The 57454-nt window shown below is 59.4% G+C and carries 52 protein-coding genes and 2 pseudogenes (2 of these 54 cut by a window edge); 31 read left to right on the top strand and 23 right to left on the bottom strand.

Annotated elements, in window-relative coordinates:
- From KGB24_RS03030 to KGB24_RS03015, 4 genes and pseudogenes are all read left to right on the top strand, one after another.
- Positions 1-1355 carry the 3' portion of an AAA family ATPase gene (locus KGB24_RS03030; protein WP_223416207.1) on the top strand. The gene continues 202 nt to the left of window position 1, outside the view, so 1355 of the gene's 1557 nt are visible here — the last part of the coding sequence; the start codon falls outside the window, past its left edge; it ends in the stop codon at positions 1353-1355.
- A gap of 91 nt (positions 1356-1446) precedes the next feature.
- Positions 1447-1791, top strand: a complete 345-nt coding sequence (locus KGB24_RS03025) for a pentapeptide repeat-containing protein (RefSeq protein WP_008033166.1) — start codon at positions 1447-1449, stop codon at positions 1789-1791.
- A gap of 257 nt (positions 1792-2048) precedes the next feature.
- Positions 2049-2321 (top strand): TfoX/Sxy family protein, encoded by a 273-nt coding sequence (locus tag KGB24_RS03020; RefSeq protein WP_007971093.1) that lies wholly within the window; start codon positions 2049-2051, stop codon positions 2319-2321.
- A 13-nt stretch (positions 2322-2334) separates the two neighbouring features.
- A pseudogene (locus KGB24_RS03015) lies at positions 2335-2454 on the top strand (cAMP-binding protein); the annotation flags it as partial.
- Positions 2455-2817: 363 nt separating this feature from the next.
- Here KGB24_RS03015 and KGB24_RS03010 read toward each other — a convergent pair.
- From KGB24_RS03010 to KGB24_RS02995, 4 genes are read right to left on the bottom strand one after another with little or no spacing between them, the layout of a single operon-like run.
- Positions 2818-3675, bottom strand: coding sequence for a ChaN family lipoprotein (locus tag KGB24_RS03010; RefSeq protein WP_223416206.1), 858 nt, complete (start codon positions 3673-3675; stop codon positions 2818-2820).
- Positions 3676-3697: 22 nt separating this feature from the next.
- A complete protein-coding gene (locus tag KGB24_RS03005) occupies positions 3698-4465 on the bottom strand; it encodes a heme ABC transporter ATP-binding protein (protein WP_223416205.1) in 768 nt (255 codons plus the stop codon).
- Positions 4465-5448, bottom strand: a complete 984-nt coding sequence (locus KGB24_RS03000; RefSeq protein WP_223416214.1) for a FecCD family ABC transporter permease — start codon at positions 5446-5448, stop codon at positions 4465-4467. The genes KGB24_RS03005 and KGB24_RS03000 overlap by 1 nt, the downstream gene beginning before the upstream one ends.
- Before the next feature lie 50 nt (positions 5449-5498).
- The gene (locus KGB24_RS02995; RefSeq protein ID WP_223416204.1) at positions 5499-6371 is read right to left on the bottom strand and encodes a hemin ABC transporter substrate-binding protein; all 873 of its coding nucleotides are present in this window, start codon (positions 6369-6371) and stop codon (positions 5499-5501) included.
- 166 nt (positions 6372-6537) lie between these two features.
- On the opposite strand from KGB24_RS02995, the gene KGB24_RS02990 reads away from it, so the two are divergent.
- On the top strand, positions 6538-6855 hold the full coding sequence (locus KGB24_RS02990; protein ID WP_223416203.1) for a Rieske (2Fe-2S) protein: 318 nt from the start codon (positions 6538-6540) through the stop codon (positions 6853-6855).
- On the opposite strand, the gene sfsA is transcribed toward KGB24_RS02990, so the two are convergent.
- Together sfsA and KGB24_RS02980 are read right to left on the bottom strand one after the other, a co-directional pair.
- The gene (sfsA, locus tag KGB24_RS02985; RefSeq protein ID WP_223416202.1) at positions 6852-7565 is read right to left on the bottom strand and encodes a DNA/RNA nuclease SfsA; all 714 of its coding nucleotides are present in this window, start codon (positions 7563-7565) and stop codon (positions 6852-6854) included. The two genes, KGB24_RS02990 and sfsA, sit on opposite strands and share 4 nt — an antisense overlap.
- Positions 7565-8737 carry a pyridoxal phosphate-dependent aminotransferase gene (locus tag KGB24_RS02980; protein WP_192227982.1) on the bottom strand — a complete coding sequence of 391 codons (1173 nt, stop codon included), beginning with the start codon at positions 8735-8737 and terminating at the stop codon, positions 7565-7567. Before KGB24_RS02980 ends, sfsA begins: the two co-directional genes overlap by 1 nt.
- A gap of 335 nt (positions 8738-9072) precedes the next feature.
- Between KGB24_RS02980 and dksA the strand changes: the two genes are divergently transcribed.
- From dksA to KGB24_RS02900, 16 genes are all read left to right on the top strand, one after another.
- Complete coding sequence (dksA, locus tag KGB24_RS02975) at positions 9073-9513, top strand: RNA polymerase-binding protein DksA (RefSeq protein ID WP_007902025.1); 441 nt, start codon at positions 9073-9075, stop codon at positions 9511-9513.
- Between the two features lie 204 nt (positions 9514-9717).
- On the top strand, positions 9718-10611 hold the full coding sequence (gene gluQRS / locus KGB24_RS02970) for a tRNA glutamyl-Q(34) synthetase GluQRS (protein WP_008036380.1): 894 nt from the start codon (positions 9718-9720) through the stop codon (positions 10609-10611).
- 77 nt (positions 10612-10688) lie between these two features.
- Positions 10689-10865 carry a hypothetical protein gene (locus tag KGB24_RS02965; RefSeq protein WP_003176118.1) on the top strand — a complete coding sequence of 59 codons (177 nt, stop codon included), beginning with the start codon at positions 10689-10691 and terminating at the stop codon, positions 10863-10865.
- The gene (locus KGB24_RS02960; RefSeq protein ID WP_008033180.1) at positions 10849-13803 is read left to right on the top strand and encodes a sensor histidine kinase; all 2955 of its coding nucleotides are present in this window, start codon (positions 10849-10851) and stop codon (positions 13801-13803) included. Before KGB24_RS02965 ends, KGB24_RS02960 begins: the two co-directional genes overlap by 17 nt.
- Before the next feature lie 22 nt (positions 13804-13825).
- Entirely contained in the window at positions 13826-15262 is a 1437-nt protein-coding gene (locus KGB24_RS02955; protein WP_008033182.1) for a sigma-54-dependent transcriptional regulator, read from the top strand.
- A gap of 801 nt (positions 15263-16063) precedes the next feature.
- A complete protein-coding gene (locus KGB24_RS02950; RefSeq protein WP_223416201.1) occupies positions 16064-17464 on the top strand; it encodes a polynucleotide adenylyltransferase PcnB in 1401 nt (466 codons plus the stop codon).
- 3 nt (positions 17465-17467) lie between these two features.
- Entirely contained in the window at positions 17468-17947 is a 480-nt protein-coding gene (gene folK / locus KGB24_RS02945) for a 2-amino-4-hydroxy-6-hydroxymethyldihydropteridine diphosphokinase (protein ID WP_223416200.1), read from the top strand.
- A gap of 369 nt (positions 17948-18316) precedes the next feature.
- The gene (gene panB / locus KGB24_RS02940; protein ID WP_223413943.1) at positions 18317-19117 is read left to right on the top strand and encodes a 3-methyl-2-oxobutanoate hydroxymethyltransferase; all 801 of its coding nucleotides are present in this window, start codon (positions 18317-18319) and stop codon (positions 19115-19117) included.
- Positions 19114-19974: a pantoate--beta-alanine ligase gene (gene panC / locus KGB24_RS02935; RefSeq protein WP_223413944.1), complete on the top strand. Its 861-nt coding sequence runs from the start codon at positions 19114-19116 to the stop codon at positions 19972-19974. Before panB ends, panC begins: the two co-directional genes overlap by 4 nt.
- Before the next feature lie 172 nt (positions 19975-20146).
- Positions 20147-20527, top strand: a complete 381-nt coding sequence (panD, locus tag KGB24_RS02930; protein WP_223413945.1) for an aspartate 1-decarboxylase — start codon at positions 20147-20149, stop codon at positions 20525-20527.
- Between the two features lie 220 nt (positions 20528-20747).
- A complete protein-coding gene (gene pgi, locus KGB24_RS02925) occupies positions 20748-22412 on the top strand; it encodes a glucose-6-phosphate isomerase (protein WP_008033191.1) in 1665 nt (554 codons plus the stop codon).
- Positions 22413-22584: 172 nt separating this feature from the next.
- The gene (acs, locus tag KGB24_RS02920) at positions 22585-24522 is read left to right on the top strand and encodes an acetate--CoA ligase (protein WP_223414101.1); all 1938 of its coding nucleotides are present in this window, start codon (positions 22585-22587) and stop codon (positions 24520-24522) included.
- 149 nt (positions 24523-24671) lie between these two features.
- Positions 24672-25544, top strand: a complete 873-nt coding sequence (locus KGB24_RS02915) for an oxygenase MpaB family protein (RefSeq protein WP_223414100.1) — start codon at positions 24672-24674, stop codon at positions 25542-25544.
- 160 nt (positions 25545-25704) lie between these two features.
- Positions 25705-26721, top strand: a complete 1017-nt coding sequence (locus tag KGB24_RS02910; protein ID WP_008033195.1) for a class I SAM-dependent rRNA methyltransferase — start codon at positions 25705-25707, stop codon at positions 26719-26721.
- 93 nt (positions 26722-26814) lie between these two features.
- Positions 26815-29766, top strand: coding sequence for a DUF748 domain-containing protein (locus tag KGB24_RS02905; protein WP_223414099.1), 2952 nt, complete (start codon positions 26815-26817; stop codon positions 29764-29766).
- On the top strand, positions 29766-30062 hold the full coding sequence (locus tag KGB24_RS02900) for a DUF2845 domain-containing protein (protein ID WP_008033199.1): 297 nt from the start codon (positions 29766-29768) through the stop codon (positions 30060-30062). The genes KGB24_RS02905 and KGB24_RS02900 overlap by 1 nt, the downstream gene beginning before the upstream one ends.
- 275 nt (positions 30063-30337) lie before the next feature.
- On the opposite strand, the gene KGB24_RS02895 is transcribed toward KGB24_RS02900, so the two are convergent.
- Together KGB24_RS02895 and KGB24_RS02890 are read right to left on the bottom strand one after the other, a co-directional pair.
- Positions 30338-30685 (bottom strand): BON domain-containing protein, encoded by a 348-nt coding sequence (locus KGB24_RS02895; protein ID WP_223414098.1) that lies wholly within the window; start codon positions 30683-30685, stop codon positions 30338-30340.
- 328 nt (positions 30686-31013) lie between these two features.
- On the bottom strand, positions 31014-31430 hold the full coding sequence (locus tag KGB24_RS02890) for a pilin (RefSeq protein ID WP_008033203.1): 417 nt from the start codon (positions 31428-31430) through the stop codon (positions 31014-31016).
- A 225-nt stretch (positions 31431-31655) separates the two neighbouring features.
- Here KGB24_RS02890 and pilB point away from each other — a divergent pair, with 225 nt between their 5' ends.
- From pilB to yacG, 5 genes are read left to right on the top strand one after another with little or no spacing between them, the layout of a single operon-like run.
- Positions 31656-33353 carry a type IV-A pilus assembly ATPase PilB gene (pilB, locus tag KGB24_RS02885; protein ID WP_223414096.1) on the top strand — a complete coding sequence of 566 codons (1698 nt, stop codon included), beginning with the start codon at positions 31656-31658 and terminating at the stop codon, positions 33351-33353.
- Between the two features lie 2 nt (positions 33354-33355).
- A complete protein-coding gene (locus tag KGB24_RS02880) occupies positions 33356-34573 on the top strand; it encodes a type II secretion system F family protein (protein ID WP_223414095.1) in 1218 nt (405 codons plus the stop codon).
- A 1-nt stretch (position 34574) separates the two neighbouring features.
- Positions 34575-35447 (top strand): prepilin peptidase, encoded by an 873-nt coding sequence (locus tag KGB24_RS02875; protein ID WP_192419974.1) that lies wholly within the window; start codon positions 34575-34577, stop codon positions 35445-35447.
- Positions 35444-36067 (top strand): dephospho-CoA kinase, encoded by a 624-nt coding sequence (gene coaE, locus KGB24_RS02870; protein ID WP_223414094.1) that lies wholly within the window; start codon positions 35444-35446, stop codon positions 36065-36067. The genes KGB24_RS02875 and coaE overlap by 4 nt, the downstream gene beginning before the upstream one ends.
- Positions 36064-36264: a DNA gyrase inhibitor YacG gene (gene yacG, locus KGB24_RS02865; RefSeq protein ID WP_008033210.1), complete on the top strand. Its 201-nt coding sequence runs from the start codon at positions 36064-36066 to the stop codon at positions 36262-36264. Before coaE ends, yacG begins: the two co-directional genes overlap by 4 nt.
- An 8-nt stretch (positions 36265-36272) precedes the next feature.
- Here the strand turns inward: yacG and KGB24_RS02860 are convergent, their stop codons facing one another.
- Both KGB24_RS02860 and KGB24_RS02855 read right to left on the bottom strand, forming a co-directional pair.
- Positions 36273-36488 (bottom strand): hypothetical protein, encoded by a 216-nt coding sequence (locus KGB24_RS02860; protein WP_008033212.1) that lies wholly within the window; start codon positions 36486-36488, stop codon positions 36273-36275.
- Positions 36489-36552: 64 nt separating this feature from the next.
- A complete protein-coding gene (locus tag KGB24_RS02855) occupies positions 36553-37242 on the bottom strand; it encodes an energy-coupling factor ABC transporter permease (protein WP_008042847.1) in 690 nt (229 codons plus the stop codon).
- 1180 nt (positions 37243-38422) lie between these two features.
- Here KGB24_RS02855 and KGB24_RS02850 point away from each other — a divergent pair.
- The gene (locus KGB24_RS02850; protein WP_008028718.1) at positions 38423-38662 is read left to right on the top strand and encodes a DUF2790 domain-containing protein; all 240 of its coding nucleotides are present in this window, start codon (positions 38423-38425) and stop codon (positions 38660-38662) included.
- Positions 38663-38671: 9 nt separating this feature from the next.
- On the opposite strand, the pseudogene KGB24_RS29335 reads toward KGB24_RS02850, so the two are convergent.
- From KGB24_RS29335 to KGB24_RS02830, 4 genes and pseudogenes are all read right to left on the bottom strand, one after another.
- A pseudogene (locus KGB24_RS29335) lies at positions 38672-39073 on the bottom strand (methyl-accepting chemotaxis protein); the annotation flags it as partial.
- Positions 39074-39315: 242 nt separating this feature from the next.
- The gene (locus KGB24_RS02840; RefSeq protein WP_192227991.1) at positions 39316-40584 is read right to left on the bottom strand and encodes an OprD family porin; all 1269 of its coding nucleotides are present in this window, start codon (positions 40582-40584) and stop codon (positions 39316-39318) included.
- Positions 40585-40601: 17 nt separating this feature from the next.
- Positions 40602-41807, bottom strand: coding sequence for a benzoate/H(+) symporter BenE family transporter (locus tag KGB24_RS02835; RefSeq protein ID WP_223414093.1), 1206 nt, complete (start codon positions 41805-41807; stop codon positions 40602-40604).
- The gene (locus KGB24_RS02830; protein ID WP_008028725.1) at positions 41804-43171 is read right to left on the bottom strand and encodes an aromatic acid/H+ symport family MFS transporter; all 1368 of its coding nucleotides are present in this window, start codon (positions 43169-43171) and stop codon (positions 41804-41806) included. Before KGB24_RS02830 ends, KGB24_RS02835 begins: the two co-directional genes overlap by 4 nt.
- Before the next feature lie 234 nt (positions 43172-43405).
- Between KGB24_RS02830 and KGB24_RS02825 the strand changes: the two genes are divergently transcribed.
- From KGB24_RS02825 to KGB24_RS02810, 4 genes are all read left to right on the top strand, one after another.
- Complete coding sequence (locus KGB24_RS02825; protein ID WP_032828736.1) at positions 43406-44032, top strand: DUF1780 domain-containing protein; 627 nt, start codon at positions 43406-43408, stop codon at positions 44030-44032.
- Positions 44029-44556 carry an MOSC domain-containing protein gene (locus KGB24_RS02820; protein WP_008028728.1) on the top strand — a complete coding sequence of 176 codons (528 nt, stop codon included), beginning with the start codon at positions 44029-44031 and terminating at the stop codon, positions 44554-44556. Before KGB24_RS02825 ends, KGB24_RS02820 begins: the two co-directional genes overlap by 4 nt.
- Before the next feature lie 68 nt (positions 44557-44624).
- Complete coding sequence (locus KGB24_RS02815; protein WP_008028730.1) at positions 44625-44798, top strand: DUF3094 domain-containing protein; 174 nt, start codon at positions 44625-44627, stop codon at positions 44796-44798.
- Positions 44799-44858: 60 nt separating this feature from the next.
- Entirely contained in the window at positions 44859-46157 is a 1299-nt protein-coding gene (locus KGB24_RS02810; protein ID WP_008028732.1) for an NAD(P)/FAD-dependent oxidoreductase, read from the top strand.
- Between the two features lie 56 nt (positions 46158-46213).
- Here the strand turns inward: KGB24_RS02810 and KGB24_RS02805 are convergent, their stop codons facing one another.
- The 9 genes in view from KGB24_RS02805 to KGB24_RS02765 are tightly spaced (at most 57 nt apart) and all read right to left on the bottom strand, a layout consistent with a single transcriptional unit that may run on beyond the window.
- Complete coding sequence (locus KGB24_RS02805) at positions 46214-48211, bottom strand: polysaccharide biosynthesis protein (RefSeq protein ID WP_008028734.1); 1998 nt, start codon at positions 48209-48211, stop codon at positions 46214-46216.
- Positions 48212-48268: 57 nt separating this feature from the next.
- Positions 48269-49225 carry a UDP-glucose 4-epimerase family protein gene (locus KGB24_RS02800; RefSeq protein WP_008028735.1) on the bottom strand — a complete coding sequence of 319 codons (957 nt, stop codon included), beginning with the start codon at positions 49223-49225 and terminating at the stop codon, positions 48269-48271.
- 7 nt (positions 49226-49232) lie between these two features.
- Entirely contained in the window at positions 49233-50360 is a 1128-nt protein-coding gene (gene wecB / locus KGB24_RS02795) for a non-hydrolyzing UDP-N-acetylglucosamine 2-epimerase (protein WP_223414092.1), read from the bottom strand.
- A complete protein-coding gene (locus tag KGB24_RS02790) occupies positions 50353-51363 on the bottom strand; it encodes a polysaccharide biosynthesis protein (protein ID WP_223414091.1) in 1011 nt (336 codons plus the stop codon). The genes wecB and KGB24_RS02790 overlap by 8 nt, the downstream gene beginning before the upstream one ends.
- Positions 51364-51381: 18 nt before the next feature.
- Positions 51382-52239 (bottom strand): dTDP-4-dehydrorhamnose reductase family protein, encoded by an 858-nt coding sequence (locus tag KGB24_RS02785; protein WP_223414090.1) that lies wholly within the window; start codon positions 52237-52239, stop codon positions 51382-51384.
- A gap of 25 nt (positions 52240-52264) precedes the next feature.
- Entirely contained in the window at positions 52265-53746 is a 1482-nt protein-coding gene (locus tag KGB24_RS02780) for an oligosaccharide flippase family protein (protein ID WP_223414089.1), read from the bottom strand.
- Positions 53743-55092, bottom strand: coding sequence for a hypothetical protein (locus KGB24_RS02775; RefSeq protein WP_223414088.1), 1350 nt, complete (start codon positions 55090-55092; stop codon positions 53743-53745). The genes KGB24_RS02780 and KGB24_RS02775 overlap by 4 nt, the downstream gene beginning before the upstream one ends.
- A 56-nt stretch (positions 55093-55148) precedes the next feature.
- Positions 55149-56357, bottom strand: a complete 1209-nt coding sequence (locus tag KGB24_RS02770; RefSeq protein ID WP_223414087.1) for a glycosyltransferase family 4 protein — start codon at positions 56355-56357, stop codon at positions 55149-55151.
- A 16-nt stretch (positions 56358-56373) separates the two neighbouring features.
- Positions 56374-57454 carry the 3' portion of an NAD(P)/FAD-dependent oxidoreductase gene (locus KGB24_RS02765; protein ID WP_223414086.1) on the bottom strand. Its footprint extends 29 nt past the window's final position, so 1081 of the gene's 1110 nt are visible here — the last part of the coding sequence; its start codon lies beyond the right edge, outside the window; its stop codon occupies positions 56374-56376.

Genomic DNA, 57454 nt, shown 5'->3' with positions numbered 1-57454 from the left:
GCCTGAACCAGCGCCTGACCAATGATTTGTATCTCGAAGTGTTGCCAATTACCGGCAGCGCCGAAGCGCCACAACTGGGCGGCGACGGCCCGGTCATCGAATACGCGCTGAAAATGCGTCAGTTCCCACAGAGCCAACTGCTCAGCACGCTGCAAGCCAACGGCGAATTGACCACCGCGCACATCGACGAGATGGCCGCACAGATTGCGCAATTCCACCTCACCGCGCCAAAAGTGCCTGCGGAACACGAAGCCGGCACGCCGGACAGCGTCATGGCGCCGGTGCGGCAGAACTTCGAGCAGATCCGCCCGTTCCTGAGTGACAAGGCGGACCTGCTGCAACTCGATGCCTTGCAAGCCTGGGCCGAAAGCAGCTTCGAACGCCTCAAGCCACTGTTTGCCCAGCGTAAGGCCGAGGGGTTCATCCGGGAGTGCCACGGTGATATCCACCTGGGCAACGCCACCGTGATCGATGGCAAGGTCGTGATCTTCGACTGCATCGAATTCAACGAGCCGTTCCGCTTCACCGACGTCTATGCCGACACCGGCTTCCTGGCGATGGACCTTGAAGACCGTGGCCTGAAGAGCCTGGCCCGTCGCTTTATCAGCCAATACCTGGAGTTGACCGGCGATTACCAGGGCCTGGAACTGCTGAACTTCTATAAAGCCTACCGTGCGCTGGTTCGCGCCAAGGTCAGCCTGTTCAGCATGCCGGCCGAGGCCGACCCGGTGCAGCGCGCAACTACCCTGCGCCAGTACCGCAATTATGCGAACCTGGCGGAAAGCTACAGCACCATTCCTTCGCGCTTCATGGCCATCACCCACGGCGTATCCGCTGTTGGCAAAAGCCACGTGGCCATGCGCCTGGTGGAAGCGCTGGGCGCAATTCGCCTGCGCTCCGACGTCGAGCGCAAACGCCTGTTCGGCGAACAAACTGTCGCCAACGATCCGCAAGCCGGCATTTATAGCGCCGACGCCAGCGCCGCAACCTACGCTCGCCTGCATGAGATCGCCGCGGTAATCCTGCGCGCCGGTTTCCCGGTGGTGGTCGATGCCACTTACCTCAAGCGCGACCAGCGCGACGGCGCGGCGAAAATTGCCGAAGCTACCGGCGCGCCGTTCCTGATCCTTGATTGCAACGCGCCACAAGCGGTGATCGAAAGCTGGCTGGCCCTGCGTCAGGCAGACAAGAAGGATCCATCCGACGCCAACCTGGCCGTTATCGAAGCGCAGCAAGCCAATCGTGAAGCCCTGACGCCAGAAGAGATTCTGTGCAGCAAACGCGTACAGACCAATGAAAGCGGGACGCTCGACACCGTCGTTGCGCAAATTCGCCAACGCCTGCCGGGCCTGTAAGAAAGTATTTCAGCCGTGGAGCCTTCGCCGGCTTCACGGCTGTCAAATAGTGGCACTATACTGGCGTCATAAAACCAACAGGTGATGTGACATGAGCCAGCCGAAACTTCTCGACACCCCGCTTTATGCCTTACTGCACAAAGACGACATCACAGGTTTCAACAACGAACGTCCAAAAGACGGACCTATCGACATGGTCGGTGGTGACTTCCGAGGCCTGGACCTGCGTGAACTGAATGCCGACGGCATCGACTTTACCGATGCTTACTTCCGCTCCGCCGACTTGCGCGGCATCGATTTCAGCAACTCAAACCTGGAAGGCGCAAGCCTGGCCCACGCGCAGATCTCCGGCGCCTACTTTCCACGAGAGCTGAGTGCCGACGAAATTCTGATGTCGATGAATTTCGGTACACGCCTGCGTTATCGCACCCGTTAAAAACGACCGATAACTGACATGTCCAGTGCACCGCCTTGGCGTCCCCGCCTTGCGCTGGACTGTGGGTGTTTTCAGCTTGAGAACCTGACGCCCTTCCGCCTTTTCCTACCTTGCTCGCGTATTTTTACGCTGCACATCGGAGTCGCTTCTTAGAAGCATTTGCTCCGAAACCGACCAAACAATCACGCTTTTCCTACTGATGGCTACACTCCTCAGAAGCTTGCCCACGCACCGTTCGGCCGTCGCAAGGAGGCTTGATGAATGATGAACTGCAGCACCTGAAGAATCTTGGCAAGACATCGGCGCAGTGGCTGCATGCCGTGGGCATCCACAGCGCCTCGGACTTGCGTCGCCTGGGGGCGGTGGATGCCTATCGGGCTGTGCGCACGCGCGGGTTCCGGGCATCCAAGGTGTTGTTATATGCGATCGAAGGCGCGCTGATGGATGTGCATTGGAACGACATCCCCGCCGAGCGCAAGGAAGCCCTGAATAAACAGCTGGAAGCAATCTCGTCACGCCACAAGAATTGAACGGAGCGAAGGAGAGTTTCTCAGCCTCACTCAAAGCAATCCGAAGATCGCCCACAGCCTGATCGAGAGCATGGCCCGACGCATTGACCTGCTGAACAAACAGATCACGCAGTTGAGCTCATCAGGAACATAGTCTGAAGCCCAATGATTACGGGGCTTCTCGCCAGGCAACTGACAATTTCCGAGGAAATGAAAAATCAGCGGTTGACTTGGTAATGAGAATCGCTATGATTATCACAACTGGTCGCGAGACTGGTCGATATTTGAAAAGCCCTTGGTTCGGACTCTCAGATATCTCCTCATCAGGCTAATCACGGTTATTTGACCCGGCTCTTGCCGGGTCTTTTTTTGCCTGCGCAAAAGTCCCCTGGCAAAACAGAGCCCCTGTAGGAGCCGGCTTGCTGACGATAGCGGTGTATCAGTCAACGCATTTAGTGACTGACCCACCGCTATCGCCAGCAAGCCGGCTCCTACAAGGGATCGGTTTTGCCGTTGCTTAGGGTTTTGATTTTGGCTGGCCCTTGCGCATCTCTGCACAGTAATCCGGCGTCGGCATGGCAGGCGTGTACCAGACGTAATCGGCCATCGCCGCCGTGACTTCGCCGCCCTGCTGCGCCAGCATTAAAACCACGGGCGCTTCGGGCGCTCCCAGATCAAGCGCATGGATCGGCACGCCGACATCCTTTCGCGCGTGGTAAGCGCCGGCGAACAGCAATGCAGGAGTGGGTGCAGCCAACAGCCGCTCGGCCATGCGCCGGTCACGTTGCTGCTGGACGGCGAGCATCGCCGGCATTTGCGATTCGGGCAGCAGGCCGCAATGGGAACCGCTGATCTGTGCCAGTAACTCATCCTTGACCGACGTGGCATTGGAGCGAGCGCCGCTTAATGTCGGCGGCCGGGCGTAAAAAGCACGCACCTCGACTGTGTCCAGATTGGCGGCCAGCAGCGGATACGGTCGGGCCAAGGCGAAACGAACGATCGGCCCATACAAATTCCAGTCCCAGCCAGGTTGCCAGGCTAATGCACCAGGCAAGTCCGAGGGCCGCGTCGAGGCGTGGCGAACGTCATCGACGCGCAGCTGTCGATCCGGTGTGAGCATTTCCAGCAGCAGACTGCCTTGTGGGCGCCGCTCTCCCAGCGCCTGCAATAACCAGCGTTGCAGTTCATGGTGATCGCGATTGTCATGCTGCTCCCCCACGATCAATCGCGACGGCTTGGTCAGACGCGCCAGCAGCTCCTGCGCCGTCAGCGTCTGACCACTGCGCAAGTCGCGAATCTCGCCGGTGACCGGCGGCGTCGAAACATGCTGACAAGCACTCAGCATCAGCACCGCCAGAATCACCATCACACGCATACCCACACCCTCTATCAATGACTCAGCGGGCGATGATCAGCGGATGCCCACGCTCCGGGTGCTGTTGCACCAAGACGTCCAGCCCGAATACCGCCTTGAGCGGTTCCGGTCGCAACACGTGCTCCGGGGTATCGAGCGCGACCGGGCGCCCGCCTTCGAGCAACAACAAGCGATCACAATAGCGCGCCGCCAGATTCAGATCATGCAGGATCACCAACACGGACGCGCCACGATCGGCGAACTCGCGCACCGCTTGCAAGGTGGTGTGTTGATGCAGCGGATCAAGCATCGAAGTCGGCTCGTCGAGCAACAGCGTTTGCCCCACCTCGCCCGGCCAGAGTTGCGCCAGCACCCGCGCCAGATGCACGCGCTGACGTTCGCCACCGGACAACGCCAGATAGCTGCGACCACTCAAATGCCCGGCATCGGCAGCCTGCAATGCGGCGGCGACGATTTCGTCATCCCGGACCCGGCCGGTCTGGTGCGGCAAGCGCCCCATGCCGACGACTTCCTCGACGCGAAAGGCGAAGTTCAAGGTCGAGACTTGCGGCAATACCGCCAGGCGTTGCGCTCGTTGCGTGCCGGTCCAGTCACGCAACTCGCGCTCATCGAGCCACACACTGGCGTGATCAGCCTGCAACTCGCCGCACAAGGCGCCCAGCAACGTACTTTTGCCCGCACCGTTAGGCCCCAGCACGCCGAGGACCTCTCCCGGTTTGAGTTCAAGCGTAATATCCATCAGGACAATCTTGCGGCCTCGGCGGATGTGCAGATTTTGCGTTCGCAACATCAGGCACGCCCTCGCAGCAATAGATAAAGAAAGACCGGCGCACCGATCATCGCGGTGACGATTCCGATCGGCAACTCCGCCGGCGCCAAGGCCAGTCGCGCCACCAGATCCGCGAACAACAGGAGACTGGCGCCCGCCAGCACCGAGGCCAGCAGCAACACCCGATGATCGGGACCGGCCAGCAGACGCACCAGATGCGGCACCACCAGCCCGACAAAGCCGATCATCCCCGCCGCTGCCACCGCCGCGCCGACGCCCAACGCCGTGCAAAACACCAACTCACGCTTGAGCTTTTCGACGTCGATGCCCAGGTGCCCGGCCTCCGACTCGCCCAGCAACAACGCATTCAACGCCTTGGCGCGACGCGGCAACCACAGCGCCACGCCGGCACTGATCAACAGTAACGGCCAGAGTCGCGAATAACTGGCACCGTTCAGACTGCCCAGATTCCAGAAGGTCAGCGTTCGCAAAGTCGTGTCGTCTGCCAGGTAGGTAAACAGCCCCACGATCGAGCCGGCCAGCGCCGTCAAAGCGAGACCCGCCAGCAGCATGGTTGCGACATCGGTTTGCCCGTTGCGCCGACCCAGTCGATACACGATCGCTGTCACGCCGAGCCCGCCGAGAAACGCGCACAGCGATAAAAGGTACGGCCCGAGGAATTCCGGCAATCCACCAAACGCCGAGCCACCGACAATTGCAATGGCCGCGCCTAATGCCGCGCCACCGGAAACGCCCACCAACCCCGGATCGGCCAGTGGATTGCGAAACAAGCCCTGCATCGCCACACCCGACAACGCCAGCACACCACCCACCGCCAATCCCAACAAGGTACGCGGCAAGCGAATCTGCCCGAGGATCAGCTCGGCCTGCTCCAGTCCGTCAGGCGCTAAGGGCAGGCCGATCATGCGCAACGCTGCACGCAAGGTATCGAGCAAGGGCAGGCTCACCGGCCCGAGCGCCAACGACAGCCAGATCGCCAGCAAACACAGCAGGCTCAGGCCGATGAACAACGCCCGGGGTTTTACCAGGACGGTCATTGAGCAGCAGTGCCAGGATAGAAACCGTCACTGATCTTTTTCAACGCCTCGGGCAACCGCGGGCCAAGCCCACCCACCAGCAGCGTTGGATCGAGCTCCATGACGCGCCCGTCCTTGGCAGCGCGGGTTGAAGACAGAATCGGGTTTTCCTTGAACAGCGCCGCACGCGCCGCCTCGCCGCTCAGTGCGCGGTCAGCAAACACCAGCACCTCGGGGTCCAGGCTGATCAAGGATTCATTGGAAAAAGGTTTGTAGCCGGTGTGCGTCGCCAGGTTGTGCCCACCGGCCTTCTGGATCAGCCAATCAGCCGCGGTGTCCTTCCCAGCGATAAGAGGCTTGCCGCCCGCGTGACCGAGCAACACCAGCACACCCGGTGAGGGTTGCGTCAGCTGCGCATTGGTGACCCGAACCTTTTGCTGATCGAGCTGCTGTTGATAGCCCTTGAACAGTTGCGCAGCCTTGTCCTCGGCGCCGAGCAATTTGCCCAAATGCTGCAAGTTCGCGTGCAACGTCGGCAGGTCCGGCTGAGCCGAGAACAGTTCGACTTGCACCCCCGCCGTGCGAATCTGCGAAATCACCGGCGGCGGCCCCATTTCTTCGGTGCCGACCAGGATCTGCGGGCGTAAGCTCAAGATGCCCTCCGCCGACAGCTGCCGCTGATAACCGATGCTCGGCAACGCCTTGAGCGATTCCGGGTGCTGGCTGGTGGTGTCGACACCAACCAGTTTCGATTCGCCACCCAGCGCGCTGACCCACTCCGACAAGGCCCCACCGGCGCTGACCCAGCGTTGTGGCAACTCGGCCGCTGCGGCGTGGTGGCTGACGAGAAGTCCGGCACAGAGCGCAGCAACGCGGGTACTCAGGCGCATAAACAGCTTCCTTTAATGGTTTTCCCAGGCATTGAAGTGACAGGCCAAGTATCCTCGGCATCCGGCACCTGCACCCGACGGGCGAAGCGGCCATTTGATAATTGTTTGCATTTGAACGTCAAGCTCGGACATATCCAGTCACGAGCCGCCGCACTTGAGGATAGACATGAAGTTTCTTTGCGCAGGCGCTGAGTTGGCCGAGTCCAGCAGCCGCGGTTTCGAGATCGACGGCGAGAAGCTATTCGCCGTACGCCGGAACGGTCAGGTCTATGTCTATATCAACCGTTGCCCACACCGTGGCGTCGGGCTCGAATGGACACCCGACCGGTTTCTCGACCCCAGCAACAGCCTGATCCAGTGCGCCACCCACGGCGCACTGTTCCTGATCGAAGACGGCGAGTGCGTCGCCGGCCCATGTGCGGGGCAATCCCTGACCACCATTGAATGTCGCGAAGACGCTCAAGGAATCTGGGTCAGCCTCTAACCGTTGAGCAACACCTCCAGACGCCGCTCGACCCGCATTTCCTCGTGGGTCAACCGCACACCGTAAGCCAGGACTTCAACACCGCACGCCACCGCTTCTCGCAAAGCGGCCGCGTAGGCCGAATCGATTTCCTCAGCAGGACGCACGGCATCGATGCCGGTGAGGTTCACGCAATACAACTGCACCGCGCGAATCCCGTCCCGCGCCAGATGTGCCAGTTCCCGCAAATGCTTGGCACCACGCTGGGTGACCGCATCGGGAAACGCCGCCACCGATGAGCCATCGAAGCCCAACGTGACACTTTTGACTTCCACATACGCCGGCCCGCTCGGGTAATCGAGGCGAAAGTCGATGCGGCTGTTCTCCTGCCCGTAAGCCACTTCGCGCTTCAGTTCGCTGAAGCCGTTGAGCTCAGTAATGACACCTGCCCGCAGAGCCTCCTCAATCAAACCGTTGGCGCGCCCGGTGTTCACGCAGAACAACCGCCCCTGTGGGGTTTCGCCGATTTCCCAGGTGCCGGGTAATTTGCGCTTGGGATCATTGGAGCGACTGAACCAGACCTGCCCGCCCTCCACCTGACAATTGAGCATCGAGCCGGTGTTCGGGCAGTGAATGGTCAGCAACTCGCCATGAACGGTTTCGATATCGGCGAGAAAACGCTTGTAACGTCGGATCAGTCGACCTTCTTCAAGGGGAGGATTGAACTGCATCAGCCTTGCCAGCTCTTCAAGCCGCGAGCGATGCGTTCGACCGCTTCCTGCAAACGCGGAAGGCTTTGGGTGTAGGCAAATCGCACGTGGTGGCCGGCCTGAAAACGCCCGAAGTCGAGACCCGGTGTAATCGCCACGTGCTCGGTTTCAAGGAAATGTCGGCAGAACGCGAAGGCATCGCCGCCGAACTTGCTGATATCGGCATACAAATAGAACGCGCCTTCGGGTTCAACGGCGATGCCGAAACCCAACTCTCGCAATGCAGGCAGCAGGAAATCCCGGCGCCGACCAAATTCGGCGCGACGCTCTTCAAGAATGGCGATGGTCGCGGGCTCGAAACAGGCCAGTGCGGCATGCTGCGCCATGCTCGGGGCGCTGATGTAGAGGTTCTGTGCGAGTTTTTCCAGCTCGCCGACCGCCGCTTCCGGCGCCACCAGCCAACCGAGTCGCCAGCCGGTCATGCCGAAATACTTTGAAAAACTATTCAGTACGAAGGCGCTGTCATCGACTTCCAGCACGCTGGTGGCATCGGTGCCGTAAGTCAGGCCGTGATAGATCTCGTCCACCACCAGATGGCCATGCCGCGCCTTGATCGCTGTCGAAAGGCCCGCCAGCTCATCGCGGGTCAGGAGGGTCCCGGTCGGGTTGGCCGGCGACGCCACCAGCGCGCCGACGCTGTCGTGATCCCAATGACGGTCGATCAAGTCCGGTGTCAGTTGGTAACGCACCTCCGGACCGACAGGAACAAGCTGCGCCGCGCCTTCTACCAACCGCAGGAAATGCCGGTTGCAGGGGTAACCCGGGTCCGCCAGCAGCCAGTGTTTGCCCGGATCCACCAGCAACGCACTGGCCAGCAGCAACGCGCCGGAACCGCCGGGGGTGATGAGGATTCGCCGCGGATCGATGTTCAAACCGTAACGCTGCTGATAGAAGCTGGAAATGGCCTCACGCAGCTCGGGAATGCCACGGGCGGCGGTGTAGCGGGTTTTCCCCGCCGTCAGCGCGGCCTGGCCGGCCTGGATGATCGGCTCGGCGGTGGTGAAATCCGGTTCGCCGATTTCCAGGTGGATAACGTCGTGGCCGGCAGCTTGCAGTTCATTGGCCCGCGCCAGCAGCGCCATGACATGGAACGGTTCGATCGCGCGACTGCGGGCACTGTAGGACTGAGCCATTAGCCTTCCTTCAACAGGGTAAAAAAACCGATTCTACCCAAGCGCAGGAACGAGCGAGAACCTAATGCGGTCAGACGCGTTAAGACCCTGGCCACAAACGACCCATGCGAGTGCGCAAGGTTTGACTAAAATCATTAATTGATCAGGTCTCCAGCACCACCGGTCAAGGCTTTGCAATCATTTGCAAGCCCTTCGGGCCACTACCTCGACATCCGGGAGTAGCGCGGCCCGATTTGATCTGGTAAGTTCGCCCGCTTGCAGCCGCAGGGCCGGCAGGTGTCGGTGATGGAGCAATCCTGCGCAGATGGATTACAAGAGTAGAGGCGGTCCATTTCATGCCCACCCAAGCAAAGCAGCAAAATCAGTCGATCAGCGGCTTCGAACCCTACAAAGAAGTTAAGGGCGAGGAGTACATGGGCAAACCCATGCGCGCTCACTTCACCAAGATCCTGAACAAGTGGAAACAGGACTTGATGCAGGAAGTCGACCGCACGGTTGATCACATGAAAGACGAGGCGGCCAACTTCCCTGACCCGGCAGACCGTGCCAGCCAGGAAGAAGAATTCAGCCTTGAATTGCGCGCCCGTGACCGCGAGCGCAAGTTGATCAAGAAGATCGACAAGACGCTGCAATTGATCGAAGACGAAGAATATGGCTGGTGCGAGTCCTGCGGCGTCGAGATCGGCGTCAAGCGACTGGAAGCACGCCCTACCGCCGACATGTGCGTTGACTGCAAGACCCTGGCGGAAATCAAGGAAAAGCAAGTCGGCAAGTAATTGCGACTTGAACGAAGAACGGAGCGTGCGAACGCTCCGTTTTTGTTTCTGATATTTGCTGATGTTTATTGCGTCTTCGGAATCGCCTTCGCGAGCAAGCTTCGCTCCTACAGGAGATTGCGCCGGCCTTTGTAGGAGCGAAGCTTGCTCGCGAAGACGGCTTCAAGCCATGCTCGAAACGATTGAACAGCCTGAAATCGCCTTATGACCGCCATCGCCCCCGCCTACATCGGACGCTTCGCCCCTACGCCAAGCGGCCATCTGCATTTCGGTTCGCTGGTCGCAGCGCTGGCCTCGTACCTCGATGCGCGCTCGGTGGGCGGGCGCTGGTTGATGCGCATGGAAGACCTCGATCCGCCACGGGAAGAACCCGGCGCCCAAGCGGCGATCCTCAAGGCGCTGGAAAGCTATGGCTTCGAGTGGGACGGCGAAATGGTCCGACAGAGCGACCGTCACGATGCCTACGCCGAAGTGCTCAATCGCCTGTTCAATCACGGCCTGGCCTACGCCTGCACGTGCTCGCGCAAACAACTGGAGCCGTATCACGGCATTTATCCGGGTCTGTGTCGCAATGCAGGCCATGGCACTGAAGATGCCGCCATTCGCCTGCGCGTGCCTGAGCTGGAATACCACTTCATCGACCGCGTGCAGGGCGAGTACCGCCAACACCTGGGGCGCGACGTCGGTGATTTCGTGATCCGTCGCCGCGACGGGCTCTATGCCTATCAACTGGCGGTGGTGCTCGATGATGCCTGGCAAGGCATCACCGACATCGTCCGTGGCGCCGACCTGCTGGACTCCACGCCACGCCAGCTCTACCTGCAGGAACTGCTGGGTTTTTCGCAACCGCGCTATCTGCACATCCCGCTGATTACCCAGCCTGACGGCAACAAGCTCGGCAAGTCCTACCGTTCGCCGCCGCTGACCGAAGACCAGGCAACACCGTTGTTGCTGCGCGCATTGCGCGCACTCGGGCAAAATCCCGGCACAGAACTGGCGTACGCCACACCACGGGAAGTGCTGAACTGGGGCATTGCCCACTGGGACGCGCTGAAGATCCCGCGCACACTCAACCTGCCCGAAGCGCAACTACAGTGATCAGACTTGCAGTGGCGCGCCCATCCGTTACCATCGCCGCACGTTTTCGGGCACGCGCATAAAAAAGAGAGGCCGGGATGTACATCTATCGCTTGGTCCTGCTCCTGGTAGTGGGGATTTACCTGTTTTCCCCGGCCATCATGGATTGGTGGATCGACGCCACTGGCGCCTGGTATCGCCCGTATCTGCTCTGGCTGATTCTGATCGTCGTGACCTTCATCCTGCAGAGCCAAAAAGATGCCGATGAGCTTTAGCCTGACCCAGATGATCCTGATCAGCGCCGCGTACCTGGCGGTGCTGTTCGGCGTCGCCTGGATCAGCGAACGGGGCATGATCCCCCGGGCGATCATTCGCCACCCCCTGACTTACACCCTGTCGCTGGGCGTTTACGCCAGTGCCTGGGCGTTTTACGGCACGGTGGGCCTGGCCTATCAGTACGGCTACGGCTTTCTCTCCAGCTACCTTGGGGTTTCCGGGGCATTTCTGCTGGCGCCGGTGTTGCTGTATCCGATCCTGAAGATCACCCGCACGTATCAACTGTCGTCGCTGGCCGACCTGTTCGCGTTCCGCTTCCGCAGTACCTGGGCCGGCGCACTGACCACGATCTTCATGCTGATCGGCGTGCTGCCGTTGCTGGCCTTGCAGATTCAGGCCGTGGCGGACTCCATCGGCATCCTCACCCGCGAACCGGTGCAGCATCGCGTGGCCCTGAGCTTTTGCGCGCTGATTACGCTGTTCACGATTTTCTTCGGCTCGCGCCACATCGCCACCCGCGAGAAACACGAAGGCCTGGTGTTTGCCATTGCCTTCGAGTCGGTGATCAAGCTGATCGCCATTGGCGGCGTTGGTTTGTATGCGCTGTACGGCGTGTTCGACGGCCCGCAACAGCTGGAACTGTGGCTGCTGCAAAACCAGACCGCCCTCGCCGCGCTGCACACGCCATTGCAAGAAGGCCCATGGCGCACGCTGTTGCTGGTGTTCTTCGCCTCGGCGATTGTGATGCCGCACATGTACCACATGACCTTTACCGAAAACCTCAACCCGCGCTCGCTGGTCAGCGCGAGTTGGGGTTTGCCGTTGTTCCTGCTGTTGATGAGCCTGGCGGTGCCGCTGATTCTCTGGGCCGGCCTGAAACTGGGGGCCACGACAAATCCTGAATACTTCACGCTGGGCATCGGTATCGCCGCCAACAGCAAAGCCTTGGCGCTGCTGGCATATGTCGGCGGGCTATCGGCCGCCAGCGGGCTGATCATCGTCACCACCCTGGCCCTGTCCGGGATGGCGCTGAACCACCTGGTGCTGCCGCTCTATCAGCCACCGGCCGAAGGCAACATCTACCGCTGGTTGAAGTGGACACGTCGGGCGCTGATCGTCGCGATCATCATGGCCGGTTACGGTTTCTATCTGCTGCTGGGCGCAGAGCAGGACCTGGCCAACCTCGGCATCGTCGCGTTTGTGGCTACGTTGCAGTTCCTGCCGGGCGTGCTGTCCGTCCTTTACTGGCCGACCGCCAACCGCCGTGGCTTCATCGCCGGTTTGCTGGCGGGGATTCTGGTGTGGCTGGTGACCATGCTGTTGCCGCTGGTCGGCAACCTGCAAGGCTTCTACATTCCGCTGCTGAACATGATCTACGTGCTGGACGACACCAGCTGGCACATGGCGGCAATCGCCTCGTTGGCCGCCAACGTACTGATGTTCACTCTGATTTCGCTGTTCACCAACGCCAGCCCCGAAGAAGCCAGCGCCGCCGAAGCTTGCGCCGTGGACAACGTGCGTCGCCCGCAACGCCGGGAATTGCACGCCGCCTCGCCTCAGGAGTTCGCCACGCAACTGGCCAAACCCTTGGGCGCCAAGGCTGCGCAGAAAGAAGTCGAACAAGCGCTGCGCGATCTCTACCTGCCGTTCGACGAGCGCCGCCCTTACGCCTTGCGCCGCTTGCGTGACCGGATCGAAGCCAACCTCTCCGGCCTGATGGGCCCGAGCGTGGCGCAGGACATGGTCGAGACGTTCCTGCCTTATAAGGCCGGCGGTGAAAACTACGTCACTGAAGACATTCACTTCATCGAAAGCCGCCTCGAGGATTACCACTCGCGCCTGACCGGCCTGGCCGCTGAACTCGATGCCCTGCGCCGCTATCACCGCCAGACCCTGCAGGAATTGCCGATGGGCGTTTGCTCGCTGGCCAAGGATCAGGAAATCCTCATGTGGAACAAAGCCATGGAGGAGCTGACCGGAATCGCCGCGCAGCGTGTGGTCGGTTCGCGCCTGAGCACCATCGCCGATCCGTGGAAAGAGCTGCTGCAAGGCTTCATCAATCTGCCGGACGAGCATTTGCACAAACAACATCTGGCCCTTGATGGCCAGACCCGCTGGCTGAACCTGCACAAAGCGGCGATCGACGAACCGCTCGCGCCGGGCAACAGTGGTTTGGTATTGCTGGTGGAAGACCTCACCGAAACGCAGATGCTCGAAGACAAACTGGTGCACTCCGAGCGTCTGGCCAGTATCGGCCGCCTCGCTGCGGGCGTGGCCCATGAAATCGGCAACCCGATCACCGGCATCGCTTGCCTGGCGCAGAACCTGCGCGAAGAACGCGAAGACGATGGCGAGCTGAAGGAAATCAGCGGGCAGATTCTGGAACAGACCAAACGCGTATCGCGCATCGTCCAGTCGCTGATGAGTTTTGCCCACGCGGGCAGTCATCAGCACAACGACGAGCCCGTCTGTCTGGCCGAAGTGGCCCAGGACGCCATTGGCTTGCTGGCCCTGAACCGACGCAATTTCGAAGTGCAGTTCTACAACCTGTGCGACCCCGATCACTGGGTCGAAGGCGATCCGCAGCGACTCGCCCAGGTACTGATCAACCTGCTCTCAAACGCCCGTGACGCCTCGCCTCCCGGCAGCGCGGTGCGTGTAAAAAGCGAAGCCGGCGAACACACGGTCGACCTGATCGTGGAAGACGAAGGCAGCGGTATTCCATCGAGCATCATGGACAGATTGTTCGAACCTTTCTTCACCACCAAGGATCCTGGCGAAGGCACCGGTCTGGGCCTTGCACTGGTCTATTCCATCGTTGAAGAGCATTATGGACAAATCACCATCGACAGCCCGGCTGATGTTCAAAGCCAACGCGGCACCCGTATCCGGGTGACCTTGCCGCGTCATGTCGAAGCGACGTCCGCTGTGAACTGAGACCGTCGAGAGTATCGAATCAATGCCGCACATTTTGATCGTCGAAGACGAAACAATTATCCGCTCCGCCTTGCGCCGCCTGCTGGAACGTAACCAGTACCAGGTCAGCGAAGCCGGTTCAGTGCAGGAAGCACAAGAACGCTTCACCATTCCCACGTTCGACCTGATCGTCAGCGACCTGCGTTTGCCTGGCGCGCCAGGCACCGAGTTGATCAAACTCGGCCAGGGCACGCCGGTGCTGATCATGACCAGCTACGCCAGCCTGCGCTCGGCGGTCGACTCCATGAAGATGGGCGCGGTGGATTACATCGCCAAACCTTTCGACCACGACGAAATGCTCCAGGCCGTCGCACGCATCCTGCGTGACCGGCAATCGGTACAGGCCAGCGGTGAACCTGCCGTCGGCAAAGCCGCCAATGGCGCAGCGAAACCGGGTGTCGACAACAGCAACGGCGAAATCGGCATCATCGGTTCGTGCCCGCCGATGCAAGATCTGTACAGCAAGATCCGCAAAGTCGCGCCAACCGATTCCAATGTCCTGATCCAGGGCGAGTCCGGTACCGGTAAAGAACTGGTGGCCCGTGCCCTGCACAACCTGTCCAGGCGCGCCAAGGCACCGATGATTTCGGTGAACTGCGCGGCGATTCCGGAAAGCCTGATCGAGTCCGAACTGTTCGGCCACGAAAAAGGCGCGTTCACCGGTGCCAGCGCCGGGCGTGCAGGCCTGGTGGAAGCGGCTGATGGCGGCACCTTGTTCCTCGACGAAATCGGCGAACTGCCACTGGAAGCCCAGGCCCGCTTGCTGCGCGTGTTGCAGGAAGGCGAAATTCGCCGGGTCGGTTCGGTCCAGTCGCAGAAAGTCGATGTGCGCCTGATCGCCGCGACTCACCGGGACCTCAAGAGCCTGGCGAAGATCGGCCAGTTCCGTGAAGACTTGTATTACCGCCTCCACGTGATCGCCCTGAAACTGCCGGCCCTGCGTGAGCGCGGTGCCGACGTCAACGAAATCGCCAATGCCTTCCTGGCGCGGCAGAGCGCGCGGGTCAACCGCACCGATCTGAAGTTCGCCGCAGACGCCGAGCAGGCGATTCGTCATTACTCCTGGCCGGGCAACGTGCGCGAACTGGAAAACGCGGTGGAACGCGCGGTCATCCTGTGCGAGAGCCCGGAAATCTCCGCCGAGCTGCTGGGCATCGACATCGAGCTGAGCGACCTGGAAGACGACGAGTTCATCGGCCTGCCTCCGCAACAGGGCAACGGCGCCGGCAACAACAATCATGAGCCGACCGAAGACCTGTCACTGGAAGACTACTTCCAGCACTTCGTCCTCGAGCATCAGGACCACATGACCGAAACCGAGCTGGCACGCAAACTGGGCGTCAGCCGTAAATGCCTGTGGGAACGCCGCCAACGCCTGGGCATTCCGCGGCGCAAGACCGGGGTGGCCAGCGAGAGCTGAGCGGGTAACACATGATTGTGTGAAGAAACTGTTACCCCAGTTTTTTCACGTAACAGAAACCGGGGCTTACGGTAACGAAGCCCCGGTTTTTTTTGGCCTCGAAAAAGCCCATCAAGTGACGTAACCCCTTGTTTTGCTAGGCTTCGCAAAAGTTGGCACGCACCCTGCTATATGTTTGGTACAAGAACAATAACAAGCAATGTACAAGACAATAAAAATAAGACGTATCGACTCACGCACAATAAAAACAAGACGGCATGAGGCGTAGCTAACTGATTCTTTTGGAGAGGCGTTGTATTTGGGGCTTGCCCCACGACCAGGCCGAGAACAACAAAAAACTGTCTTGAGACAGAGCCTGAACTGGTTGGATCGCAAGATCACTGCAGCACAGCGACCAAAGCAATCCGTTTGCTCTTGGCTCCCGATTGGGAGGGTCATGAAGGAAAACTTCATGACGCGGGCACTCAACAAAAACAAGAAGCCCGAAACCAATAACAAAAATAGAACATGCAACTACTTCTTGGGGAGCTTCGGCTCCCCTTGTAGTTTCCGCGATTTGGAACGGTTACTCGCTCTAGGCTGTAGGAGCAAGCTTGCTCGCGATGGTCGTGAACGATAACGCGTTAATCCAGATTCCCAGCGGCGCCCTTCAGTTTTTCGCGAGCAAGCTCGCTCCTACAGGGGTGCTTACAGCTCATATCGGCTGTGTCCTACACCATCCCCCGACTAAATGCTAGAATCCCCGCCCATCATGCGGTCATTCTTCGTTTTGGCCGAACATTCCTTCAAACAGTGCATCCCATGCTGAAGAAGCTGTTCCAGTCATTCCGTTCTCCCAAGCGTCATACGCAACACATCCGCAGCACGCCTGAAGTGCTTAACAGCGGCCAACACTCGCTGCAAAAGGCACAATTCAGCCGTTACGCGGTGAATATCGTCGAACGCCTGCAGAACGCCGGTTACCAGGCTTACCTGGTCGGCGGTTGTGTGCGTGACATGATGCTCGGCATCACACCAAAAGACTTTGACGTCGCCACCAGTGCCACCCCTGAACAGGTGCGCGCCGAATTCCGCAATGCGCGGATCATCGGCCGCCGCTTCAAACTGGTGCATATCCACTTTGGCCGCGAAATCATTGAAGTCGCGACTTTCCGCGCCAATCACCCGCAAAACGATGAAGAGGAAGACAGCAACCAGTCTTCCCGCAACGAGAGCGGGCGCATTCTGCGCGATAACGTCTACGGCACGCTGGAAGAGGACGCGCAACGCCGCGACTTCACCATCAACGCCCTGTATTACGATCCGGTCAGCGAGCGCATCCTCGACTACGCCAACGGCGTACACGACATCCGTAACCACCTGATCCGTTTGATCGGCGATCCGAAACAACGCTACCAGGAAGACCCGGTGCGGATGCTGCGCGCCGTGCGTTTCGCCGCCAAGCTAAATTTCGGCATCGAAAAACACAGCGCCCTGCCGATCCGCGACCTGGCACCGATGCTGCGCGAGATCCCGTCGGCCCGTCTGTTCGAAGAAGTGCTCAAGCTGTTCCTCTCCGGCCACGCCGCGGACACCTTCGAGATGCTGGTCGACCTGCAGCTGTTCGATCCGCTGTTCCCGGCCAGTGCCGAGGCGCTGGAATACAACCCGACGTACACCCACACCCTGATCAGCGAAGCGCTGATCAACACCGACCTGCGCATCAAGCAGAACAAACCGGTAACCCCGGCGTTCCTGTTTGCAGCCCTGTTGTGGCCTGCCCTGCCGGCCCGCGTGCTGCGCTTGCAGGAACGTGGCATGCCGCCGATTCCGGCGATGCAGGAAGCGGCGCACGAGCTGATTGCCGAACAGTGCCAGCGGATCGCGATTCCAAAACGCTTCACCATGCCGATCCGCGAGATCTGGGACATGCAGGAACGCCTGCCGCGCCGCAGCGGCAAACGCGCCGACCTGCTGCTGGACAACCCGCGCTTCCGCGCCGGTTACGACTTCCTGCTGCTGCGCGAAAGCGCTGGCGAACAGACCGATGGCCTGGGCGAATGGTGGACGGATTATCAGGACGCCAACGACAGCGAACGTCATGACATGATCCGCGACCTCAGTGGCAAGGAAGACGGCACTGGCGCACCACGCAAACGTCGCCGCAGCGGCGGTGCCAAGCGCAAACGTGCAGCCGGCGCGCCGAGCACCACGGGCGAATAATCGATGGAACGCATCTACATCGGCATGGGCAGCAACCTGGCTGACCCCGCCGAACAATTGCGCAGCGCCGTCGAAGCGCTGGCGCGATTGCCGCAGACCGAACTGGTCGGGGTTTCCGGGTTTTATCAGAGCGACTCGCTGCTGCCTGGCCAACCGCGTTACACCAACGCAGTGGCCGCCCTCGACAGCACACTAGCCCCGCTGGAGCTGCTCGATGCGCTGCAAGCCATCGAGAACGGACAGGGCCGCGAGCGTCTTGAGCGCTGGGGGCCACGCACGCTCGACCTCGACATCGTGCTGTTCGGTGATCGGCTGATCGACGAGCCACGCCTCAAGGTGCCTCACTACCATATGCAGGAACGCGCGTTTGTTCTGTACCCGCTGGCCGAATTGGCGCCGGTGGATTTGCGGTTGGCCGATGGCCGTACCTTGGCCGAACTGCTTCAGGCCTGCCCGTTCGTCGGGTTGGAACGCTTGCCCTGACCTCCGCCATCCCCCTGTAGGAGCGAAGCTTGCTCGCGAAAGCGGTGTGACAGTCGACATAAATATTGAATGTCACACCGCTTTCGCGAGCAAGCTTCGCTCCTACAAAATCTAATGCCCCGCTAGATTGCGGCTGCTGAATCGCATCAGTTACTTCGGTAACACCCCACGCGTAACAATGCGGTAACACACGCAATTGACTTCCCGAGTTCTCCTCACGACTATAGGCGTCCCGCTGCCGCCAACACGGCGTTAAAGGGCGCAATCCAGGCCTTAAAAGCACGACAACAGACCGTGCGCCTGTATTTAACGAAGAATCACGCGCGTTACTCGCAGTAGTTTCCACAGCGCCTGAATGAGGAACTTTTCATGCCAGCCATCACCCTGACCACTCTGCAAGGTCTCAAGCAAAAAGGTGAAAAAATCACCATGCTGACCTGCTATGACGCGACCTTCGCCCACGCCTGCAATGAAGCCGGCGTCGAAGTGCTGCTGGTGGGCGACTCCCTCGGCATGGTTCTGCAAGGTCACGACAGCACCCTGCCGGTGACCACCGCCGAGATGGCTTACCACGTCGCCGCCGTCAAACGCGGTAACACCGACGCGTTTATCCTCGCCGACCTGCCCTTCATGGCCTACGCCACTATCGAACAAACCATGACCAACAGCGCCCAGTTGATGCAGGCCGGTGCACACATGGTCAAGGTCGAAGGTGCGCTGTGGCTGGCGGACTCGATCCGTCTGCTGGCCGAGCGCGGCATCCCGGTGTGCGCGCACATGGGCCTGACGCCGCAATCGGTGAACATTCTGGGCGGTTACAAAGTCCAGGGCCGTGGCGAGAACCAGGCACGGCAGATGCGCGCCGACGCCATCGCCCTGGAACAGGCCGGTGCCGCCATGCTGCTGCTCGAATGCGTACCGAGCGAACTGGCTCAGGAAATCACCCAGGCAGTGGGGATTCCGGTGATCGGCATCGGCGCCGGCAGCGGTACCGACGGCCAGGTCCTGGTGCTGCACGACATGCTCGGCCTGTCGATCACTGGCCGAGTGCCAAAGTTCGTGAAGAACTTCACGAACGGCCAAACCAGCATTCACGCGGCCCTGAGCGCTTATGTCACTGAAGTCAAAGCGGCGACTTTCCCTGGTATCGAACACGGATTCTCTGCATGAACACCGTAAAAACCGTACGCGAATTGCGGGCCGCCGTGGCCCGCGCCCGCAGTGAAGGCAAGCGTATCGCCTTCGTACCGACCATGGGCAACCTGCACAGCGGCCATATTGCGCTGATTACCAAGGCCTCCCAACGGGCGGACTTCGTAGTCGCGAGTATTTTCGTCAACCCGCTGCAATTCGGCGCCGGCGAAGACCTCGACAAGTACCCGCGCACCCTGGCAGCGGACCAGGAACAACTGCTCGAGGCCGGTTGCCACTTGTTGTTCGCACCCGCCGTAGAAGAAATGTACCCCGACGGCATGACCGGCCAGACCCGCGTCAGCGTTCCACAACTGTCCGAAGGCCTGTGCGGCGCCAGCCGTCCGGGGCATTTCGAAGGCGTGGCGACGGTGGTCAGCAAACTGTTCAACATGGTCCAGCCGGACCTGGCGATCTTTGGTCAGAAAGACTTCCAGCAACTGGCCGTGATTCGCGCGCTGGTGCATGACCTGAACATGCCGATCCAGATCATCGGCGAGCCGACGGTCCGTGCGGCCGATGGGCTGGCATTGTCATCTCGCAATGGGTTTCTCAGTGAAGAACAACGGGCCGTGGCGCCGGTTGTGTATCGCACGCTGACCTCGATTGCTGATGCCATTACACAGGGTGAGCGCGATTTTCCGGCGTTGATCGCCGTACAGACCAAACAGCTTGAAGCTGCGGGTTTGCGTACCGACTATCTGGAAATCCGCCATGCGCTGACCTTGCGCCCGGCGACGGCGGAAGATCAGGACCTGGTGATTCTGGTGGCGGCGTTCCTCGGCACCACGCGGTTGATCGACAACCTGCACCTGAACCTCGACGCACCCGCCTGAACACCACAACCCAAAATGTAGGAGCCAGCTTGCTGGCGATGGCGTCCTCATAATCGCCATCGCCAGCAAGCTGGCTCCTACAGGGTCTGCATTACCCGCGTCCGCTGTATTGCTGCCCACAATCGCTTCGGGCAAACTGCCCGCCGTTCGATTCCGACCTGGGAAAACACTCATGCACGCCATCATGCTCAAGGCCAAGCTGCATCGCGCCGAAGTCACCCACGCAGTACTCGATTACGAAGGTTCTTGCGCCATCGACGGCGAATGGCTGGACTTGTCCGGCATCCGTGAATACGAACAGATCCAGATCTACAACGTCGACAACGGCGAACGCTTCACCACCTACGCCATTCGTGGCGAAGAAGGCTCGCGCATGATCTCGGTCAATGGCGCCGCCGCCCACAAGGCCAAGGTCGGTGACCGTGTGATCATCTGTGCTTACGCTCACTACAGCGAAGCCGAGCTGCTCAACTTCAAGCCGCGCATGCTCTACATGGCACCGGGTAACGAGCTGGGCCACACCAGCAATGCCATTCCGGTTCAGGTCGCCTGACCGAACCTTCTCTTCCGTTTGTCGGACCGTTCCCTGCTTCATGTACAAAAAAGTACCGGGAACGGGTCAGACAAAGTCAAGACAGATCGCAGCGCGAGGTTTACTGTATTCGCCCTGTGCCATGAAATCGTGTCGACGCAGTTGACCGGACGCCCACCCACAGCGCTCCGGGATTTTTAGTGTTCAAAAGGCCGTTCAAGTAAAAAGGAAACCCGCAGCGATGGCGTACTACCGCACTCCTCAAGACGTGACCGCTCTGCCCGCCTGGCAGGCGCTGAATGACCACCGCCAAGCCATGCAGGATTTCAGCATGCGCGAAGCCTTCAATGCCGATCCGCAGCGCTTTACCCAATTCACCCTCAGCAGCTGCGGCCTGTTTCTCGACTACTCGAAGAACCTGATCAACGCCGAGACCCGCAATCTGCTGGTGGGCCTGGCCAATGAAGTCGACCTCAAGGGCGCGATCAAGGCGCTGTTCGAAGGCGAAATCGTCAACTCTTCCGAAGGACGCCCGGCCCTGCACACCGCGCTGCGCCGCCCAGTGGGCGAGAAGCTGTCGGTCAACGGCGTCAACGTGATGCCTGAAGTGCACAAGGTCTTGAACAAGATCACCGACCTCGTGGGTCGTATCCACGACGGTTTGTGGCGCGGTTACACCGAGAAGCCGATCACCGACGTGGTGAACATCGGCATCGGTGGCTCGTTCCTCGGCCCTGAGCTGGTTTCCGAAGCCCTGCTGTCCTACGCCCAGAAAGGCGTGCGCTGCCATTACCTGGCGAACATCGACGGCACCGAGCTTCATGAACTGACCATGAAGCTGCGCGCCGAGACCACGCTGTTCATCGTTTCGTCGAAGTCCTTCAACACCCTCGAAACCCTGAAAAACGCCCAGGCCGCTCGCGCCTGGTACCTGGCTCAGGGTGGTTCGGAAGCCGAGCTGTATCGTCACTTCATCGCGGTCTCGAGCAACAACGCCGCCGCCGTGGCGTTCGGTATCCGCGAAGAAAACATCTTCCCGATGTGGGATTGGGTTGGCGGCCGTTATTCGCTGTGGTCGGCCATCGGTTTGCCGATTGCCCTGGCCATCGGCATGTCGAACTTCAAGGAACTGCTGTCCGGTGCCTACACCATGGACCAGCATTTCCAGAGCGCGCCATTCGAACAGAACATGCCGGTGCTGCTGGCGTTGCTCGGTGTCTGGTACGGCAACTTCTGGGGCGCGCAGAGCCACGCGATCCTGCCGTACGACCACTACCTGCGCAACATCACCAAACACTTGCAACAGCTGGACATGGAATCCAACGGCAAGAGCGTGCGCCAGGACGGCACACCGGTGTCCACTGATACCGGTCCGGTGATCTGGGGTGGCGTGGGCTGCAACGGTCAGCACGCGTATCACCAGTTGCTGCACCAAGGCACCCAATTGATCCCGGCCGACTTCATTGTGCCGATCGTCAGCTTCAACCCGGTGTCCGATCACCACCAGTGGCTGTACGCCAACTGCTTGTCGCAAAGCCAGGCACTGATGCTCGGCAAGACCCGCGCCGAGGCCGAATCCGAGCTGCGTGACAAAGGCATGGCCGAAGCCGACGTGCAGAAACTCGCGCCGCACAAGGTGATCCCGGGCAACCGTCCGAGCAACACCCTGGTGGTCGAACGCATCAGCCCGCGTCGTCTCGGCGCACTGGTGGCGATGTACGAACACAAAGTCTTCGTGCAAAGCGTGATCTGGGGCATCAACGCCTTCGACCAGTGGGGCGTGGAGCTGGGCAAAGAGCTGGGCAAAGGCGTCTACAACCGTCTGGTCGGCAGCGAAGAAACCCCGGCTGACGATGCTTCCACCCAAGGGCTGATCAACTATTTCCGCGGTCGTCACCGCGGTTAATCTGACGCCACTCCTACAGACGGTACTAACCTTGTAGGAGCCGGCTTGCTGGCGATAGCGGTGTGTCATTCAACATTTTTGTCGACTGATACGCCGCTATCGCCAGCAAGCCGGCTCCTACGAGGGTCGCGTAGCTCCCCTCTTGTCGCAAAAACAAGAAGAAGGAACCGTCATGTTCGATATCAGCACGTTCCCCAAAGCCGATGCCGTCCGCCGGGCCGCACACCTCAGTCAAGACGACTACAAGCGCCTGTACCGTCAATCCATCGAGCACCCCAGTGAATTCTGGGCTGAACAGGCCACACGCTTCCTCGACTGGAGCACACCGTGGAAAACCGTCCAGCGCTATGACCTGAAAACCGGCGAAGCCAGCTGGTTTGCCGGCGGAAAATTAAACGTCAGCTACAACTGCATCGATCGCCACCTGGAAAAACGCGGCGATCAGATCGCAATCCTCTGGGAAGGCGATGACCCCGCCGAATCGGCCCAGATCACTTACAAAAAACTGCATCACAACGTCTGCCGCCTGGCCAATGTGCTCAAAAGCCGTGGCGTGAAGAAAGGCGACCGCGTGTGCATTTACATGCCGATGATCCCCGAAGCCGCCTACGCCATGCTCGCCTGCACACGAATCGGTGCGGTGCATTCGGTGGTATTTGGCGGTTTCTCCCCGGACTCGGTGCGCGACCGCATTCTCGACGCCGACTGCCGCACCGTGATCACCGCCGATGAAGGCGTGCGCGGCGGCAAATTCGTACAGCTCAAGCAGAAAGTCGACCAAGCGCTGAAAAGTTGCCCGAACGTCAGCACCGTGATCGTGGTCGAGCGCACCCAGGGCGATGTCGACTGGGTCGAAGGCCGCGACCTCTGGTATCACCAGGCGCTGCGCGACGTCGACGACAATTGCCCGCCGGAACCCATGGACGCCGAAGACCCGCTGTTCATCCTCTACACCTCCGGCAGCACCGGCAAACCCAAAGGCGTGTTGCACACCACCGGCGGTTATCTGCTGCAAGCGGCGATGACCTTCAAATACGTGCTCGACTACCGCGACAACGAAGTCTTCTGGTGCACCGCCGATGTCGGCTGGGTCACAGGCCACAGTTACATCGTCTACGGCCCGCTGGCCAACGGCGCGACCACGCTGATCTTCGAAGGCGTGCCGAGCTACCCGAGCAGCTCGCGCTTCTGGCAGGTGATCGACAAGCACCACGTGAACATCTTCTACACCGCCCCCACCGCCCTGCGTTCGCTGATGCGCGAAGGCCCCGAACCGCTGAAGGAAACGTCCCGCGCGAGCCTCAGATTACTCGGCAGCGTCGGGGAGCCGATCAACCCGGAAGCGTGGGATTGGTATTTCAACGTCGTCGGCGAACAGCGTTGCCCGATCGTTGACACCTGGTGGCAGACTGAAACCGGCGGCATCATGCTCAGCCCGCTGGTGAGCGCGCAGCGGATCAAACCCGGCTGCGCCACACAACCGATGTTCGGTGTGCAGCCGGTGTTGCTCGACGAAGTGGGCAAGGAAATCAAAGGCGCCGGCAGCGGCGTGCTGGCGATCAAATCCAGCTGGCCGGCACAGATCCGCAGCGTCTACGGCGACCCGCAACGGATGGTCGACACCTATTTCAAACCCTACCCTGGCTACTATTTCACCGGCGACGGCGCGCGGCGCGACGAGGACGGCGATTACTGGATCACCGGGCGCATTGACGACGTGATCAACGTTTCCGGCCACCGCATCGGCACCGCCGAAGTGGAAAGCGCCCTGGTGCTGCACGACAGCATCGCCGAAGCGGCGGTGGTCGGTTACCCTCACGACGTCAAAGGCCAGGGCATCTATGCCTTTGTCACACCCATGAACGGCACCGATCCCAACGACGAACTGAAGAAGGAACTGCTGGCCCACGTCAGCAAGGAAATCGGCAGTTTTGCCAAACCGGACCTGATCCAGTGGGCCCCGGCCTTGCCGAAAACCCGTTCGGGCAAGATCATGCGACGGATTCTGCGCAAGATCGCCTGCAATGAGCTGGACAGCCTGGGCGACACCTCGACGTTGGCTGATCCGAGCGTGGTTCAGGATCTGGTGGATAAACGCCTGAACCAATAACGTGTCCACGCCTTGTCCTTGTAGGAGCCGGCTTGCTGGCGATTGCGGCGTATCAATCGACAAAAATGTTGAATGACACACCGCTATCGCCAGCAAGCCGGCTCCTACAGGGGAGATTGGCGCTTACCTTTTTTTAACAATGAGTCGCCATGGAATTCATCCGCAGCCGCATCGAAACCCAGGTCATGAGCCTCACTGGCCTGTCCCTCGGCAAGCTCGACCTGGAAAACCCCAAGGGTGATCCCGGCCTGTTCGGCCCTGATTCGGTCAGTTGGCAAGTCCACGGCGACTTCAGCAGCATGCTCATCGGCGGCATCAGCGCGTTGATGCTGCAAGCCCTGCACCCCTTGGCGCTGGCCGGGGTCTGGGACCATTCGAACTTTCGCGAGGACATGCTCGGTCGCCTGCGCCGCACCGGGCAATTCATTTCCGGCACCACCTTCGGCTCGCGCAAAGATGCCGACTGGCTGATCGAGAAAGTCCGCACCATCCACCTGCAAGTGACCGGCACCGCGCCGGATGGCCGGCCTTACGCCGCCAGTGATCCAGATCTGCTCACCTGGGTACACGTGGCCGAAGTCAGCAACTTCCTCGCGGCGCATTTACGTTATCGCAACCCACACCTTTCGCTAGCCGATCAGGACCGTTACTACGATGAAATCGCCTTGGTCGCCGAACGCCTGGGCGCGCGTGACGTACCGCGTTCGCGACAGGAAACGGCCGAATACCTTGAGCGCATTCGTCCGCAATTGCTGTGCGACGAGCGCAGTCGCGAGGTGTTGCGACTGTTGTTGAACGCACCCTCCCCGAGCCGTCTGGCCAAGCCGTTCGGCGGGTTGATGATGCAGGCAGGCATTGACCTGCTGCCGGATTGGGCCAGCGACATGCTCGGCGTGCGCCAGAGCTCGCTGCAACGCAAACTGATCCGCACCAGCGTCAACCGCAGCGCACCGATGTTGCGCTGGGCCGTGCGTAACGGCTCGGTGCATCGGGCCAAGCGACGGATGGGACTACCAACCTAATCCCCTTGTAGGAGCGAGGCTTGCCCGCGAAGAACGATAACGCGGTGTATCCGCCAGACCGTGCGGCATTCTTCGCGGGCAAGCCTCGCTCCTACAAGTCCTCTCGTGCGCAAGCTGTTAAACTCCCGCGCCAAATTCCCTCCCCTGCAAGGCGCCCAGCATGTCTTCCTTGAATCAGGCGCTGTGCGCCGCCCTCGAACATCGCCAGGACCTGCTTGCCGAACTGCATCAGCAAGGCACCGATTGCTATCGCCTGTTCCACGGCAGCCAGGAAGGCGCCGGCGGCCTGACCATCGACCGCTACGGCCCGCAGCTGTTGGTGCAGAGCTTTCATCAGGCGCTGGAGCGCGACGCCCTGCTGCAAGTGCATGAAACGATCAACCAACATCTGGGCCTCGACACCCTGCTGGTCTACAACGACCGCTCCCGGGGCAACTCGCGCATCGACCGTGAAGACACGGTCTACCGCGCCGACGAAGCCGCCCTGCAAGACTTGGTCGGTCACGAATGGGGCCTGAATTACCGGGTTCGCGGCCGTCACGCCGGCCAGGATCCGCTGCTGTTTCTCGACCTGCGCAACACCCGCGGCTGGGTCAAGGATCACAGCAAGAACAAAAGCGTGCTGAACCTGTTTGCCTACACCTGCGGCGTCGGCCTGAGCGCTGCGGCCGGTGGCGCGAGCGAGGTGTGCAACCTGGACTTCGCCGAGGGCAACCTGGCGGTCGGCCGCGAAAACGGTCTGCTCAATCCGCAATTGCCGACCATGCAATTCATCCAGTCCGATTATTTCCCGGCCATTCGCCAACTCGCCGGCCTGCCCATCAGCCAGCGTCGCGGGCAGAAACTGCCGAGCTATCAACGCCTGGAACAACGTCAATACGATCTGGTTTTGCTGGACCCTCCGGCCTGGGCCAAGAGCGCTTTCGGCACCGTCGACCTGCTGCGCGACTACCAGAGCCTGCTCAAGCCCGCGCTGCTGACCACCGCCGACAATGGCGTGCTGATCTGCTGCAACAACCTGGCAAAAGTCAGCATGGACGACTGGCGCGAACAGGTTTTGCGCTGCGCGGAGAAGGCCGGCCGCCCGGTGCGCGAGTGGACGGTGATGAAACCGGGCGCCGATTTCCCGTCCATGGATCAACAGCCGCCGCTGAAAACACTGATCCTGCAGCTCTGAATCACGTCAGATAAATCTGAAAAATCCTGGGCTGAGCGAATACTTCGGAACCGGATTGGCGTGCCATACTCCAAGGCACTCCGATTCAGACAGATGAAGCCGCACATGCCCAAAGGATTGATCCGCGCTATCGGCGCCTTGTTGACTGCTCTGGCCCTCTACAGCCTGCTGGGGTTTCTGATTTTGCCGGGCATCGCATTGCGGGTGGCCAACCAGCAACTGGCCAACTACGCGACGACGCCCGCCACAATTCAGCGAATCGAACTCAACCCGTTCAGCCTTGAAGTCACCCTGTGGGGCCTGATCATCGGCGAACCGGGCAAGGAACAGGTCGGTTTCGAACGGCTTTACGCCAACCTGCAGATCGACAGCCTCTGGACCAAGGCGCTGCACCTGTCCGATATCGAACTGGACAAGCCGAAGACCGAAATCCTTTTCGGCAAGGACGGCAAACTCAACTTGCTTGGTCTGTTCAAACTGCCGGCGAGCGAGCCGACGCCGACAGACCCGGACGCCAAACCGTTTCCGCTGCGCATAGAGCGAATCAAACTGGCCGGCGGTGCCGTGCACTTCAAGGATGAACGCCCCAGCGAAGCCATCGAGTTCCTCTACGACAAACTCGATTTCGAGCTGAACAACCTCAGCACCCTGCCCGATGACAATGCCGACATGACCCTTGTGGCCATCGGCCCGAACGGTGGGCAGATCGACTGGACCGGTAACTTCAGCCTCATCCCGATCGCCTCCGAAGGTAAGCTGAAAATCACCGACGGGCAGATGAAAACCTTTTGGCCCTATGTGCGTGACGCGCTGCCGCTGGTGCTGGAAAACGGCGTGCTGAATCTGAGCACCGACTACAAACTCAACCTGTCCAAGGAAACCGAGCTGCTGCTGAACAACGTCGCAGTGAGCGTGGCGCCCTTCTCCATCAAGGCTCCGGACGGTCGGCCACTGGCGAAACTCGAACGCCTGGACGTAACTGAAACCACGGTCGACCTGGCCAAGCAGCAAGTTGTCGTCGGCAAGATCCGCAGCAACAAACTGGAAACCTGGGCGGCACTGGAAGCCGACGGGCAACTCGACTGGCAGAAGCTGTTCGCCAGCCAACCGTCCAAGGCCGCCGCCAAGGCCAAAGCCGAACCGGCCAGCACGCCAGCGGCCGCCGACTCGCCAAAGCCAGAACCGACGCCGCCGAGCAAACCTTGGCAAGTGCTGTTGAAAGATGTGCAACTGCGCAATTACCAGGTGCACCTGGCTGACCGCAAAACGCAACCCGCCGTGACGCTGGATTTGAACCCGCTGAACCTGGACCTGCAGAATTTCGACAGCCTCAATGGCTCGCCTTTTACCCTCAAGCTCGACACCGGCGTGGGCAAGCAAGGCAAGATCACCGCCGAGGGCGAGGTCAATCTCGCTCCCGTCAGCGCCAAATTGAACGTGCAGACCAAGGACATCGACTTGCGGGTCGCCCAGTCCTACATCAATCCGTTCATTCGCCTTGAACTGCGCAGCGGCATGCTCGGCAGCGATCTGGCGGTCAACCTGAAAAGCACCGAGCCGTTGGCGTTCAGCGTCACAGGACGGGCGCAGATCGATCAGCTGCACACCCTCGACACCCTGAAAACCCGCGACTTTCTCAAGTGGCAGCAGGTGGTGGTCGAAGGCCTGAATTATCAGCACGGCGACAGCCTGTCGATCGACAAGGTCAACCTGTTCCAACCGTATGTGCGCTTCATGATCAACGATGATCGCACCACCAACATCGATGACCTGCTGATCCCGCAACCGCCCGATTCCGGCGCAAAAACCGCTGCGGCCAAACCCGTCAGCAAGGACAAGCCGCTGGGCATCCACATTGGCGGCATTGCCATCAATGACGGTTCGGCCAACTTCGCCGACTTCAGCCTGACCCCGAACTTCGCCACCGCCGTGCAACAGCTCAACGGCCAGATTGGCACCATCGACAGCCGTCAGGCGAAACCGGCGACCGTCGACATCAAGGGCAAGGTCGATCGTTACGCGCCGGTGACCATCAAAGGTTCGGTCAACCCGTTCGACCCGATGGCCAGCCTCGACATCGCCACCAGTTTCAAACGGGTGGAACTGACCACGCTGACGCCCTACTCCGGCAAGTTCGCCGGCTACCGTATCCGCAAGGGCCGACTCAACCTAGACCTGCATTACCTGATTACCAAAGGCCAGCTCAAGGCTGAAAACAAAGTGGTGGTCGAGCAATTGCAACTGGGTGAAAAGGTCGACAGCCCCGACGCTGTCAGCCTGCCGCTGAAACTGGCGATTGCGCTGCTCAAGGACGTCGACGGCAAGATTTCCATCGAGCTGCCAGTCACCGGCGACCTCAACAATCCGCAGTTCAGCGTCATGCCGATTGTCTGGCAGACCCTGCGTAACCTGATCGTCAAAGCCGCTGCCGCACCGTTCAAAATGATTGGCGGGCTGGTCAGTGGCGGTGGGGCGGAAGACCTGGGCACGGTGTCATTCGCGCCGGGCTCGAGCGATCTGAGCAAGGACGCCGAGGGTTCGCTGGTCAAACTGTCCAATGCGCTCAAGGAACGCCCGGCCCTGCGCCTGGAGATCGAAGGCACCGCTGCCGCCAGCAGCGATGGCCCGCTGATCGCCGAGCAACGCCTGGAACGGGAGTACCAGTACAACTACTACAAAATGCTCCAGCGTCGCGGCGACAAGGTGCCGGCGCAGGCCTCGTTGCTGCAAGTACCGGACGGCGAGAAAGGCCCGCTGCTGGAAGGCATCTACCGCACCCGACTGAAAACCCAGCCACCCGCCGAATGGAAGGACCTGGGCAAGGAAGAACGCACCGCAAAAATGCGCGCAGACGTGATCAAGTTCTGGAGCACCAGTGACGTGCTCTTGCGCCAGCTGGGCCAGGATCGCGCCAGCAGCATCAAGGATTATCTGGTCGACAAGGGTCAGTTGGCCGATGACCGCGTGTACTTCATCGATGCCAGCCTCGGCGAAGCCGAAAGTGACGGTCGGGTGGTAACGCCGTTGCACCTGGATGCCGAGTGATGATCAGTCGGTTGCTGATCAGCCTGACACTGGCAATGGCTGCCAGTCAGGCCTCGGCCGCCGATACCCTGCGCTGCGGCAGCCAGTTGGTCAGCGTCGGCGACCGGTCCAGCGAAGTACTGCAGAAATGTGGAGAGCCGGTCAGTCGAGACCTGTTGGGCTACAAGCGCAGCGCCAACCGTCGGGAAGAATTCCAGGTCGAGGAATGGACCTACGGGCCCAACGGCGGGATGTATCAATACCTGCGGTTTGAAGGGAATCGCTTGAAGCAGATCACCAGCAAACGCGGAAATTGATTTTGCACGGCCCCTGTAGGAGCGAGCTTGCTCGCGAAAAATGCCCAAGCGACACGTTGATCCAGGCAGCCAGCATTATCGTTGACGTCCATCGCGAGCAGGCTCGCTCCTACAGTTGTTTTGAGTTGCTGCAAATAGAACAGGCCCCGGACACGAATGTCAGAGGCCTGTAATGGCCACATCCTTGTGGCCGTCGCATGAACTCTCAAGTTGCGGCAGACGCATGACTCGGCTCGTCTACCGCGCCTTCTCCCGTTCAGGCGAGAAGTCTTGCCTTACTCGGCTTTCAGGCCGTCAGCGGAGACCGCCTGGACGCCTTTGATTTTCTTGGCGATGGCCACGGCGGTGGCTTTCTGAGCGTCAGTCACCGCGACGGTGGACGACAGGGATACAACACCTTTGTTGGTTTCAACCTTGATATCGGTACCAGGAATGCCTTTTTCGGTCACCAGGTCAGCTTTGACTTTGGTGGTGATCCAGGTATCGGAAGTGGCTTCTTTAGCCTTGGTCACTTCACCGGCAGCCAGCACCATTGGGGCTTGGGTAGCCTGGGTTTGAGCGAATGCAACGTTGGCCATGGTCAGGGTCAGCGCGGTAGCAGTAGCGGCAGCGAACTTCTTCATACGAGTAACTCCTGTTTTTTCATAAAGTCTGCTGCGTGTCTTGTCAGCAGGGTTACTGGGTATAGTGCGAACGCTGTGCCAACTTTGAAACAGTTACCAACTCTTTATAAATCAACAACTTAAAAAATCTTCTGATTTTCGGAATCATGCAAATTGCATGACTTCGACATTCTCTACATGCAAGTTGCAGGTTTTAACGTGGGCCTAAGGCCATGAATTTGTGAGGTTTTCCAAATCTCACCAAGAAGCGCAGCGAGCTTGGAGTTTTCCCCCCAAAAAAATGCCCCATCCGACGATGGGGCATTCTTCTATCTAGCCGTTTTCAGCATTAAGTTGCAGAGGCTGTGCAACCAGGCGGTGCGTAATCGGCTGTCACGCCGGTCGCGCATGACCAGCCTGCAGTGGCGCTGCGAGTCAGCGTGATGGTTTTACCTGCCACAGGGGCCGGTGCTTTCTGCAGGGTGCAGACAATGGTGCCAGCGCCTGAGGCAACCGTGCCGGTGACAGCAATTGCACAGTTCTGCGTCGTTGTGCCAGCGCCCGTCAGTGTGGTGGGTTCTGCAGTACCGGCATTCATCAGGTCTTCAAACGAAACCTTCAATGCTGAAATTTCCGCCAACCCCGCCGTCACTTTCGCCCGAGCCTGATACTTCGAATAAGCCGGCAACGCAAACGTCGCCAGAATCCCGATGATCGCCACCACGATCAACAATTCGATAAGCGTAAAACCTTTCTGAGCACTCATAGACAAGCTCCATGCATGAGTCGAAATCTCATGATCTGAACCAGTCTCAGCACAGCCCATGCCAAGCCCGTTGCCCCCTGTTAGCGGGGCGCGAGAACGACGCAAGGCCTTGTCCTGCCCTCAGGATCCGCACTATCTGACACTTTTTGTCACCAGAGCAGCGCTGGTTTGGCGCCACCGGTTGACTAGGCTATAAGTCATGAACTGTCTGTGTCCGGTATCCCCATGAATGACATCGCCCTTAGCGGTCTGGCCAAGCAATTGGTTCTTGCCGAGCTGCTCACCGACCAAAGCGCGCAACAGGCGTATCAGCAAGCCCAACGCCACAAAATCTCCCTCGTCAGTTATCTGGTGCAGAACAAACTGGTGAAAAGTCGCCAGGTCGCCGAGATCGCCTCGGAGCATTTCGGCATGGCACTGCTCGACCTCAACTGCCTGGAGAAGGAAACCCAACCCAAGGGTCTGGTCAGCGAAAAACTGGTTCGCCAGCACCACGCCCTCCCCCTCTGGCGGCGTGGCAACAAGTTGTTCGTGGGGGTTTCCGACCCGACCAATCACCAGGCCATCAACGACATCCAGTTCAGTACCGGGCTGAACACCGAAGCCATCCTGGTGGAGGACGACAAGCTCAGCGATGCCATCGAGAAGTTCTTCGACAGCCATGCCAGCGGACTGGAAGACATGGCCGACGTCGACCTCGATGGCATGGACATCGAGTCGATCGATGACGACCAGGGCGCCATCGCCGGACAGGATGCCGACGACGCGCCGGTGGTGCGCTTCGTTCACAAGATGCTGCTGGACGCGATCAGAAGTGGCTCTTCCGACCTGCATTTCGAGCCCTACGAAAAAACCTACCGCGTGCGGATGCGCACCGACGGTATGTTGCGTGAAGTCGCCAAGCCGCCGATTCAACTGGCCAACCGCATCGCCGCCCGCCTGAAAGTCATGGCCAGCCTCGACATCTCCGAGCGGCGCAAACCCCAGGACGGGCGGATCAAGATGCGCCTGTCGAAGAGCAAGTCCATCGACTTCCGGGTCAACACCCTGCCGACCCTGTGGGGCGAGAAAGTGGTGATCCGGATCCTTGATCCATCGAGCGCGCAAATGGGCATCGACGCCCTCGGCTACGAGCCCGACCAGAAAGACCTGTATATGGCCACGCTGAAGCAGCCGCAGGGGATGATTCTGGTGACTGGCCCCACGGGGTCGGGCAAGACCGTGTCGCTCTACACCGGCCTGAACATTCTCAACACCGTGGACATCAACATCTCCACCGCCGAAGACCCGGTGGAGATCAACATGGAAGGCATCAACCAGGTCAACGTCAACGCCAAGCAAGGTCTGGGTTTTGCCCAGGCGCTACGCTCCTTCTTGCGGCAGGACCCGGACGTGATCATGGTCGGCGAGATCCGCGACCTGGAAACCGCCGAAATTGCCATCAAGGCCGCCCAGACCGGGCACCTGGTGCTGTCGACCCTGCACACCAACAGCGCCGCGGAAACCCTGACCCGCCTGCACAACATGGGCATTCAGGGGTTCAACATCGCGACGTCCGTCAGCCTGATCATCGCCCAGCGCCTGGCGCGCAAACTGTGCACCCAGTGCAAGAAGCCCATCGATATTCCCCGCGAGGCATTGATCAAGGAAGGCTTCCCCGAGGAACGGATTGGCGCATTCACGATCTATGAGCCGGTCGGTTGCGATCAGTGCAACGGCGGCTACAAGGGGCGCGTGGGGATTTATGAAGTGGTGAAGAACACAGCAGGCCTGCAACGGCTGATCATGGCCGAAGGCAATTCGCTGGAAATCGATATCCAGATGCGCAAGGACGGCTTCAACGACCTGCGTACTTCCGGGCTGATCAAGGCCATGCAAGGCATCACCAGCCTTGAAGAAATCAACCGGGTCACCAAGGACTGAACATGGCGGTCAAAGCAGCAAAAATCAGTGTGTACGCCTGGGAAGGCACCGACAAAAAAGGTACGAAAATAACCGGCGAACTCAGCGCTCAAAACCCGGCGCTGATCAAGGCGCAACTGCGCAAGCAAGGCATCAACCCCGGCAAGGTGCGCAAGAAATCCGCCTCGCTTTTCAGCCTCGGCCAACGCATCAAGGCGAATGACATTGCCCTGTTCACCCGGCAGATGGCGACCATGATGAAAGCCGGCGTACCGCTGTTGCAATCGTTCGACATCATCGGCGAAGGCTTCGAAAACCCGGCCATGCGCAAACTGGTGGACGAGGTGAAACAGGAAGTCGCGGCGGGTAACAGCTTCGCGGCAGCCCTGCGCAAAAAGCCGCAGTATTTTGATGAGCTTTACTGCAATCTGGTGGATGCCGGCGAACAGGCCGGCGCGCTGGACACCCTGCTGGAGCGGGTCGCGACCTACAAGGAAAAGAGCGAAAGCCTCAAGGCCAAGATCAAGAAAGCCATGACTTATCCGCTGGCGGTGGTGGTCGTCGCGATCATCGTCACCGGGATTCTGCTGGTCAAGGTGGTGCCGCAGTTCGAGTCGGTGTTCAAAGGCTTTGGTGCGCAACTGCCGGCGTTCACGGTGATGGTCATCGGCCTGTCGCAGTTCATGCAGGATTGGTGGTGGCTGATGCTTGGCGTGCTGATCGCGGCGATATTCGGTGTGCGCCACGCCTTCAAGACATCGCAAGGCTTTCGGGACCGGACAGACACCTGGCTGCTGAAACTGCCGTTGATTGGCGCGTTGATGTACAAGTCCGCCGTGGCCCGTTACGCCCGTACGCTGTCGACCACTTTCGCAGCGGGTGTGCCGCTGGTTGAGGCGCTGGAGTCAGTGGCGGGCGCGACCGGCAACATCGTGTTCAAGCGGGCGGTGCTGCGTATCAAGCAGGACGTTTCGACGGGGATGCAGCTGAATTTCTCCATGCGCACCGCCGGCGTCTTTCCGAATATGGCGATCCAGATGACGGCCATTGGCGAAGAGTCCGGCGCACTGGACGACATGCTCGACAAGGTCGCCAGTTTCTATGAGGCGGAAGTCGACAATATGGTCGACAATCTCACCAGCCTGATGGAGCCATTCATCATGGTGGTGCTGGGTGTTATCGTCGGCGGCCTGGTGGTTGCGATGTACCTGCCCATTTTCCAACTCGGCAATGCGATCTGACATGCCCTTGAACGAAATCCTGACCGTGTACCCGTTGGCGTTTGTCGTCATTGCACTGCTGGTCGGCTTGCTGGTCGGCAGCTTCCTCAATGTGGTGATCTGGCGCCTGCCGAAAATGCTCGAGCGTGAGTGGCAATTGCAGGCCCGGGACATTCTCGGTTTGCCTGGCGAAACACCGCCGGCGACCTACAACCTGATGCTGCCCCACTCCGAGTGCCCGCATTGTGGGCACCGAATTCGCGCCTGGGAAAACATCCCGCTGCTCAGTTATGTGTTTTTACGTGGACGATGCTCAAGCTGCGCAGCACCCATCAGCAAACGCTACCCGTTGACCGAACTGGCCTGCGGCCTGCTGTCGGCGTTCATTGCCTGGCACTTCGGTTTCGGCTGGCAAGCCGGGATGGTGCTGGTCCTGAGCTGGGGCCTGTTGGCCATGAGCCTGATCGACGCCGAGCATCAACTGTTGCCGGATGTGCTGGTGCTACCGCTGATGTGGCTGGGACTGGTCGTCAACAGCTTCGGATTGTTCGTGCCGTTGCACGAGGCGCTGTGGGGCGCAATTGCGGGCTACATGGCGCTATGGTCGGTGTTCTGGCTGTTCAAGCTGATCACCGGCAAGGAAGGCATCGGCCACGGCGATTTCAAGCTGTTGGCCATGCTGGGCGCCTGGGGCGGCTGGCAGATTTTGCCGCTGACCATTCTGCTGTCATCCCTGGTGGGCGCGATTATCGGCATGATTTTGCTGAGCCTGCGCAATGCGAAAACCTCGACCCCGATCCCCTTCGGTCCCTATCTGGCGATTGCCGGCTGGATTGCATTGCTCTGGGGTGGTCAAATAACCGGCTTCTATTGGCAGTTTGTCGGTTTGAAATGAATACCCCTGTGGAAAAACCCTGGATTCTCGGCCTGACCGGCGGCATCGGCAGCGGCAAAAGCGCGGCCGCCCAGCACTTCATCGACCTGGGCGTGCACGTGGTCGATGCCGATCATGCGGCGCGCTGGGTGGTGGAACCGGGTCGCCCGGCGCTGGCACAGATCGCCGAACATTTTGGCCCCGGCGTGTTGCAAGCCGACGGGCAACTGGATCGCGCAGCGTTGCGCAAACTGATCTTCGAGGTGCCTGAGCAACGCCTCTGGCTCGAAGCGCTTTTGCATCCGCTGATCGCCAGGGAAATCGCCGATCACCTGGGCAAGGCACAATCGCCTTACGCGATTCTGGTTTCGCCGTTGCTGATCGAGTCCGGGCAGTACGCCATGACCCAGCGAGTGCTGGTGATCGATGCGCCCGAACAACTACAGATCGAACGCACCCTGCAGCGTGACCAGACCAGTGAACAACAGGTTCAGGCGATCCTCAAGGCGCAATCCAGTCGCCAGGATCGCGTGAGCCATGCCGACGATGTGGTGGTCAACGACCGCGACCTCGCCTGGCTGCACAGCGAGGTCGAACGCCTGCATCACTTTTACCTTACATTGCGTGGAGGCCAGTCATGAGCCAGATCCCAACCGTCGAATGCCCAACCTGCGGCGCCCCTGTGGAATGGACCCCGGAAAGCACATTCCGGCCGTTCTGTTCGGACCGCTGCAAACTGATCGACCTGGGGGCGTGGGCATCGGAAGAGCACAAGATTCCAGTGGCACCCGATGCCGAGGACGAGTTGTTCAGTGGTGATTTCGACCCGCGTCACTGAGTGACGGTTCAGGGCCGCATGAAGCCGTAGTCCTGACCGTCATCGAGGTTCTCGGCGAGAAACTGCAACTCATCGGCCAGATCCTCGACACTGCGCACGGCCTTGCTCTGCTGCACCACCGCGCTGAGCAGGGCGCGCAGGCTCAACCCCGGATCAAACCCGACTTCCTGCGCTGCATCCAGACTGTGGCGCAACTCCTGCCTTGCCCATTCGTAGACACTCATTTTCGATGCTCCTGAAGGTTTTTCGGAGCATGGATTCGTCGACGTTTTTTGGATTTGATGTGGATCAAGATTTCGGATCGTCGTCCTTCCAGGGGGCCGAAAGATAGCGTGTGCGGTTGAAGGTCTCCAGCCATTCGGGGCTGAACACCACCAGTGCGCTGACGACCATGCCGTTGATGAAGGCTTCGGGAAAGATGATCAACCACAGGTAGCCGACAAAATCTTCCAGCCAGTAAGGCATGACGAAAAGCTCGTTGAACCACAGCAGCCACAGGGCCAGCAGCAGGCACAGCAAGGCCGATAGCGCCGCTGCGAAGAAACCGGAAACGAAGATATACACGAAGGGATTACGCGGCTGCGCGCGCTCGACCAGGATTGCACAGCACTCGGTGACCAGCACGGGCAGCAGAATCAACAAGGCGCCGTTCACGCCGACGGCGGCGAGGTCCTGGCGTCCGAGCATTACCAGGCCTGCTTGTGCGACCAGTCCGCCGACGATCGCCAGGGGCCAGTCCAGGAGCAGGGTTACGGCGGTCATGCCGATGAAGTGATAGGACACGCCGGTGTCGAAATCCCGTCGTACCAGCCACAGCATGAATAGCGCGAACACGGTGCCGAACAACAGATGCTGGCGGCGGCTGTCGCTGAACAGCTCGACCCACGGGGCACGTGCGATGGCCCAGATCAGGGCCGGGACGTAGATCAGCCAGCCGACGGTGAGGGTTTCGGGGGACAGCAGCTCGGCGCCGATCATGGCTGGGTGGGCTCCCTTGTCTTTGCCGGAATAGGGTGGGGTATCAGTTTACACCGGTGTTTGGTTGGTCTTTGGTTGGGGGGCATATCCGTTTTTGCGGTGATGGCGGCTATTGGTTTCGCCCTTACGGCGAGTCACTTGGAAGAGCCCCAAGTAACCAAGGGCTCTTGCCCCTTTCGTTCGGTGGCTCGCTAAGGCTCGCCATGCCCTCGCTCCGGTCCTGCTCCGTGGGCCCGCCGCCATCCATGCCGGGTTGCCCACTGCGCAGAACCTCCACTCGGCCTCTCGAGGGGGCGCTCAGATCAAAAGCGGAAGGCGAGCTAACGCTCGGCCTGATGAGTGGTGAAAAGCAAAAGCGTACGCCGATTCCTGTAGGAGCCGGCTTGCCGGCGAAAAACGCCCAGACACCGCGTTCATTCAGACACCCCGCGTTATCGTTGACGCCCATCGCTGGCAAGCCAGCTCCTACAATTTTGACCGTGTAAACCCAATCCCGTGTAGGAGCCGGCTTGCTGGCGATAGCGGTGAGTCAGGCAATGAGCGCGTGACTGAACGGACGCCATCGCCAGCAAGCTGGCTCCTACAAGGGAAATGCAGATGTGTCTGGATGAATACGATCAACTGTAGGAGCCGGCTTGCCGGCGATAGCGGTGGGTCAGTCGACGTTTGTATTGGCTGGACGGACGCCATCGCCAGCAAGCCGGCTCCTACAGGGGAACGGTGTACATGTTGGGAATGAGTGAACGCCGCAGCGAAGGAGGCAGCGTACACAAATAAGCCAGGTCGGCTTTCAGGCCGCCTCGGCGGCTGTGGCGGTAGTCGCCCCCTCGAGAGGCCGAGCGCAGGTTCTGCGCAGTGGGCAACCCGGCATGGATGCCGGGTTAGCCGCCCCCGGCCAGGGATGGCCGATGGCGGCGGGCCCACGGAGCAGGACCGGAGCGAGGGCATGCCGAGCATTAGCGAGGCACCGAACGAAAGGGGCAAGAGCCCTTTGGTTACTTTGGGGCTTTTCCAAAGTGACTCGCTGTAAGAGCGAAACCAATAGCCGCCATAAACCCAGAAACGGATATGCCCCCCCATTGTTACGTTTCCTGCAAAGCTGAATCAGCCCCAGCCCCCTTTATCCATCACCACCAAGGACTAAACTTCAAGCATCAAAACCAACACCGAGCACACAAAAATGAAAACCCTGAGCACCCTGTTTCTGACCCTGATCGCCACCTCAGCCATGGCCGCCAGCGAGCCCGCCGCCACCCCGTACGACCCGGCGCAACCGCTGGACATCGCCAAGGTGGTTTCCGTGACCGACACCGCAACCGCGTGCGACGTCGTGCCGGCAACCATGGTCTACATCGACCATCAGGGCCAGACCCATCGCGTGACCTACCAAGTCATGGGCAACTGCACAAGCAACCTGTAACACCAGGCATCACACGATCAGCCGTTTCGCCTGCAACGCCAAATCATGCAGGCCGGCCAAACGCGCCATGATCCGTTCGACCACCTCGACCCTGGCCACCGCACCGCTTTGCAATTCACCCATCGAATGCAAAGCCACTCCAGCCTTTTCCAGCCCCAGACGGGTGGAGCCGGATAACTGCTGAATCCCCTGGCGTGCATGCTCCGCCGACTGCTCCAGCCCCGTGGCGATTTGCCGGATCTGCGCACTGGAGTCCGCGGCCTGACGCGAGAGATTGCGCACCTCATCGGCGACCACCGCAAACCCTCGGCCATGACTGCCCGCCCTCGCCGCCTCGATTGCCGCGTTGAGCGCCAGCAAATTGGTCTGACGGGCGATGTCCTGAATGCTGCCGACAATCGCGCCGATGCGCATCGACTGACTGCCGAGCTCATCGAACACCTGATCCAGACGCTGCATGTAGAGATTCAGATCCTCCAGCACACTGGCCGAAGACTGCATGCTCTGCGCACTCGCCTTGACCCGATCGCCGGCCGTGCGCGCCAGTTGATTGGCAAAGCGCATGTCTTCCTCGGTTTGCAACACCGACTCGGTCAATTGCTCCAGCTTGACCTGCAAGCCGATGTTGTAAGGCGGTTGTTCTTTTTCAATGGTCATAGCAGCGTCCAGGTGTAACTGAGGATCAGGCGGTTTTCGTCGATGTCACTGCGGTAGTTGGAACGGGCCATCACGTTGCGCACGCGAATCCCGAGGCCTTTGAGGCTGCCGTTTTGCAGCACGTAGCCGAGGTCGAGATCACGCTCGCGATCCTTGCCCTCGAACCCTTGCCCTGTGTCGACGTTATTACCGGAAATGTAACGCACGGTGCTGGTCAGCCCCGGCACACCGAGGGCGGCGAAGTCGTAGTCATAACGCGCCTGCCAGGAGCGTTCGTCGGTAAAGGCAAACTCGTAGGTCGGCACCTCGTTGCCCAGCGGCGAGATGTTGGCGAAGACACGCGGGAATGCGCTGTCACCGAACATCCCCTGATAACCGACATAAAACGTGTGACCACCGCGCTTGGCCGACAGCAGCGAGAAGAACGCCTGGTTATCAATGTTGCCCAACAGCTTCTTGCCGTCTTCGCGCGAATCGTAATAACCAAGGTTGGCGCCCAGGGTCCAGTCACCCATCGGCTGGCTGTGCTTGAGACCGAGAAAACGCTGGTTGTAGATATCTTCCAGTTGCCCGAACCAGGCGCTGACCGAGCTGCGTTTATCGTTGAAGGCGTAATCGGCGCCGGCAAAGTTGAAGCCATCACTGCTGACCTGGCGCTGCGGCACGTGGCCGAGCATGGCCTGCATTTTCTCGTCGCCCGCCTCGTTGCGCAGGCTGGTCGTGTTCAAGTGACCGCCTTGCAAAGTCAGGCCATTGATCTCACTGGAGCTGATGCTTGCACCTTGATAACTGGGCGGCAGCAGGCGGATATCGCTGAACGCCAACACCGGCAGGTTGGGTTGCAACTCCCCGACCTTCAGCTCGGTTTTGGAGTAACGCACCTTCAGCGCAGCTTCGAGACGGCTGTAATCATCTGCCGCGCGCCCGTCATCCTTGACCGGCAGCAAACCGGTATTGACCCGATCCGGGCTGCTGTCGAGTTTGAGGCCGAGCAGGCCGATCACATCCACACCAAAACCGACAGGCCCTTGGGTGTAGCCGGATTTGACGTTAAGGATGAAGCCCTGCGCCCACTCTTCGGCCTTCGATTGTTTGTTCGCCCCGACGATGTCGGAGAAGTCCCGGCTGAAGTAGTAATTGCGTGCCTGCAAGGTGGCCGTGGTGTCTTCGATAAAGCCGCCCTCTGCCGCCATCGCGCCGGTGGAGAAACCCGAGACGAGCGCCATGGACAACACGGAACCGGTTGTTGGAAGAATCTGTTTCATCGTTTTTTCTCTTATTTTTATTGATCGACAGTTGGAAGTGCTTCAGCCGCCGCGCTTTCGCGACGGGCGTTTAACAACACATGGGTGACCATGCCGAAAATCAGTCCCCAAAAAGCCGCGGACAAACCCAACAAGGACATGCCCGAAGCGGTGGTGAGAAAGGTCACAAGCGCGGCTTCGCGATCACTCGGCACCGCCATTGCGCCGGCCAGTGCCCCGGCAATCGCGGCGAACAGCGCCAGCCCGGCCAGCGCCGCGATCAGCTCTTTGGGGAACGCCGAAAACAGCGAAACCAGGGTGGCGCCGAAGATGCCCAGCAGCAGGTAACACAGCCCGCCGACCACCCCGGCCACGTAGCGCTTGCCGGGGTTTTCATGGGCCTCGCGACCGGTACAAATGGCCGCAGTGATCGCCGCCAGATTCAGCCCGTGGCAACCGAACGGTGCCAACAGCGCCGTGCCCAACGCACTGCTGGCGATGATCGGGCCGGACGGCGTCGCATAACCGCTGGCCCGCAGCACCGCCATGCCGGGCACGAACTGGCCGGTCAGCGCCACCATCACCAGCGGCAAGGCAATGTTCAGCGTCGCGCTCAGGCTGAACACGGGTGTGATCCACACCGGCGTGGCCAACCCGATCACCAGCGCTTCGCTGTGCAAATCACCGCCGAGAAACGCCACCGAGCAGCCCACCAGCAGCACCATCACCACCGCATAACGCGGCATCAGCCGTTTGCAGATCAGGTACGTGGCAAACATCGCCAGCACCAGCAGCGGTTTGCCCTGCAACGAGACAAACAACCCGGTGCCGAAACTGAACAGAATCCCCGCCAGCATCGCCGCCGCAATCGCCGCCGGCAGTTTGCCGATGATCCGGTCAAACGCCCCCGACACCCCGACCAGGAAAATGATCAGGCTGCTGACCAGGTACGCGCCCACCGCCTCCGGCATCGAGATCCCCGGCAACAGCGCCACCAACAATGCCGAGCCGGGCGCCGACCACGCGATGATCACCGGCACGCGGTAACGCAGGCTCAAACCGATGCCGAGCACCGCACTGCCGATGGAAATCGCCCAGACCCACGACGACAACACTTCCCGCGACAGGTGTGCGGTCTCGGCCGCCTGGAAAATAATCACCAACGGGCCGGCATAGGAAATCACCGTGGCGATAAATCCGGCGACGGCCGCCGACAGGGAAAAGTCCCGGACAAACGTTTTCATGAAGCTTCGCCGACAGACCCGTCTGGCGAACCGTTGCGCAGGCCCGACAGCGCTTGCCTGTGACTGCGCTGACTGCTGATCGCAAACACGGTCATGGCTATCGCGGCCACCGCGCCGGGCAAGGCAAACGCCATGAAGTTGAGTTGCAGCGGCAGGCTGATCCCGAGCAAGGCACCACCCAGCAGCGGCCCGACAATCGCGCCGTTGCGTCCGATGCCCGAGGCCCAGCCCAGACCGGTGGAGCGAATGGTCATGGAGTAGAACTGCGCGGCGCAGGCGTACAACAGAATCTGCGAACCGATGGTGGTGGCGCCGGCGATGGCGATCAGCAAGTACAGCAGCGGCATCGGGCTGTTGAAACCGAGCAAGGTGATCGACACGGCGGCCACGGCGAAGAACACCGCCAACACCCGCGGCAGGTTCAGTTTGTCGCCCAGCACGCCGCCACCGACCGCGCCGAAAATGGCGCCGAAGTTGAGCACCAGCAAGAACGACAGGCTCGAACCCAGGCTGTAACCGGCATTGGCCATCAGTTTCGGCAGCCAGGAACTCAAGGCGTAAACCATCAACAAACAGCAGAAAAACGCCAGCCACAACATCAGCGTGCGCAGTGCGCGCCCCTCGCGAAACAGTTGCAGCACGGGGGTGCCGGTGCCCTTCACTTCGCTCATGTGCAGTTGATCGCCGGACTGCGCGACGTACGCCGGATCGACCCGTTGAAGAATGGCGCGCGCCTCTTCATTGCGCCCCTGACGCAGCATGAAACCCACCGACTCGGGCAGGAAGTACATGATCAGCGGCAACAACACCAACGGCAGCACCGCGACGTAAAACACCGACTGCCAGCCGAAGCTCGGGATCAGCACGATGCCCAGCCCCGCCGAGAGCATGCCGCCCACGGAGTAGCCGCTGAACATGATCGCCACCAGCGTGCTGCGGATTTTCTTCGGCGCGTACTCGTTCATCAGCGCCACGACGTTGGGCATCACCCCGCCAATGCCCAGGCCGGCGATGAACCGGCACAGGCCGAACTCGGTGGGGTTGCGGGCAAAACCGTTGAGCACGGTAAAACCGCTGAAGAGCATCACGCAGATCGTGATGGCTTTCTTGCGGCCGATCTTGTCCGAGAGCGGGCCGAAAAACAGCGCGCCGAACATCATTCCAAACAATGCGTAACTTCCCAGCGCGCCGGCCTGCAAGGGACTGAGCCCCCACTCCTTCATCAGCATCGGCAACACCACGCCGTAGATCACCAGATCGTAACCGTCGAAAATGATGATCAGGGCACACCAGAACAGCACCATCCAGTGGAAGCGGTTGAATCGAGCGTTGTCGATAACCTCATGTACGTCGATCTTGCGCATGGCATTCATCTCTTGTTGTTGTTTTATTCAGAACGTCGGTAAAGCGGCTAACGTCCCGTAAAGCCGAGGGTAAAGCTGCCAGGCGCGAGGCAATATCCGCTTTGCGCAGATCGCTATCCGTTTTGTGCAGGGCCCTGAAACGGGCGGGGGATGGGGCAATGGCGTGACAGGCTTTTGCTCTTCTCCGACAAACTGTCTTCTTTGCGAACGCATTTGAACGCTAAGCTTGGGCCTATGGATGACTCAGATTATTTACGCCTGCTGACCATTGCGGCCGAGCAAGCCAACGCGTTTCTTTCCAATGCCCGCAAATGGGAGCGTGAGCGTTGGGTGTGCCAGCGCCTGCTGCAAGGGCTGAACATTCCTTACCGCACCGACGAATTCGCGCCCGCCGGGGAGCCGCCGGACGTGCTGTTTCGCGAGGCGAATTTCGAAGTGTTTTTCGTGCTCGACGAGGGCCGGCGCCTCAATGATGAGTGGCGCGATGAACTGCAACGCCGACGCAGTGCGTTTTCGCTGAGTTCGCTGGTGCGCCGCGAAGCCAAACCCCGGCGCATTCCGGCCAATGAATTCCTGCTGAGACTGGCGCCGACCTTGCGCAAAAAAGCGCACAACTACAAAGAGCGCGGCATGGACCTGGGCGAACTGGACATCATCGCCTTCGCCAGCCTCAAGCGCGAAGTGCTCGACCTCAATAGCCACTTCCCGCCGCCCACCGAATACTTGCGCCAAGGCTGGCGCTCGTTGTCGCTGGTGGGGCCGACCTTCGCCCGTGTTTTATTTGCACATCCCGACGCCCCGGATTTCCTGCGCAGCAACCTCGGTCGCAGCATCGTCTTCGATGTCGGGATCAGCCTGTGAGTCCATTGCAGGAACTGATCGCTGAAGTCCCGCAAACCGGCCGCGTACGCTGGATCGGCGTGCGCCCGCAGCCACACGTGCCGATGATCGAACTGGAGGCCGTGGAGGCACGACTCGAGGCCGGGCTGACCGGCGATCGCGCCCGCCCCGGTGTGCGCAATGCGAGGCAGGTGACGCTGATTCAGTGGGAGCATCTGGCGGTGATCAACTCGCTGATGGGCCGCTCGGAAGATAATCCGCTGTTGCCTAATGATTTGCGGCGCAACCTCGTTATCAGTGGGATCAACCTGTTCAGCCTCAAGGGTCGCCGTTTCAAAATCGGCCAGGCGATTTTCGAAACCACCGGTTGGTGTCAGCCCTGCGCGCGCCTGCAAAACAACCTCGGCCCTGGCACCTTTCAGGCCGTTCGCGGACATGGCGGAATCACCGCCCGAGTGTTACAAAGTGGAATCATTCGCCTGGACGATACGGTCAGCGTCGAGCCTGTTCCAGCGAGCGGCTATGCTCCGTTCAATGCGGGCTGATGTGTTACGCCGCCGCCCGCATGTAGCTTCCCCACATTCAGCAACGTCTACCCCTGACGAGGCCCGATATGACCAGCCGCCTGAACCCCGACGACCAAAAGCATGTCGAAGAGTACCTGCACCTGTCCCAGCACCGAGTCGAGCGCCGGCCTTTCCGGCCGTGGATGCTCCTGGTGGTGGTGCTGGCAGTGACTATTGGCCTGGGCCTGTTGAGCCGATTTATCAGTTACCTGACGCTATGAGCTGCATCGCGCTCGCTCGGGTAATTGCACCGATTTCTTTTAGCCTTGCGAGATATCCCCATGACTCATCGTATTGTCATCGTTGGCGGCGGCGCCGGCGGTCTGGAGTTGGCTACCCGTCTGGGTAAGACTCTGGGCAAGCGCGGCACGGCCAGTGTGATGCTGGTCGACGCGAACCTGACCCACATCTGGAAACCGCTGTTGCATGAAGTGGCAGCCGGTTCCCTGAACTCTTCCGAAGACGAACTCAACTATGTTGCCCAGGCAAAATGGAACCACTTCGAGTTCCAGCTGGGGCGCATGAGCGGGCTTGATCGGGCACAGAAGAAAATCCAGCTGGCCGCCACCTATGACGAAGCCGGTCTGGAACTGGTTCCGGCGCGTGAAGTGCCGTACGACTCGCTGGTGATCGCCGTCGGCAGCACCACCAACGATTTCGGCACCCAGGGCGCGGCGCAACATTGCCTGTTCCTCGACACACGCAAACAGGCCGAGCGTTTCCACCAGCAACTGCTCAACCATTACTTGCGCGCGCACGCCGGGCAGACGGATGTGGTGCAGCGGATCAGCGTGGCCATCGTCGGCGCTGGCGCCACGGGCGTCGAGCTGGCCGCCGAACTGCACAACGCCGCGCATGAGCTGGCGGCTTACGGTCTGGACCGGATCAAACCGGAGAACATGCACATCACCTTGATCGAAGCCGGTCCACGGGTGCTGCCAGCATTGCCGGAACGCATTGGCGGGCCTGTGCATAAAACCCTGGAGAAACTCGGGGTCAATGTCATGACCAACGCAGCCGTTAGCGAAGTGACCGCCGACAGCCTGATCACCACCGACGGCAAAGTGATCAACGCCAGCCTGAAAGTCTGGGCCGCCGGGATTCGCGCGCCGGGTTTCCTCAAAGACATCGACGGTCTGGAAACCAACCGCATCAACCAGCTGCAAGTGCTGCCGACCCTGCAAACCACCCGCGACGAAAACATCTTCGCCTTCGGTGACTGCGCGGCCTGCCCGCAACCGGGCACCGATCGCAATGTGCCGCCGCGCGCCCAGGCTGCACATCAGCAGGCGTCGTTGCTGGCCAAATCGCTGAAACTGCGGATCGAAGGCAAGCCGCTGCCTGTGTATAAGTACACCGACTACGGTTCGTTGATTTCGCTGTCGCGTTTTTCGGCTGTGGGTAACTTGATGGGCAACCTGACCGGCAGCGTGATGCTCGAGGGTTGGCTGGCGCGGATGTTTTATGTGTCGCTGTACCGCATGCACCAGATGGCGCTGTATGGCGCGTTCCGTACGGCGATGTTGATGCTGGGCAGCAAGATCGGCCGTGGGACCGAGCCGCGCCTGAAGCTGCACTGAGTAAATGGCCGCCCCTACGCCAAGCGTGGGGGCGGCCATTCAGCATCCGTACTCAGTCAAACGCTGTCGTGACTGCCTGACTCCTGACGGCGCTGATGGATCAGATCGACAATCTGACACTCGGGTACGTAGCCGTTGACCGTATCGCCCAGCAACGTTCGAACCTGCACATAGTCATCCTCTGCGACAGCCTTCAGCAGCGCCGAAATCGCCACCTTGAAGTCCTCCCACGGCAGATGTTCCTCGTCGGCGCGCATGATCATCGAGTGTTCGGTTGGGGACACGTTGTCACCGATCAACAACTCCTCATAGAGCTTTTCGCCACGGCGCAGCCCGGTGAACTCGATTGCAATGTCCCCGTGGGGCCGCTCTTCGCTACGCAGGGAAAGGCCGGACAGGTGGACCATCTTTTCCGCCAGGTCGGCGATCTTCACCGGTTGCCCCATGTCGAGCACGAACACGTCACCACCCTGCCCCATGGAGCCTGCCTGGATCACCAGTTGCGCGGCCTCGGGAATGGTCATGAAATAGCGCGTCATGTTCGGATGGGTGACCGTGATCGGCCCACCATTCTTGATTTGCTCGCGAAACAGCGGGATCACCGAACCGGACGAACCCAGCACATTGCCGAATCGCACCATGGTGAACCGGGTCCCGTTGGTGCAAGGCGTCTTGAAGTGCTCACCCAGCAACAGCGGATGGGATTCACGGCTGAGGGCCTGCAGCGTCATCTCGGCCAGGCGCTTGGTGCATCCCATGACATTGGTCGGCCGCACGGCCTTGTCGGTGGAGATCAGCACGAAATGCTCAACGCCTGCCTGCACGGCCGCCTGCGCGGTCTGCAAGGTCCCGAAGACATTGTTCAGCACGCCTTCGGCAACGTTGTGTTCGACGATCGGCACATGTTTATAGGCCGCGGCGTGATAGACCGTTTTCACGCTCCAGGTGCGCATCACATCCAGCAAACGCTCACTGTTGCGAATCGAACCGAGGATCGGCACCAGCTCGACGTTCAGCCCCTCACTGTAAATCAACTTCTCCAGCTCGCTCTGGATGCTGTAGAGGTTGAATTCACTGTGTTCGAACAGGACCAGCGCCGTTGGTTTGCTGGTGAGGATTTGCCGACACAGTTCCGAACCGATGGAACCACCAGCGCCCGTCACCATGACGACCTGACCACGGATACAGCGCTCGAAAAGCGTCTGTTGTGCCGCAACCGTGTCTCGCCCGAGCAGGTCGATGATATCGACTTCCTGCAGATCACTGACACTGACCCGGCCACTGGCCAGGTCCATGAAATCCGGGATCGTCCGCACATGCACCGGGTAAGACTCAAGCGCCGCCAGGATATCGCGACGTCTGGCCCGCGACGCCGACGGGATGGCCAGCAATACTTCGGTTGCCCCGGTGTCTTCGATCAGCCTTTCAATACCCGAAAACGAATAGACCTTGAGCCCTGCGATCACCCGGTTCGCAATACCTTTGTCATCGTCGATAAAGGCGACCGGACGCATTGCCTTGCCCATGCGCAGTGCCGCCACCAACTGATTACCCGCCGCCCCGCCACCATAAATGGCGACCTTGGTGGCGTCATCGTCCTGGCGCAAGAAAGGGACATGCTGCCCGGCGAGAAACCAGTTGCCGAGAAAATACTGGCGCATGAACAAACGCAGGCCACCGACCATCAACAAGCTCAACCACCAGTAATTGATGATCAGCGAGCGCGGCACCAGGACCTCAGGGCGATACAAATAGACATAGACCGTCAACAGCAGCGCTGACAAGGTCACGGCCTTGAAAATACTGAGCAGGGCGTCATTACCGAAATAACGCATCACCGCACGATACAGGCCGAGGCGAACGAAGATGGGCACCGCGATGACCGGCGCGGCCGCGAACAGCCAGGCATAATCCCCGAAAGGGTCCACCGGACGCTCAATCCCGAGACGCACGACAAACGCCAGCCAGAGCGCAACCCAGACCAGCACAATGTCGGCCAGCAACTGCAAAACGCGCTTGTAACTACGCGGCAGGCCCAATAAACGCTCACGCATTACACAATTTTCCTTCGCTCGACTTCCTGTTTGCAATCCATCCGCTTCCTCTCACACTTACGGCTCCAGGAAGTCTTTCGCAGTCTTTGCCAACGCCCCGTCCACACCGATCGCCGGGGTCCATTCGAGCAACGCTTTGGTTTTTTCGATATCGACCTGCAGCGACCCGCAAAGACGCTGGGACAGGGCTTTTTTCCCAAGAAGCTGCGCGGTGCCGCTCAACAGCCACATCGGCAAGGGCAGCAAGCGCGCCGGCCGACCCAACGCCCGGGCCATGCGTCGCAACAGTTCGCTGGTGGACAGGTCCTCATCGTCACTCACCAGGAACACCTGGTTCGCAGCGGCGGGATGATGAATGCAGGTCACGATCAGGTCGACCAGATTGTCCAGCGCCACCAGACTGCGCTTGTTGGTAATGGCCCCCAGCGGCAATGGCACGCCTCTATTGAGCCAGCCCATCATGCTGCGGAAGTTGGCCTTGACCCCCGGACCGTAGACCAGAACCGGGCGAATAATCACCACTTCCATTCCGGTTTTCGCCGCCAGCGCCTGCAATCCTTGCTCGGCTTCGAGCTTGGAGACGCCATAGGGATCCAGCGGAGCAGGCTGGTCATCTGCCGAGTAAGGGTGGCCAGGCAGCGTGCCTTCACCGTTGACCTTGATCGAACTCAGGTAGATGAATCGCCGAACCCCGGACCGGGCTGCCTGTTCCGCCAGACGTAACGTCCCCTGCACATTGGCCCGCCGAAAAGCGGCCAGCGGATCGGCTTCGTTCTCGTTCATGACATGAACGCGGGCAGCACAGTGGATCACCACCTCAATGCCCTCAAGTGGCACCTGCCAGTCGGTGCCAGGCTCAAGCCCGGACACCTGACACACCTGCAGGCCGGCCGGCACGTGCACCGGAGCCTGTCGATAGGCAGAACGCAGGGCAAACTGTGGGTCATCCAGCAGATGAGCCTGGACCGCGGCCCCGACAAAACCGCTGGCCCCCGTCAAAAGGACTCGCATCATAGTGGGCTCAAGCCTTGCTCCACACCGTGCGATTGATGTAATCGGTGTAACTCAGCACCACGCGAACCACCTGCAGCGAAACCGGTCCGCCCTGATAATCCGGCACCAGTGGCACCTTGCGCTGCTCGCGAGAATGCTGGCTGGTGACCACCCGCACCGCATCCATCACGGAGTCGCGCTTCAGGCCGCTCATGATCAATGTTCCTTCATCCATCCCCTCGGGACGCTCATGGGCATTGCGCAGGGTGACGGCTGGCAGGTTCAGCAGTGAGGCTTCCTCGGTAATGGTGCCGCTGTCGGAAAGCACACAGAACGCCGACATCTGCAGTTTTATGTAGTCCAGCAGACCGAAAGGTTTGACGAACTGGATCAACGGGTGATCGAGCGATTCGCCCAAGGCTTCCAGACGCTTGCGCGTGCGCGGATGAGTCGAAACGATCACCGGGAAACCATAGTGATCGGCCAGGGCCCGCAAGGTATCCAGCAGATCGCGCAGGTTATCCGGCGTATCGACGTTTTCTTCGCGGTGGGCGCTGACAATAAAGAACTTGTCCTGTTCGAGGCCGCTGCGTGCCAGCACATCGGACTGCTCGATCTTGGGCATGTAGTACTCGAGCACTTCCTGCATGTGCGAGCCGGTCTTGATGATCGTTTCAGGGCGAATACCCTCGGCGATCAGGTAACGGCGAGCATGCTCGGTCAGCACCATGTTGATGTCACTGAGGTGATCCAACACCTTGCGGTTCAGCTCTTCAGGCACCCGCTGATCGAAGCAGCGGTTACCCGCCTCCATGTGGAACACCGGGATCTTGCGCCGTTTGGCGGAGATCACTGCAAGGCAAGTATTGGTGTCGCCGTACAGCAGCAACGCATCAGGCTTTTCCAGTTCGAAGATTTCATCCGACTTGGCGATGACTTCGGCGATGGTCTTGGCGGCCGTATCGCCGGCAGCACCGAGGAAATGATCCGGCTTGCGGATTTCCAGGTCATCGAAGAACACCTGATTGAGCTCGTAATCGTAGTTCTGCCCGGAGTGCACCAGGACATGATTAACCTGGCGATCCAGTTCGGCGATGACCCGGCTCATCTTGATCAGTTCGGGACGTGTACCGACCAGCGTCATGACCTTAAGCATCGAGTTGCTCCTTGATGTAATCGAGTTTCAGCAACAGTTCCTTGATGCCCGATACATCCAGACGCTCTGTATTGTGCGAGGTGTAGTCGTCGAACTCGGATATACGCTCCTCGCCCTCGACAAAGTACTTGTTGTAGTTCAGGTCACGGTTATCTGCCGGAATCCGGTAGTAACGCCCCATGTCCTCGGCCTTGGCCATTTCCTCGCGGGAAACCAGCGACTCGTACAGTTTCTCGCCATGGCGAGTACCGATCACCTTGACATCGTTTTTCTTGCCGAACAGTTGCTTGAGCGCTTCGGCCAGATCGCCGACTGTCGAGGCCGGGGCTTTCTGGACGAACAAATCGCCTTGCTGGCCGTGCTCGAACGCATGCAGAACCAGATCAACCGAATCTTCAAGCGACATGAGGAAGCGCGTCATTTCCGGGTCGGTCACCGTCAGCGCACCACCCGTGCGAAGCTGGTCAACGAACAAAGGAATCACCGAACCGCGCGAGGCCATGACGTTGCCATAACGGGTCGCGCAAATGACCGGGCCATCGGCCGGGATCATGCGCGACTTGGCGACCATCAACTTCTCGGACATCGCCTTGGAAATACCCATGGCGTTGATCGGATAGACCGCCTTGTCGGTGCTCAATACCACAACCCGCTGCACACCGCTGGCGATGGCGGCATTGAGCACGTTCTCAGTACCCAGCACGTTGGTGCGCACCGCTTCCATCGGATAGAACTCGCAGGACGGAACCTGCTTCAGCGCCGCTGCGTGGAAGATGTAATCCACCCCGACCATCGCCTGACGCAAGCTGTCGTAATCGCGAACATCACCGATGTAGAACTTGACCTTGTCATTGGCCAGGGCGATGCGCATGTCTTCCTGCTTCTTCTCGTCACGACTGAAGATGCGAATCTCGCGCACAGCGGTATTGAGAAAACGCTTGAGGACCGTATGACCGAAAGAACCGGTGCCACCGGTGATCATCAATACCTTGTCGTCGAACATGTAAACCTTCCGAATTCGTTAGCGAGTGGCGTGCATCAGCTCGATGAGCCGAGACCAGGTTGGGGCTTTGTATCCAGTAGCCTGAGTGAAGCGTTCGCTGTTGAGCGACCGATCGATCACCAGTGCCGAGTCCGGGCGGATCTCGATGGACTTGCCGTATTGGCTGGCAATCAGGGTCAACAGGTCCAGCTTGGCAATCGGTTCTGCGGCGACATGATACAGGCCATTGAGCTCCGGGTGCGGCAGGACGAAGTCTTTCATGACACGAGCCAGCTCAGCGGTGGGCAACCCGGAGAAAATAGCCCGGGAAAAACCTTTAACGCTGCCCTCCTGCGCCAGAAACCAATCGACCAGCGAGTGATTGGAGCTCAACTCGTGTCCGATGATCGAGGTGCGCAGGGTGATCGCGTTGGGCAGATCGTGCAGTTCGCCGATGTACTTGGACTTGCCATACAGATCTTCGGCATCCGACAGATCGCTTTCCAGGTAGCCTCCCTTGCTTCCCGAGAAGACGCAATCGGTGCTGATATGGATCAGCCGGGCGCCACTCAAGGCGCACAGCCGCGCGAGTCGGTGCGGCAACATGGCGTTGATCGGCAGCGCAGACAGGGGGTCCTTCGCGTCGGCGAGTTGCTTGATCAGCCCGACACAGTTGATGACGACGTCCGGGCGCACTTTCGCCAAAACCGCGACGAGCGCGTCCTGATCGAGTACATCCACGCCACTGAGCAGACGCTCCTGGCTTTGCGGCGCAAAGTGCCGCAGCGCAGCGCCACTGCGCACGGTGCCCCATGTTTCATGTTCGGCATCGGCAGAGAACGCTCGAAACACGGTGCTGCCGAGCATGCCGGTTATACCCAGAATCAAAATCTTCATAGTTATCCTTAAACGTCGGGCGGACTTAACGGCGTCCCGAAAAACCAGCCAATCTAAGCCTCAAGCGCGCCAGCAATTGCCGAGCGAAGAGTCGCTCGTCAGAGCGCATGATCAAGAAACTGAACAGTACTGCCGGCAAGATCAGCGTGAAATGCCAGGAATAGAGTTCCCGATCGTTCCAGCAAAGCCAAGCGGAAAGGGCGACCAGTAAAAATCCACCCAACCAGTACAAAAGCCTTCTTCCCTCCAACGACACGCCATGACACGTCCACAGACGCCACGTCAGGAATGCAAGGTAAAACACATAACTCACCAGGTACGCGAAGCCGACCCACTCCAGCCCATGCGATAACAGCAAAAGCGACATCGACATGAAAATGATACTCCAAAGGCCCTCGGCCAGCGCGAAGCCCTTCATATCCGCTCGCGCTACCAGTGCCGTTGAAATAACCCAACCCAAGACCCTGACAAAATCCCCTATGAGGACCCAGCGCAGTACATTTAGAGAGGGGAGAAACTCATGACTGAACAGCACAGAAACAATCAGTGGCTTCATGACCACCAGACCGGTGATCAGCGGCAAGGATATCAAAAGCGAAAAATGAAACGCCTTGGCTAACGCCGAACGCATTTCAGCGCCAGTGCCTACCTGGCTGAGTTCCGGCAACAGATAACTCTGTAATGACGTAAGGAACAGGGCCAGATACATGGCACTGATGCTCCAGGCCGCATCGAACTGCCCCGCGCCTTCCAGCCCGTAGAGCCGCACAATGTAACTACGTACGATCAAAACGCTGCCAAGCGTCAGGAACAATGACAGTAATGAAGGCAACGCTACTCGCAAAAACCGCACGGTAGCGTTCCAGGTAGCACCACTTGGCGCAACCGCCGTCAAACCTTGAAAGTATCCCTGACGCCGCACGAAGATGAACGCTGCAAGCAATCCGAGTAAAGGCCCGCCGGCAAGCAGCAGAACCATGATATTGGGGTATCCGCGAGCGTAGACCAACCCGACCGGCAGTGCGACGAGGGCAGCCCCCAGGCCTGTCAGCATGGTGACGATGCTCAGTGCACCGAACTGCATTTCAGCAGTGAGCACGCCTCGAAAGAAGAACAGCAGTGCCCCGAGAACAATCGGGATGATCAGCCAGCGAATAGCAGACGCATGTTCACCTGCAAAAATCCAGGCGGCAATAAAATCCGCGGAAATCAATATGGCTGCCGAAAGTAAAAGACTCGCCAGAACAAACACATAGAAGGACGACAAAAAGAACTGCTGCCTGGCCACGCCCTGATGACTGCTCAAGCCCTGAACAACCGCGTTCTGTCCACCTATCGACGCTACCGACGAAAGCATTTGCTGCAAATGCCGCAAAACCGAGTACAGCCCGACGCCGGCAGGTCCCGCCAAGACCGCCAGCAACTTGACGGCAACCGCCCCCAGTAACAGACCGAAGAATTGCCCAACGGCAGTCTTTAATGTAGACACCGCCATGCCTGGCTTCATTTATCACCACCAGTTTTACTAATAGCAGGCGAGGCGGCGTGCCTTTCAAAAAGTAGAAAAGCCAACACCACATATATAAAGAGTCCGCCACTGAGAAGCGTAGCGGTCAGTGAACTCACTGACGCAACAAAGAAACAAACAACACTCGACACCATCAAGACCCGACTACCAGAGGAAAATATACAGGCCGCACAAAATGTAAAAATAAGGCAGTACAACACCACTCCAACCCACCCAAACGCAAGTTTGGCATCTACGAAGAAAACGGTGTTGGACGCACCAGCACCACCGGGAGAGGCACCAAACTCATACACATAAACCATTTTCTCAACAAGCATTTTAGGCTCACCATAAAGATGGTGAATAAAACTCACCGAGCGGCCTAGAGTAAGTTCGCCATCGAGCACTGCTCGATGAAAGCCAAGCCAGTCATAAGCTGTTATGTAGGGAATCCATACGATTCTGTTCAACAAGATCAATAGCTTGCCCGATACCGCAGCTGGACTGACTGGAGAGGTTTCAAACTTGAGCTTGGCCTGGATCATATCCGGCAAATAGAAACGTCCGGGTCGCCCCATGGCTTCTTGAATCGGCATACCTGGAGGTATCGACACCTGCTGGGCCGCAGGATCCTCGACAACCCTGTCTACGTTCCCCGACTGCGAATCCCCAACCCCCCCCAAGGCGAGAATCGTCATAACGCCAATGCTAGTTAACATTAAAATCGCTGCAGCAAGCACACTCGACCAACGCTTCGAAACAAAAAAATATAATATACACGGCAGGAAAATAAAGACTGGCGCGGCTTTTTCCAACGACAACATTGAAAAAACAAGCAACGCCCCTAGAAGCCAATACCTCAACTTGGATTTAGTAACAAATGCAGCCACCAAAACCAGAGGCATTACAGAACGCCCTAAAATAAAAACCGCATATCTAAGCAGACTTTCATAACCTTCCAAACCCGCCAAAAACCGACCGCGAGCCTGAGCAATCTCCATCAACGTACCGCCTTTAAGTGCAACTATTAAAGGCACAGAATCGGCCAGATACACAGCATAGCCAAGACTCGCCGCATATATACAGAACGCGAGAAGCGACAGACGATACCAAAATGCATTAGAAGCGCTAAACCAACGAGATGACTTCTTTGCCAAAGACAAAAATATCTTCGAAAAAAAACCATAAGAAGAAAAATAAATCACAGAAAACAACAAGATCAGAAAAAGAAGTTCGACAGCTTCTCTATCACGAAAAAAAACCAACCCGAGCAATGATGCCGGAAAATAAATCATTCCAATTAAGAAAACAGGAAGGGCTTTAATACCCACAGAAAAATAGCTCAAGAGACACCTTCCCAATCACTTAAAAAGAAAAAAAACACAAAAAGCCGACACAATATTCATGATAATAGACGAATCAAATTGGCCACTTGGGACGGCATATCAAAATTCACGTCAAAATAGTCTCGACCCGATTTCCCCATGGCCTCACGCTCGGCGGCACTGAGCGCCTGCAGGCGACGAATGTTTTCCACCAGAGGCAAAGCCTGCTCGGCCGCCGACGCCAAACCCGCGCCGGCCTCTAAGACAACCCGTGCGCCCTCCCCATTGATACTGGCAAGAATCGGTCGACCCGCGGCCAGATACGCCTGAATCTTGCTCGGCACCGTTTGTGCAAAAGCTTCGTTATCGTTGAGCGAAACAAGCAATGCAGATGACTTTTCAAAAATTTGCGGCATCGCTTGCGGCGCAAAGCGTCCGGCCAGAATGAGGTTATTCAAACCAAGGGCCTGCTGTTGTGACTTAAGCCACGCCAGGCGGCTTCCGCTTCCAACCAGAACCAGTCGGATCTGCGGATCATCGCGCAAGTGACCGGCGGCCTCCACGAGGGTATCCAAAGCCTGCGCAGTCCCCAGATTGCCGGCAAAAACCACGCAAAAATACTGGTCCAGCAGTTCGCTAAGTTCAGCGGGAACAGGCACCAAATCCACAGGCGAATTGGCATCCATGGAGTTGGGGTAGTAAACGATTTTCTCGCGATCAGCGTAGCGCGAAACCGGTTCAAAAAAGGCACGCGACTGCACCAACAAGATATCGCAGCAGCGATAGATGCCTTTTACCAGCCACCCCACCGCCCTGAGCGCATGAGGATTGTGGATAAAACCAGTGGCCTTGAGGCTTTCCGGCCACAGATCCTGAACCCACAAAGCAAGCTTTGCCTTCTTCAGCCACTTCAGTGGAATCGCCGGAATGGCCTGCAAGACAGGCGACGGAGCGAAAACCAGAATCGCGTCAAACTCTCGCTTGCGCAGCATCCAGGGCAAAAACAGCAAGCCAGCCAGGACAAACGACAGGTAATTGAGTATCAGGTTTTTCGCCCCGCCTTCCCCACGCGGCCAGAGCGGTACTCGAAGCACATCAATCTTCCCGAGATAGCGCTCGTACTGCGTCCCTCTCGCGCTGTAGCCATCAAAAATCTTGCCATCCGGATAGTTAGGCTTGCCAGTAGCCACGACGACTTCATACCCCTGCTCATCGAGGGTGCGCACAATGTCGTTGATAATAAAACTTTCGGGCCAAAAGTATTGGGAGAGAACGAGAATCTTCATAGGTAATCAGGGGAATTCAATCAAGGATCCTGGCAACGTGATCGGCAATGGCAAGGCTGGCAGTCAGCCCCGGGGATTCTATCCCATAAAGGTTAACCAGTCCGGGCAGGCTATGGGTTTGTGGATCCTGAATCAGGAAATCTGCGGCTGGCTGCCCTGGCCCGGAGAGTTTAGGTCGGATACCGCAGTAACCGGGCGTCAGGCGCTGCGGATCAAGCCCCGGAAAATAGCGACGGATCGCCAGGGCAAAATCGTTTCTGAGTTCTTCTTCGACCTGATAGTCGATGGTGTCGGTCCAGGCAACATCCGGCCCGAATCTCACTTGCCCGCCCATATCGAGCGTTGCATGCACGCCGAGGCCCGCCGTGTTCACTTCCGGCATCGGGTACACAAGACGTGAAAATGGCGAACGCCCGCTGTAGGAAAAATAGCGCCCCCGGCACCATCGGGTTTGCGGCACATGACGCGCCTCAAGGCCGTCGATGCGCGACGCCAGTTGACTGGCAAACAGCCCCGCCGCGTTTATCACCCGCTGTACATCCAGGGAGAAAGACTCGCCGCAGCTCTCACCTTCCACCAGCCAGTGCTCGCCATTGTGCTGTAACTCCAAGACTCGGGTCTCCAGCGCCAGATCCGCACCGTGTCGTTGCGCGTCGCCAAGCATGGACTGCAAGTAGGCATGGCTATCAATAATGCCAGTGTCTGCCGAGAGCAAAGCCGCCACGCCGGCGACCGCTGGTTCCATTTGACGAAGTTGCGCCGCACTGACTTCCTGCAACGAGTCCACACCCGATTGCACCGCATTCTTTTGAAGGGCATCAAGCGCAGCGATTTCATCCGGGCTCACCGCGACCAGCAATTTGCCGATCCGCCGATGCTCCACATGATGGTCCGCGCACCAGCGATACAGCAAATCGCGCCCCTCCACACACAGACGTGCTTTCAACGATCCGGGCGGGTAGTAGATGCCGGCGTGAATGACTTCCGAGTTGCGACTGGAGGTATGCGAGCCAATCCAGCGCTCCTCTTCAACCACCAGCACACGCTGCCCGGAGCGCGCCAGGCGCGAAGCGCAGGCCAACCCGATGACACCGGCG

Source organism: Pseudomonas sp. BF-RE-25 (genome assembly GCF_019956105.1).
In the GTDB taxonomy this organism is placed as follows: Bacteria; Pseudomonadota; Gammaproteobacteria; order Pseudomonadales; family Pseudomonadaceae; genus Aquipseudomonas; species Aquipseudomonas migulae.
Note: the sequence above shows the minus strand (reverse complement) of the source record. Positions and strands in the feature narration are given on the sequence as shown.

Bases quoted from the DNA above. Each gene is read 5' to 3' on its own strand.
- KGB24_RS03025 (WP_008033166.1), top strand. From the start codon at position 1,447: ATGAGCCAGCCGAAACTTCTCGACACCCCGCTTTATGCCTTACTGCAC.
- KGB24_RS02960 (WP_008033180.1), top strand. From the start codon at position 10,849: ATGCCGATGAGCTTTAGCCTGACCCAGATGATCCTGATCAGCGCCGCG.
- KGB24_RS02950 (WP_223416201.1), top strand. From the start codon at position 16,064: ATGCTGAAGAAGCTGTTCCAGTCATTCCGTTCTCCCAAGCGTCATACG.
- yacG (WP_008033210.1), top strand. From the start codon at position 36,064: ATGAGCCAGATCCCAACCGTCGAATGCCCAACCTGCGGCGCCCCTGTG.
- sfsA (WP_223416202.1), bottom strand. From the start codon at position 7,565: ATGCAGTTCAATCCTCCCCTTGAAGAAGGTCGACTGATCCGACGTTAC.
- KGB24_RS03020 (WP_007971093.1), top strand. From the start codon at position 2,049: ATGAATGATGAACTGCAGCACCTGAAGAATCTTGGCAAGACATCGGCG.
- acs (WP_223414101.1), top strand. From the start codon at position 22,585: ATGTTCGATATCAGCACGTTCCCCAAAGCCGATGCCGTCCGCCGGGCC.
- KGB24_RS02815 (WP_008028730.1), top strand. From the start codon at position 44,625: ATGACCAGCCGCCTGAACCCCGACGACCAAAAGCATGTCGAAGAGTAC.
- KGB24_RS02800 (WP_008028735.1), bottom strand. From the start codon at position 49,225: ATGATGCGAGTCCTTTTGACGGGGGCCAGCGGTTTTGTCGGGGCCGCG.
- panC (WP_223413944.1), top strand. From the start codon at position 19,114: ATGAACACCGTAAAAACCGTACGCGAATTGCGGGCCGCCGTGGCCCGC.
- KGB24_RS02835 (WP_223414093.1), bottom strand. From the start codon at position 41,807: ATGAAAACGTTTGTCCGGGACTTTTCCCTGTCGGCGGCCGTCGCCGGA.
- KGB24_RS02850 (WP_008028718.1), top strand. From the start codon at position 38,423: ATGAAAACCCTGAGCACCCTGTTTCTGACCCTGATCGCCACCTCAGCC.
- KGB24_RS02785 (WP_223414090.1), bottom strand. From the start codon at position 52,239: ATGAAGATTTTGATTCTGGGTATAACCGGCATGCTCGGCAGCACCGTG.
- KGB24_RS02790 (WP_223414091.1), bottom strand. From the start codon at position 51,363: ATGTTCGACGACAAGGTATTGATGATCACCGGTGGCACCGGTTCTTTC.
- KGB24_RS03010 (WP_223416206.1), bottom strand. From the start codon at position 3,675: ATGCGTGTGATGGTGATTCTGGCGGTGCTGATGCTGAGTGCTTGTCAG.
- KGB24_RS02965 (WP_003176118.1), top strand. From the start codon at position 10,689: ATGTACATCTATCGCTTGGTCCTGCTCCTGGTAGTGGGGATTTACCTG.
- KGB24_RS02910 (WP_008033195.1), top strand. From the start codon at position 25,705: ATGTCTTCCTTGAATCAGGCGCTGTGCGCCGCCCTCGAACATCGCCAG.
- KGB24_RS02810 (WP_008028732.1), top strand. From the start codon at position 44,859: ATGACTCATCGTATTGTCATCGTTGGCGGCGGCGCCGGCGGTCTGGAG.
- KGB24_RS02840 (WP_192227991.1), bottom strand. From the start codon at position 40,584: ATGAAACAGATTCTTCCAACAACCGGTTCCGTGTTGTCCATGGCGCTC.
- folK (WP_223416200.1), top strand. From the start codon at position 17,468: ATGGAACGCATCTACATCGGCATGGGCAGCAACCTGGCTGACCCCGCC.
- KGB24_RS02900 (WP_008033199.1), top strand. From the start codon at position 29,766: ATGATCAGTCGGTTGCTGATCAGCCTGACACTGGCAATGGCTGCCAGT.
- dksA (WP_007902025.1), top strand. From the start codon at position 9,073: ATGCCCACCCAAGCAAAGCAGCAAAATCAGTCGATCAGCGGCTTCGAA.
- KGB24_RS02995 (WP_223416204.1), bottom strand. From the start codon at position 6,371: ATGCGCCTGAGTACCCGCGTTGCTGCGCTCTGTGCCGGACTTCTCGTC.
- KGB24_RS03005 (WP_223416205.1), bottom strand. From the start codon at position 4,465: ATGTTGCGAACGCAAAATCTGCACATCCGCCGAGGCCGCAAGATTGTC.
- KGB24_RS02875 (WP_192419974.1), top strand. From the start codon at position 34,575: ATGCCCTTGAACGAAATCCTGACCGTGTACCCGTTGGCGTTTGTCGTC.
- panB (WP_223413943.1), top strand. From the start codon at position 18,317: ATGCCAGCCATCACCCTGACCACTCTGCAAGGTCTCAAGCAAAAAGGT.
- KGB24_RS02915 (WP_223414100.1), top strand. From the start codon at position 24,672: ATGGAATTCATCCGCAGCCGCATCGAAACCCAGGTCATGAGCCTCACT.
- KGB24_RS02780 (WP_223414089.1), bottom strand. From the start codon at position 53,746: ATGAAGCCAGGCATGGCGGTGTCTACATTAAAGACTGCCGTTGGGCAA.
- KGB24_RS02805 (WP_008028734.1), bottom strand. From the start codon at position 48,211: ATGCGTGAGCGTTTATTGGGCCTGCCGCGTAGTTACAAGCGCGTTTTG.
- KGB24_RS02825 (WP_032828736.1), top strand. From the start codon at position 43,406: ATGGATGACTCAGATTATTTACGCCTGCTGACCATTGCGGCCGAGCAA.
- pgi (WP_008033191.1), top strand. From the start codon at position 20,748: ATGGCGTACTACCGCACTCCTCAAGACGTGACCGCTCTGCCCGCCTGG.
- coaE (WP_223414094.1), top strand. From the start codon at position 35,444: ATGAATACCCCTGTGGAAAAACCCTGGATTCTCGGCCTGACCGGCGGC.
- pilB (WP_223414096.1), top strand. From the start codon at position 31,656: ATGAATGACATCGCCCTTAGCGGTCTGGCCAAGCAATTGGTTCTTGCC.
- gluQRS (WP_008036380.1), top strand. From the start codon at position 9,718: ATGACCGCCATCGCCCCCGCCTACATCGGACGCTTCGCCCCTACGCCA.
- KGB24_RS02905 (WP_223414099.1), top strand. From the start codon at position 26,815: ATGAAGCCGCACATGCCCAAAGGATTGATCCGCGCTATCGGCGCCTTG.
- wecB (WP_223414092.1), bottom strand. From the start codon at position 50,360: ATGCTTAAGGTCATGACGCTGGTCGGTACACGTCCCGAACTGATCAAG.
- KGB24_RS02860 (WP_008033212.1), bottom strand. From the start codon at position 36,488: ATGAGTGTCTACGAATGGGCAAGGCAGGAGTTGCGCCACAGTCTGGAT.
- panD (WP_223413945.1), top strand. From the start codon at position 20,147: ATGCACGCCATCATGCTCAAGGCCAAGCTGCATCGCGCCGAAGTCACC.
- KGB24_RS02895 (WP_223414098.1), bottom strand. From the start codon at position 30,685: ATGAAGAAGTTCGCTGCCGCTACTGCTACCGCGCTGACCCTGACCATG.
- KGB24_RS02830 (WP_008028725.1), bottom strand. From the start codon at position 43,171: ATGCGCAAGATCGACGTACATGAGGTTATCGACAACGCTCGATTCAAC.
- KGB24_RS02880 (WP_223414095.1), top strand. From the start codon at position 33,356: ATGGCGGTCAAAGCAGCAAAAATCAGTGTGTACGCCTGGGAAGGCACC.
- KGB24_RS02990 (WP_223416203.1), top strand. From the start codon at position 6,538: ATGAAGTTTCTTTGCGCAGGCGCTGAGTTGGCCGAGTCCAGCAGCCGC.
- KGB24_RS02980 (WP_192227982.1), bottom strand. From the start codon at position 8,737: ATGGCTCAGTCCTACAGTGCCCGCAGTCGCGCGATCGAACCGTTCCAT.
- KGB24_RS02855 (WP_008042847.1), bottom strand. From the start codon at position 37,242: ATGATCGGCGCCGAGCTGCTGTCCCCCGAAACCCTCACCGTCGGCTGG.
- KGB24_RS02955 (WP_008033182.1), top strand. From the start codon at position 13,826: ATGCCGCACATTTTGATCGTCGAAGACGAAACAATTATCCGCTCCGCC.
- KGB24_RS02890 (WP_008033203.1), bottom strand. From the start codon at position 31,430: ATGAGTGCTCAGAAAGGTTTTACGCTTATCGAATTGTTGATCGTGGTG.
- KGB24_RS02770 (WP_223414087.1), bottom strand. From the start codon at position 56,357: ATGAAGATTCTCGTTCTCTCCCAATACTTTTGGCCCGAAAGTTTTATT.